The sequence below is a fragment of the Flavobacterium cheongpyeongense genome (assembly GCF_003202435.1).
GTDB classification, from domain to species: Bacteria; Bacteroidota; Bacteroidia; order Flavobacteriales; family Flavobacteriaceae; genus Flavobacterium; species Flavobacterium cheongpyeongense.
This window is the reverse complement of sequence record NZ_QJHK01000003.1, coordinates 288,358-346,028: the sequence shown is the minus strand read 5'-3', so window position 1 is coordinate 346,028 and position 57,671 is coordinate 288,358. Positions and strand designations below refer to the sequence as shown.

Here is a 57,671-nt window from a genome sequence, read left to right as displayed (position 1 = left end):
CCCACAAAACCATGTGTATTAACCATAAAGTTGATTCCGGCATTAATGTTTGTTCCCGCTGGCGAAAACACATCATCATTACCAAAACCGGTTCCTTTTTCTGTATCAAAAGTATCTCCAACCAAATAGCTTATCGTTTTTAGCCTTTTTGCATCCGAAATTGACCATGAATTATCATCAATTCTCTTTACAGTTAAAGCGTTTCCTTTAACGTCAAAAGCTTTAAAACTATCTGAATATTTTCCATAATTATCTGTTGAATAGGTCCCCGGAACTGTTTTTGGAATACTGTAGATTACTTCATCAGTTTTTATCTCCGGTGCCGTAACTGTTACTAAAACTTTGTCATCTTTTACATCAGTAAGGTTAATATTGACAGCTACATCATTTTTAGCTGCAGTTGACATCCCCGTTTTACAACCCAAAAAAGTCAGTGCAAGAGCTAATGTGCAAATTATTTTTTTCATTTATTAAAAGTTTAATTTTAGATATAAGTCTTACAAATTGCAAAACTGTTACAGTAAAAGATATAAATAAAAAACTCCTGAAATCCAGGAGTTTTAGTTAGTCTAATTTATTTTTTATATAATACTTCCCATCCAAATCTTCATCAAAATCGTCTATTTTAACTGGCTTCGGTTTTGGTTTATTTGCTATTGCCTTCTTTTTCCACATCTCAAATTTTTCAAGAGGCATTTTCTTTTTCATTATTTCCAGAACTTCTTTTTCCGACAATCCAAATTCTTTTTTTATAATTTCAAATGGATTTCTTTCTTCTAATGCCAGGGAAACAAGTTTTTCAGTTTGTTCCCAATTCAACTCTTTGCGGTTACTCTTTTTCATCTCGTGAAAATTAATTCAAAATAGTGGTTAATGATTAATAGATTGATTTTCAATTTCAGTATCAATATTAATAAAAAAAATAATTAGTTGATCAGATTCTCTATATTTTTTTTATGGATTTTAGCTTTTTTTTATGACTTGTAAATTTTTAAAGAAAATTTACAGATCTTTTAATTTATCACTTATTCTGAAACCATAAATACATTCTTAATCTAATTTGATTTAATGTCAATTACAAAACCAGTTGTAATACCATAATTATCTAAACACGTAAATTACTATGATTACAGTTAAAAGGTATATTGATATGCCCATAAAATCAACAAAAGCTGTAACGGCATACGCAGCAGTAACATCCATTTTGGCAAACCAAAACCTGCCTTTTTGTTTTGATACATGAAAAGATTTGCAGGAAACACAGCAATCAGCAAAGCTATAATTCCCCATGCAGCAAAATGGCTCAAAAAAGGAAAAATCAGTAGAATACCTAAAACTATTTCGGCAGCTCCACTTAAAATATTCAACAGTTTAGGATTTGGAAAACAAGGCGGAATAATTTTCAGATACATTCCGGGAGACCTGAAATGATTAATTCCGGCAACAATATAAAGAAAAGCCATTAAATACAAATGCCAGAGTAAATCCATGATAATCACATTTAAACCAATTTAATAATTTTTAAAGACATTTATTTTCAAAGAATCCTTTTTTATTAACAGACAGATCCGTTATTTTTTCTGAAATTAATATTCATTATAATGATAGCCAAAATAATGAGCAGAATTCCAACCCATTGAAAAAAAACCACATTTTCGTCCAATAAAACAAAAGCCATCATCACTGAGACCGGGAGTTCAAGTGCCGAAACAATGCTTCCTAACCCAATTCCGGTTAATGGAAAACCGGCATTCATGAGCATTGGCGGAATTATAGTCCCAAAAAGAGAAAGCACGATACCCCATTTCAGGAAAATTAAAAAATTAAAAGGTGTGTTTTGTGTAGCTAATGCAAACGAAAAAACAATAACACTTCCCCCAAGAAGCATGTATAAACTACGTTGGGCCGAAGAAATTTCGACGGCCACACGATTTGCAGTAAACATAGTTGTTGTAAATGACGCAGCTGCAAGTACCCCCCAGACAATACCTCTCCAATCTAATTGAATATCGTTTTTCAAAATATTTGTTGCTAGCAAAGTTCCGACAAGAACAATGAAAACCGCTATTGTTTTTTGAAGTGACGGCAATTTCTTTTCTAAAACCATTTCGAGCAAAACACCCATCCAGACCGTCTGCATCAGTAAAACAATACCAATAGAAACCGGAATGTATTTTACTGCCAAGTAATAAAACAAACTGGTCATGCCTAAAGAAGTTCCTGCCAGCATTAGACTAAAAATATTTTGGGGAGTTGCTTTTACTACATTTTCTTTATGTTTTGCCTTTTGAAAAGCATTAATCAGCAGAACACCTAAAACTCCTAATACAAACTGAGCAGTAGTCACCTCGGCAGTAGTGAATCCGTCAGCATAGGCCATTTTTACAAAAGTGGCCAGCATACCGTAACTTGTAGCACCTAAAGCAACCAGAAAGACCCCTTTTAGGACATTTTTTTGTGACATTCCTGTTTTATTTTAAAAAAAATTAGCCCGCAAAGATACTACTTAGTTTTTAGCTCAATGTTAAAAATTGGAAAAGGAAAAATTTAACTTCATGAATCGATTGCATTTATTTCTGAAAAATTAAAACTTCGATCTGCTTCATTTAAAAAAATTCTTTATTTTGCACTCAAATCGAAAAAAAATGAAAAAAACAATTATTGCATTTATTGCAATTGGCTTATTAGCTGTATCGTGTGATAAAAAAGAATCAACAGACGGTTTACATCTTACAGGAAATATAAAAGGACTAAAACAAGGAAAATTATACATTCAAAGATATAATGATACTGCCTTGGTGGCGATTGACAGCATTAAAATTGACGGAAATTCAGCTTTTGAAACCAATATAAAACTAGAATCACCAGAAATGCTTTATTTATTTCTGGATCGTGGAGTTAGCAATTCACTAGATAATAATATTATGTTTTTTGCAGAACCAGGAAACCTAAACATTGATGCAAATCTTGATAACTTTATCAATGGCGCCAAAATTACAGGTTCAAAAAATCATGAACTATTTGAAGAATACCAAAAAATAAACTCTCGTTTTAAAGATGAAAATTTATCCTTAATTGAAGCAAAATTCAAAGCACTGAAAAGACAGGATCAAAAAGCAATGGACAGCATTACAGCAAAAGGGGATTCGAACATCAAACGAAAATATTTGTTTGCTACTAATTTTGCCATCAACAACAAAGACCATGAAATAGCACCTTACATAGCCCTGGCAGAAATTTACGACATCAATATTAAATTTTTGGATACTATTCAAAAATCAATGACCCCTAAAGTAGCTAATTCATTATACGGTAAAAAGCTCACGAAGTATGTAAATGAAATTAAAAAAGAACAAAAGAAATAATTCAGAAATATGTTTAAAACAAAAAGTCCTGAGAATTTCAGGACTTTTTGTTTTTTAGGCAATGCATTAAAATCGAAGAGCGATAAGGAATAGCCCACATCTAGCTTTGCCAGACCACGCAAGCCTGACTTCATATACAATAGTACGCCACAAAATTGTTGCTATGACACCTTAATTAATTTTGATAATAAAAGTAACTGCTTCAGCAGAATATTTTAATGCAAAAATTAAAGCATTTAGAGGAGTAAGAAATACAAACTTCTTCTTATTCAGATTATCTCATCTTTTTGCCTAATCCCCAACTTTTGAACCTGATCCCAATAATAATTATGATCCATTTTTTAGGACAAGACACATAATAAAAAAGCCTCTCGATTGAGAGGCTTTTTAAGTTGGTCTACTAGGACTCGAACCTAGAAAGACTGCACCAAAAACAGTTGTGTTACCATTACACCATAGACCAATAAAGTAGTGCGGTTAAGCGAGTGCAAATTTAAAACTTTATTTAGTTTGTGCAAACTTTTTGAGCAAAAAATTTATTTTTTTTTGATTTTTTTTTCTTTTAAAGCCCCGGCAAACACACAAGTATTTCATAAACAATACTTTAATTTCGCTCTACAGATTTGTAGATTTTTTTGTTAATGCTCGTTTCTTTACATAAAAAAACATTTTCTTTGTAGATAGAAAAACATACAAAATTTTAACACCTAAATATGGCACAATTCAATTTCAATAAATGGAATACAATTATTGGTTGGTTTGCATTTGCAATCGCTTTAATTACCTATACACTAACCGTTGAACCCACCATGAGTTTCTGGGATTGCGGCGAATATATTGCCACAGCAGCAAAACTTGAAGTTGGACACCCACCGGGAGCACCTTTATTTCAAATGATGGGAGCTTTTTTCGCCATGTTCGCAATCGATAATCAACATGTTGCCGTAATGGTAAATATGATGTCTGTTTTCTCCAGTGCTTTTACTATTTTATTCATGTTTTGGTCATCGTCTATGCTTTTGAAAAAAATCATCTCACGTTTTGCCGAAATTGATCAAAATAATTCAATAGTAATCTTAGGAAGTTCTTTCGTCGGAGCTTTAGCTTATACGTTTTCAGACAGTTTCTGGTTTAACGCTGTTGAAGCCGAAGTTTATGCAATGGCATCCTTATTAATCGCATTGCTTTTTTGGCTTGGATTACGCTGGGAGCAAGATATGAACGAACCTAAGGGAAACAAATGGCTTCTTATTATCTCTCTTGTAATTGGTCTTTCGTTTGGAGTACACTTTATGGCATTATTAACCATTCCTGCCATTGGTTTTCTCTACTTCTTTAAACATTACGAAAAAGTTACCCTAAAAAATTTCATCATTGCAAATGTTGTAGTAATAGCAATTTTATTGTTTATTTTCAAATTACTTCTTCCTTTAACCATGGCATTCTTTGGGAAAACCGAAGTTTTCATGGTAAATAGCATGGGATTGCCTTTTAACTCAGGAACTATCTTTGTTGCTTTGCTTTTTATTGCTTTCTTTTATTTTGGATTAAAATATACCAAACAAAAAGGGCTGGTTTTCTACAACACTATAATTCTTTGCGTCTTATTTATTTTAATTGGTTTCTCAACCTGGATGATGTTGCCTGTTCGTGCTAATGCGAATACAGTAATCAACGAAAACAAACCATCTGATGCTACCGAAGTTTTAGCATACTATAATCGTGAGCAATACGGTGTAAATCCATTGTTTTACGGACCTCAATATACCGAAGTTTTTGCCGGATTGGATGAAAAAACGCCATATCTGGACAAAAAACCAAACTACGAAAGAGATTATAAAACCGGTAAATACATTATTACCAACAATTATAAAAATGCAGATCAGAATAGTGATGACAATCAAAAAACGATTCTGCCTAGAATGTGGAGTACAGAAACACAACATATTCAAAATTATATCAATTTTACAAACCCTCCTCAATTCAAAATAAATCCTAATTATGCTTACGAGGATGATTTAGCAAAATACGGAATTGATGCCAGTCAATTATCTGAGGAAGAATACAACAAAGCTACTGCTCAACTACGCAATGAGGTTGAAAAAACAGTTTCAGAATTCAGACAAGCGTATGCGCAAAAGCAAATTGATAACGAAGGTTATGTTAAGTTCCTAAATAGTTATAAAGATTACTTAATCTTAGAAAAACCATCAACTGTTGATAATTTCAGTTTTATGTTCGAATATCAATTCGGATACATGTACTGGAGATATTTGATGTGGAATTTTGCAGGGCGTCAAAATGATGTTCAGGGAAAATATGATAATCTGGACGGTAACTGGATCAGCGGAATTAAATATGCCGACTCAGTTCATTTGGGCTCTCAGGATAATTTGCCCTCAGACGTTTTAAATAATAAAGGCCGAAACACTTATTATTTCATCCCGTTCATTTTAGGACTTATTGGGATTATGTATCACGCAAACAAAGACCTAAAAAGTTTTTATGTTCTTTTAGCACTGTTTTTATTTACCGGAATCGCACTTAAAATTTACCTAAACGAAAGACCTTTTGAACCTCGTGAAAGGGATTATGCACTAGTTGGTTCCTTTTATGTTTTCGCAATTTGGATAGGCTTCGGAGTTTATTCACTCTATGAATCTATTCAAAAATACCTTGCCCCAAAAATTGCAGGCCCGGTTATTATTGCCGCAAGTTTATTAGCTGCCCCTGTTTTAATGGCTTCTCAAAACTGGGACGACCATGACAGGTCGGGTAAATATACAGCGGTTGCAATGGCAAAAGCCTATTTGACATCATGTGATAAAGACGCCATTTTATTTACAATTGGGGATAATGACACTTTCCCGCTATGGTATGCACAAGAAATTGAAGGCATTCGTACAGACATAAAAATTGTAAACACAAGTCTTTTTATGACTGACTGGTATATTGATCAAATGAAAGCCAAGTCATACGAATCTGCCCCTTTACCAATATCATTCAAACATGATGAATATGTAGGTGACAAATTAGATTATGTTGCCCATATTCCAAAAGTAGAGACTCGTTGGGATATTAAAGATTTTATTACTTTTATTAAACACCCAAAATCAACTGTTAGTTTACAAAACGGCCAAACCATTCACTTTTTCCCAACTAACAAAATCAGAATTTCAGTTGACAAAAGTATAATTATCAAAAACCAGGTAGTCAATCCTAAATACAACGATTCTATTGTATCGTATATGGACATAGACATCAAAGGAAGCGCAATATATAAAAATCGCTTAATGATGTTGGACATTTTGGCAAATAACAACTGGAAAAGACCCATCTATTTTAGTGGCGGTGCTTTTGATGATGAAGATTATTTATGGCTTAAAGACTACTTACAGCTTGACGGAATGGCGTATAAATTAGTACCAATTAAAAACACTCCTTCAAAAGACGGAGGGCCAATGGACATGGGACAAATTGATGGTGATAAAATGTATGATATCGTGACAAAATGGGATTGGGGAAACAGTAATGGCAACATCTATCACGACCCCGAAACCAGAAGAAACAGTATCACCTATCGCACGAATCTTTCCCGATTAATGAACCAGCTTATCACTGAAGGCAAAATTGATAAAGCTAAAAATATTATCAATCTTGCAATGACAAAAATGCCATTGGATCAATATGGGTATTATTCATTAGTTGAACCCTTTGCAGGCGGTTATTACAAAGTAGGCGAAAAAGAAAAAGCGCAGGACTTACTAAATAAACTGGTTCGCAAATACAAAGAAAACCTGAATTATTATGCAACTTTAAGTGCAGGTGACCAATCTGATTTAGCCATTGATATCATAACTGATATTGAACGCTACAGAAGCCTTCTGCAGGTAATGAAAGACCATAAAGACCAGACTTTTTATAATAATCATAAAAAAACCTTCAACACTTATATAAATATGTTCGAACGTTTTGGACGGGAAAAAGAATAAAATATACAAAAAATAAACTAATTAAAAAAATGCAGCCCTATTAGCTAAATAGCGCTGCATTTTTTAATTTTACATATCTCTAAATTGTTTCAACATGAGCTTTTATTGGGTTAAAACGAATTCATTCATTAAAAGGGTATTTTCTAAGTATTGCTGGGACATTCCAAACAAAGAAAAGAAAATATACCTTACATTTGATGATGGTCCAACTCCTGAAATTACAGACTGGGTTTTATCAGAATTGAAAAAATTTGATGCAAAGGCAACTTTTTTCTGTATTGGAAAAAACATTAAAGCAAATTTAGCCTTATTTGAAAAATTAATTACTGAGGGTCATTCTATAGGAAATCACACGATGAACCATGTGAATGGCTGGAAAAGCCACACTAATGATTACATCGAAAACGTAAAAAATTGTGCTGCGGTTTTAGAAGAAGAAAAAACATGCAATATGATATTTCGCCCGCCTTATGGGAAAATAAAAAAGGCACAATCAAAAGTTTTACGCCGACTAGGCTACAAGATTGTAATGTGGGATGTGCTAAGCGCAGATTTCGACCAAAGTATTAGCCCTGAAAAATGCCTTGAAAATGTTACCAAAAATGTAACATCCGGAAGCGTAATTGTATTTCATGACAGTATAAAGGCTTGGCAAAATTTAAAATTTGCACTTCCTAAAACGTTATATTTTTTAAAAGAAAATGGATATACTTTTGATGTTATCCGATAAAACAACACATCCAAAAAAGAAGAAGTTCTCAGACTCCAAACTGCTCCTGAACAATTCCGATAATAGTATTAGCATCCAATTCACCAGATTGCCTCCAGATCATTTGTCCTTCTTTATAAATCATCAGTGTAGGCAAACCTTTAATTCGTAAAGCCTCTGCCAGTTCCTGATTTTTATCAACATCAATTTTGACAACCTTGGCTTTATCGCCTAGCGCAGCCGCAACATCCTTAATTACAGGATGCATAGAAACTGACGATTCATTCCAATCTGTGTAGAAATCTATCAACACAGGAACCTGAGCATTTATTAGTTCTCCAAATTTTGACATAAAACCAAAAATTTAAATTTTTAAATCTGCTAAAAAGAGATTAATGTTATACAAATGTAGCATTTTTACCGAATTAAGCCACACTGTTACCTTTTTTTAGTTCAATAACTGTGATTTCCGGCATGATACCAACACGGCCTGGATAAGCATGAAATCCAAAACCTCTGTTGACATAAACATACCTCCCTAAGTTCTCATAAAGCCCTGCCCACTGCTTGTAAATGTATTGTGCCAAACTCCATTTAAAATAGCCTGGAATCTCAATACCAAATTGCATTCCATGTGTATGACCTGATAATGTTAAATGAAAATTTTTGGGATGATCTTTAATTTCAGCGTCCCAATGACTTGGATCATGGCTCATTACGATCTTAAAATCATCCTGAGCAACGTTCGCAGACGCCTTATTAAGATCGCCTGCCTTTTTAAAATTCACTCCCCAATTCTCTACTCCAATCAACGCAATTTTATCATTTCCTTTGTGAATATAAGCATGCTCGTTGAGCATTAATTTAAATCCAATTTGTCCATATAGATTCTTAATTGCCTGAAAGTTTTCATCTTTTTGTTGTTCGGACGACCAGGTAACATATTCGCCATAATCATGATTTCCTAAGATCGAAAACTTGCCATATTTGTACTCTTTTATCCGGTTAAAAGTATCTATCCAGGGATGCATTTCTTTAGCATGTGTATTGACAATATCACCTGTAAATAAAATCATATCTGATTCCTGTTGGTTAATAAGATCAATAGCATAATTTATTTTTTCAGAGTCATCGAAACTACCGCTATGTACATCTGAAATCTGAGTAATTTTAAATCCATTAAAAGCATGGGGCAGATCCGGAAAAAAGATCGTTTGTTTAAGTACTTTAAAATTATATTTCCCTTCAAAAATTCCGTAAATCAAAGACAAAAAAGGCACTACCGCCAGGCCTAAGGCAATTTGACTCACAAACTTTCTCCTTTCTGGCATCATTTCTTTTCGTGGTGCATTGTACATAAAGTAGTTTAAAATACTAGCTCCTATCCTAAAAATGTCTTCTCCAAACAAAATAAGCGTAATTACAATTTTAGGAACATAAACCAATAACATCAAACCCATTGTAAACATGGTATACTTGGTTTGCCCAACAGAACGGTCAAATTGTGTAAACGAATAGACAATAAAAACCAAAAGCAACACACTAATTAACTGATAAGCTATTAAAGCCCATCTTAATTTGATTAAAGCACGAAAGGCCTGATATGCATAGAACTCAATAAATAAAAAAAAAGTACACAGAATTATAAAACGAAGAATCATTATTTGCAGTTTTGAACAAAGTAACAAAGAATGGCGTTTTTACAAATGTATATTATCAAAATTTTAACTAGAAAACAGTGCTATTTTAAAGAATGGAAATTCGTTGATAAAATTAAAAACTAAGGAATATATAATTTTAATTAACAAATTAGTTTTTAAAACCCAATTGCTTATTTTTACAGACTAATATTTTTTTTATGTCAACTCAAAAACGTCTTTTTCTTCTCGATGCTTACGCACTTATTTTTCGTGGTTATTATGCTTTTATAAAAAATCCCCGAATTAATTCTAAAGGAATGGATACATCAGCGATCATGGGCTTCATGAATTCGCTTTTGGATGTTATTAAACGTGAAAAACCAGATCATTTGGCTGTAGCTTTTGATAAAGGCGGAAGTCATGTCAGAACCGAAATGTTTGTTGAATACAAAGCCAATCGTGATGCCACACCCGAAGCGATTAAAATTGCAATTCCATACATTCAGGATCTACTTAGAGCCATGCATATTCCAATTATCGAAATAGAAGGCTGTGAAGCGGATGATTTAATTGGAACCATTGCCAAACAAGCCGAAAAAGAAAACTACAAAGTCTATATGGTTACACCAGATAAGGATTTTGCCCAATTAGTCTCTGAAAATATATTCATGTACAAACCAGCACGTATGGGAAATGGTATAGAAATTTGGGGAGTTCCTGAAGTTCTGGCAAAATTTGAAATCGAAAGACCTGAGCAGGTAATTGACTTCCTGGGCATGATGGGTGATGCTGTAGATAATATCCCGGGATTGCCCGGAGTTGGTGAAGTGACTGCTAAAAAATTCCTGAAAGAATTTGGAACAATGGAAAACCTTTTGGACAATACACATCTACTAAAAGGTAAAATGAAAGAAAATATCGAAGCCAATAAAGACAAGGGTATTTTATCTAAAAAACTGGCAACCATTATTTGCGATTGCGACGTAATCTTTAACGAAGACGATTATGAACTTTCGCGTCCTGACATTGAAAAAACCGATGCTATTTTTCAGGAATTGGAATTCAGAAGAATGGCAGAACAATTTGATAATTTATTTAAAGCAGGAGGTGGAAACACATTAGCAGACACCACTACAGAAGCTAAATTATATAAAAAAACGCAACCTAAAAACGAAAATCAATTTGATCTTTTTGGAGGAGGAAGTCCGGAAGAGAATCCGGAAGACACAAGAGCTTCATTTTACAATACTTTAGAAAACACACCTCACTCCTATCAGGCGATAGAAGGCGATTTAGGAATTAAATTACTCTTACAGAATTTACAAAAACAGTCTTCAGTTTGTTTTGATACCGAAACTACAGGTTTAGATGCCTTGCATGCAGAACTTGTCGGGATTTCCTTCGCTTATGAAAAAGGAAAAGGATATTATGTCCCGTTTCCGGAAAGCCAGGAAGAAACTCAGGTTTTGATCGACAAATTCAAACCTTTTTTTGAGAATGAAAACATCGAAAAAATTGGACAGAATTTAAAATACGATTTAAAGATTCTTTCTAATTATGGAGTAACTGTAAAAGGAAAACTTTTTGACACTATGATTGCGCATTATCTGATCAATCCTGATATGCGTCATAATATGGATATTTTAGCTGAAACCTATTTGAAATATTCACCAAAATCAATTGAAACTTTAATTGGTAAAAAAGGCAAAAATCAGATTTCAATGCGTGATGTCGCACTTGAAGAAATCAAAGAATATGCTGCAGAAGATGCTGATATAACTTTACAATTAAAAGAAATCTTTACAGCCGAATTAGACAAAACCGAAACAAAAAAACTGTTTAACGAAATTGAAATACCATTGGTAAGCGTTTTGGCCGCTATGGAAACAGAAGGAATTCGTTTAGATGTTGATTTTTTAAAGGAAATGTCAAAAGAAATGGATGTTGAAATTAAAGCTTTAGAACAAAACATTTACGAAACTGCGGGTGAGAAATTCAATCTGGCCTCTCCGAAACAATTAGGTGATATTTTATTTGACAAACTTAAAATTGGAGGTGCTAAACAAAAGAAAACCAAAACAGGTCAATATGCTACCGGAGAAGAAGTTTTGACTTATCTGGCAAACGACAATCCAATTGTAAAAGAAATTCTGGACTGGCGACAAATGGTAAAATTACAAAGCACTTACATTTTGGCTTTACCGGAACAAGTTGACAAAAAAACATTACGCGTTCATACTGATTATATGCAGACAGTTGCCGCTACAGGTCGTTTGAGTTCTAATAATCCGAATTTACAAAATATTCCAATTCGTACCGAAAGAGGTCGTCAGATACGTAAAGCTTTTGTTGCACGTGATGAAAACCACACCTTAATTTCTGCCGATTACTCGCAGATAGAATTAAGGATTATTGCTGCTTTAAGCGGTGAAGAAAATATGATTAAAGCGTTTCAGGACGGAGAAGATATTCATAAAGCAACCGCTGCAAAAGTCTTTAACGTGCCTTTGGATGAAGTTTCCCGCGAACAAAGAAGCAATGCAAAAACCGTAAACTTTGGAATTATTTATGGTGTTTCCGCTTTCGGATTAAGCAGCCAAACATCATTATCCCGTAGTGAAAGCGCAACTTTAATTGAAGCTTATTACAATACTTATCCAAGATTAAAATCATACATCTCAGACCAGGTCGAGTTTGCCCGCGAAAATGGCTATGTGCAAACGATTCTGGGACGACGTCGGTATTTAAAAGACATTAATTCAGCTAACGCTGTAGTAAGAAGCGCAGCCGAAAGAAATGCTGTTAACGCCCCAATTCAGGGAAGTGCTGCCGATGTGATTAAAATTGCGATGATCAACATTCATAAAAAACTAAAAGAAGAAAACTGGAAGTCTAAAATGCTGCTTCAGGTACATGATGAGCTTGTATTCGATGTTCATAATGAGGAACTCGAAAAAATCCAGCCAATGATTAAACACGAAATGGAAAATGCTTTTAAAATGGCTGTTCCTCTGGAAGTAGAATTAGGCTTAGGCAAAGACTGGCTAGAAGCGCATTAATAATATCTGACTTAAAAAAAGAGAAGCGTCCCGAGATAAAAATTGGGACGCTTCTTTTATGCTTAAATTTTCTTGCTCCACAGGTTTTGGGATTGATCCACAATATGCTTTGATCCCCCATTGATCCTGTGTATCACTATTTCAGGACTAGACATTCAAAAAAAAAACCACCACAAAACTGTGATGGTTTTCTATTGAGCCGATAGAGGGACTCGAACCCACGACCTGCTGATTACAAATCAGCTGCTCTAGCCAGCTGAGCTACATCGGCCTCATTACGGGTGCAAATATAAAATTGTTTTTTTATATTTGCAAAATAAATTTTACAGCTCTTTTATAATTAAAAAACCATCACATTTCTGCGATGGTTTCCCTTGAGCCGATAGAGGGACTCGAACCCACGACCTGCTGATTACAAATCAGCTGCTCTAGCCAGCTGAGCTACATCGGCCTCATTACGGGTGCAAATATAAAGCGGTTTTTGGTTTTGCCAAAATAAATCTGCACTTTTTTATACTTTTTTTTTCTTACAATTCGTTGATTTTAGCAATCAATTGATTAGCAGTTTCTTCCAATTCAATATTGATTTGTTTGAAGTGCGCTTTTTTATTTTCAACGTTCTTAGCATTCACTTTTGTGATCAAAGTATCAAAAGCATTAATAGCTTCATCAACCAAAGCATTCGTTTCTGGAGTAGGATTTCCTGTTGTAGACATCTCAAACAAATAAACTGCCTCAATAATATCCCCTAATACGAAATTGATGTCTTTCTTTAAATTTTTAACGTTTGCCATTTTTATTTATTATTTTAATTTGCGTCTGCAAAAGTACATATTATCTTTAGAATATACGTTAAGAAATGTAAATTTCTAAAATTGAAGCTTTTCCACTCAAAACAAATACATTTATCTCAGCTGGAACTAAAACCGTATCACCTTTTATATAAGTATATTTGAATCCGTCATATTCTATTTCGAAACTGCCTTCAATACACATATAAACTGTAAAAGTCTCTTTTGATTTAGTAATCTCTGCTCTATCTTCTAACGGAATAAAATTGGTTGTAAAATAAGGACAGTCCACCACAACGTTTGAAACATTTGCTTTTGAACCGTATTTTTTCTGGGTATCAACTTTATTGTAGTTAATAGCATCTAATGCCAAATCTACGTGCAATTCTCTTTTATTTCCCTGTGCATCCACACGATCAAAATCATATAAACGGTAGGTAATATCAGATGTCTGCTGAATTTCTGCCACAACTAATCCTGCCCCGATTGCGTGAACTGTTCCGGTTTCTAAAAAGAAAACATCTCCTGCTTTTGCTTTGACATCATCTAAAATAGAAACCAAAGTTTTATCATTTAAATGCTGTAAATATTCCTCTTTACCTGAATCTTCTTTAAACCCAACAATAATCCGTGCATCAGCATCAGCCTGCATTATGTACCACATTTCAGTTTTTCCAAATGAATTATGACGTTCTTTTGCCAATTTATCGTTAGGATGAACCTGTATAGAAAGATCTTCACGAGCATCTAAATATTTAAAAAGCAATGGAAATTGTTTACCAAAACGCTCATAAACCCGGGTTCCAAGAATTTCATTTGGAAGATCATTAATAAGATCCATCAAAGATTTTCCTTTTAACTGTCCATTGGCAACAGTACTTACATCGCCTTGTACGGTAGACAATTCCCAGCTTTCGCCTGTAATCTTAGAAGTGATCGGTTTGTTTAATAATGTTTTTAATTTCTCACCTCCCCAGATTCTTTCTTTCAGGATTGGCTCAAATTGTAAAGGGTATAAGTTTGGTTTCATATTCTAATTTTATGGCTAAATATCTAATAATTAATTAAGCAACGATCTAATAGTTTTTTTTTTTTTTTAAATCTACAACACTAACTCTTTTATTATGTCCAGGGCTTTCGGAATATGTCTTGCAGCATTCATACTGTCAAAAATATAAATAACCAATCCGTTTCTGTCTATAATAAAAGTCACTCTTCCTGGCAAAAGACCAAACAAATTATTTTTCACACCAAAAAGATGCCTTAATCGTTTATCTTCATCTGAGAGCAAAATAAAAGGCAGCTTGTGTTTATTGGCAAATTTCTGATGCGATTTTACACTATCTGCACTAACTCCTATAACCTCGGCTCCTAAATCTTTAAAATCTTCATATTGATCCCTAAAGCTACATGCCTCAACAGTACATCCGGGCGTATTATCTTTAGGGTAAAAATAAATCACAAGTGGTTTTCGACCCAACACACTCTGGCTGTCAAAAACCTCGCCATGACTATCCTTTGCAGTAAAATTTGGGACTATATCTCCTATTTTCAACGACATTCTTTATTCTCCTTTATAAGTTACAAAATTGCGGTCCGTTTCATTCAAAACGACTTCTAAATCAAAATCGGATTGAATTCTTTTTCTAATTTTATTCCATATCACAACAGCAATATTTTCTGCAGTTGGATTCAAATCCTGAAATTCAGGAACATCCAGATTCAGGTTTTTATGATCAAACGGAACTTCTACTTCTTGACGTATAATATCCGCTAATACTTTCACATCTAAAACAAAACCGGTTTCAGGGTCAATTTTCCCTGTAACACTTACTGTCAAACCATAATTGTGACCATGAAAATTGGGATTATTGCATTTACCAAAAACCGCATCATTTTTTTCAAATGTCCAGTCCTTCCTATACAGTCGATGTGCAGCATTAAAATGTGCTTTTCTTGATATCGTTACTCTCATTAGGTTTCTGGTTAGTATCGTTAAATTTTATGGTCTTCCAAATAATGATAAAATTCATCAAAAATTATTTTAAACCAAACGGTGTAAATTTCGGGTTGTTTTTCAATATCTTCCTTTATGTTTTCAATTTTCATCCATTTCCAATTTTCCACTTCTTCTACATTAATCTGTGGATTTTCGTTATAATATCCAATCATGACATGATCAAGCTCATGTTCTGTCAATCCATTGTCAAAAGGTGCTTTATATATAAAATGAAACAGTTCTTTCAATTCGGTTTTAAAACCCATTTCCTCCAATAATCTCCTACTTCCGGCTTCTATGTTGGATTCTCCTTCACGCTGATGGCTGCAACAAGTATTTGTCCAGAGTAAAGGTGAATGGTATTTTTGATGAGCACGCTGCTGAAGCATAATTTCATTTTTACTATTTAAAATAAAAACTGAGAAAGCGCGATGCAAAAGAGCTTTTTCATGTGCTTCTAATTTTGGCATCAAGCCTATCTGCTCATCATTTTTATTCACTAATATTACGTTATCTTCTATCATAAGGTTTGTTGATGTAACAAAAATACGAAAAAAGAATTGGCTGGAAAATCTCAGAAAAGATTGTGAAAAGTTTAACGGGCAAACAATGTTCTATTTTTCTGATTAACAAAAAATTACAAATAAAAAAAACGCAACAAAACCTTAAAAAACAAGAAACCAAAAACTGTCGACCCCTCTTTTACGTAAATAACTTAAAGTTAAAACATACTTAAAAAAATATCAATTGTAAAGCATACGACATATGTATGTAAAATCTAGTCGTACATTTGAAAATAAAATTAAAGCATCCAAACAATGAAAACAAAAACACAATTTTTCAGTCTTTGCTTTTTAATTCCGCTTTTCATCCTTCAGGCATGCGGACAGTCAGCAAAAAAATCAAATACAAAAACAACCAATATAGAAAACAAAATACACAAGCCCGAAAATCCTTATTATTCTAATACAGATTCAACAAAGCTAAATGTGACTGATACCGAATGGAAGAAAGTACTACCAGAAGATGTTTACGCAGTAATGCGTGAAGCTGATACAGAAAGACCGTTTACAGGGAAATATTGGAACACAGATGAAAAAGGAACTTATTACTGTGCTTCATGCGGAAACAAACTCTTTAAATCCGGAGCAAAATTTGCCAGCAGTTGTGGATGGCCGAGTTTTTTCGAGCAGGAGAACAAGAAAAGTATAGTTTATAAAAATGATAATTCTTTAGGAATGGAAAGAATTGAAGCTCTTTGCGGCAGATGTGGCGGTCATTTAGGCCATTTATTTGATGATGGCCCGGCACCAACTGGAAAACGTTATTGTATGAATTCGATTGCACTTGATTTTATTGCTGATTCTCAAAAATAATTAACTCATGAAAAATACAATTTTAATCTTTTTTATCGCATTATCAATTAGTGTTTTTTCCCAAGAACATAAAACAAAGAGAACAACAAATCTGGAAACCATTACGCTTGGTGGAGGCTGCTATTGGTGTGTTGAGGCTGTATATGAAAATTTAGACGGAATAAAATCTGTAGTTTCAGGTTTTTCCGGAGGAAAAACCGTTAACCCAACTTATGATGAAGTATGTACAGGAACCACAGGCCATGCCGAAGTGGTACAAATTACTTACGATAAAAATACAACTGACATTAATGAAATTTTCAAGGTTTTCTTTACGGTACATGACCCTACAACTTTAAACAGACAAGGTGCTGATATTGGTACCCAATATCGTTCTGTAATTTTTTATATAAATGAAGAACAGAGAAAAGCAGCCCAAAATATTATTGCAGAGCTTGATAAAGCAAAAGTTTATGACAGCCCTATTGTGACAAAAGTAGCGCCTTTTACAAAATTTTATAAAGCTGAAAATTATCATCAGAATTATTTTGCAAACAACAAAAACCAACCGTATTGCAAAATGGTTATTCAACCGAAAATAGAAAAATTTGAAAAAGTTTTTAAAAATAAATTAAAAAAGAAACCTTAAACCCAAATTAGAAATCTACTGTAACTGAATTCATTTCTTTTTAATACTATCAAAAAAAAGTCTGTATCAAATAAACGACACAGACTTTTTATGTTTTTATAAAAAAGGAGGTTTTTAGTGAGTAACATCTAAAGAGTAGAACTTCACATTTGCATAAGCTCCAATTTCATCACCCTGAAGATTACATCCTACTGTGAAATAATTATCAAATGAATTCCATAACTTATAATCACCTCCTGAATATACCTTTTTTTCACCATTCACACTAACTTCCATCTTTCCGTCACTAATTTCAATTTGAAAATTAAATTTATCAAAATCTACCTTATTTTTAAAAGTATAGCCGTCGTCATCGATCCATGAATCCTCTTTTAGCACATCTACTCCGGTAATGGAAGGATCAGCAAGTCTTTTTGATCTTAATTTCACATAGCCATTGTCCCAATAAACTTTTAATATGGATGGAGCACTTTTATCTCTTGCACCTATCTGGTTAACCTGTTCTTCTTTTAATCTTCCCCCTATCTGAGCAAATATAATCCGTGGATACTGATCATTCTTTTTATAAATTTCCCCCATTTTTAATGATGCCTTTAATTTAGCTCCTTGTTTAAAAGACCAACTTGCATCACCGCCAAAAGAGTTTTGTTCTTTTAAATCTGTTTTATTAAAAGATCTTTTAGACTTTATAGACGGATATACATAAAACACTAAAGACCTGTCGTTATAGTCATTAAACATAAATTTCTGAATCTCCTTATTTTCAGCATAATCCAAAATTTTTGGTGCTTTGTATGTAGTAACCGAACCCTCAGGTATTGTTAACTTCCATAGGTTTAAATCAATCTTTGGTGCTTTTTGTGCATGAATTAGAAAAGAAGTACTTGTCAGTAATAATAAAAGGTAGGTTCTAATTTTTTTCATTTTTTCGCTGTTTTTGGATTAGATAATGTTCTGATTTCAAAAGGAAAATGGAAAACAAAAATTAAAGATAGGTTTTTTAAAAAAAATAACCAATAAATAATTAATCAAAATATCTATTTGTAATCGATTGCATAAAAATATATCTTTTTTTTTAAATTCATTATATTTTTTTTGCATATTTTTTTTTATTTATTTAAAAAACAGGCATTAAAATGAGAATTTACAATCAAAAACAAACCTAAATACACAAAACTAATAAAAACCAGAAATAATTACTGAATCATTGAATATTTTAGAAATGAGAATTCTGCAATTTTAGAAAAAAAACCTGTTTTCTTTAATAAAGCTTATAATTACAAGGTGATTTCGTACAAAAAAATATCCTCTTTTTAGATTTGTTTAAAATACATTTTCATTTACTCACTTTCGAGTGAATAAAAACAAAATCATATCCTAAACGTTTAAACATATTTTACCCGGAAATTGGCCAGATATTACTGTTTTTTATAAATCTCATTTAAAACTTCATGCGAATTTTTGAAACCAGTTCTTTTTTTAATTTAGCTATGGCTTTTTTCGTGATTTAATGATCCCGGGAAATAAAACAAAAATAAATTACTTCAAAGACCCGGCAATCATCAATGCACATTTTTCACCATCAATTGCTGCAGAAATAATCCCTCCAGCATATCCGGCTCCCTCTCCGCAAGGATACAAGCCTTTGATCTGCAAATGTTCTAAAGTCAAAGGATCTCTCGGAATACGAACTGGTGATGAAGTCCGGCTTTCCGGCGCATGCAAAATCGCTTCATTCGTTAAATATCCACGCATTGATTTACCGAACTCTTTAAATCCTTCGCGTAATATCTGTGACAAAAATCCCGGGAAAACCTGCCCCAGTTCAACTGAAGTCGTTCCGGGCACATAAGAGGTTTTTGGAATAGCTGCAGAGACTTTATTTTGGGTAAAATCAACCATTCTCTGTGCAGGGACTTTTTGAGTTTGCTTCACCTGTTCGCTAACGCTCGAGTGTCCAGCCAGGTACCAAGCTTTTTGTTCTATGCTTTTTTGAAACTCCATTCCGGCCAAGGCGCCAAATTTTGCAAAAGGTTTAAAATCTTCCAGTTTCAATTCGATTACAATTCCGGAATTTGCAGTTGCCTGATCACGTTTTGATGGTGACCAGCCATTTGTAACCACTTCACCCGGACTCGTTGCGCAAGGTGCAATTACTCCTCCCGGACACATACAAAACGAATACATTCCGCGTCCGTTAACTTGTTTCACTATAGAATAGGGTGCAGGTGGCAAATGTTCGCCACGATAATCACAGCTATACTGAATGCTGTCTATCAATTCTTGTGAGTGTTCTGCACGAACACCTAAAGCAAAAGGCTTGGCTTCGATAAAAATTTTCTTTCTGTCTAATAATTCAAAAATATCCCGGGCTGAATGACCGGTTGCCAAAATCAATTTATTGGCAAGAATCCTGTCTCCGCTTTGAGTTACGACCCCTTCTACTTCATTATTTTTCACCAAAATATCCGTAACCCGGGTATCAAACAAAACCTGACCGCCAAATTCGATAATTTTATTACGAATGTCTTCGATTATTTTAGGCAATTTATTAGTTCCAATATGCGGATGTGCTTCTACCAAAATATCTCCAGAAGCGCCAAATGCCACCAAAAGTTCTAAAATTCTGGTTACATCGCCACGTTTTTTAGAACGTGTATATAGCTTTCCATCAGAATATGTTCCTGCACCGCCTTCTCCAAAACAATAATTAGAATCCTCGTTTACGATATGTTCCCGATTTATTGCTTTTAAGTCGCGCCGGCGTCCGCGAACATCTTTTCCACGCTCTATTACAATTGGCTTTAGACCTAATTCAACTAATTGCAATGCTGCAAAAAGCCCTGCCGGACCAGCACCCACTACAATTACTTCCTGCGCTTTTGAAACGTCTTTATATATTGGTAATTCTATTTTGGTTTCCTGAAAAGCTTCTCCTTTTAAATAGATAGTTACTTTAAGGTTAATTTTGACAGCTTTTTGTCGTGCATCAATAGAACGTTTCAGAATCGAAACATGCTGAATTTCTTTGGGAGAAACTTTAATTTGTTTAGATAGATAGTCTTTTAGCAACAATTCGTTTGCAGCTATTTCCGGCGTCACCTGAAGTAAAAGTTCTCTTGGCATTGTATCTTATTTATCAATTAGCTTTTCTATTTATGAAAAGAATATGCAAAAATAACATTTTGCACTGAGACTTTGTACCTTTGTATCTTTGAAACTTTACATCTATAATAATGTCCAGAAAAATAAAACTAATTTGGGATTTTCGTGGTCCTGCTTCTGCTAAAACTGCGGAACATCATGAAATTCATTTGAAAGAATATATCGCAATCGAAAAACTTCCCTTAAATATAACGGGTTTTAAAATCATAAACGACATACACGCAACCGCTTTTATGGTTGTTACCGATGAAAACATGATTGTCGTAAGAGACGCCTTGAAACCACATCGTGGGGAAGTGTATAGTGAGGAATAATTTAGTCTCAGTTTTCAGTCTCAGTAAAAAACTGTAAACTAGAAACTGAGACTGTAAGCTTTTTTAATTCGCTACTTCACTAATAAATTTAATACGCATCAGTCGTAATTCATCAATATCATATTCACCATCGAATTCCTTAAGTGCATCTTCGATTTTATCAGATTCTGATTCCATGAAATAATCGTGAATTTCTTCCTGCTGATCATCATCAAGCATATCATCAACCCAATATTTGATATTTAATTTAGTTCCTGCATACACAATCATTTCCATTTCTTTAATCAGGGCATCCATAGAAAGCCCTTTGGCAGAAGCAATATCACTTAATGGTAATTTTCGATCTATATTCTGAATGATATATAATTTATTGGCTGAATTGACTCCGGTAGATTTCACTACTAAATCATCCGGACGAATAACGTCATTATCCTCTACATAGCGACTTATTAAAGCAATAAAATCGTTACCATATTTTTTAGCTTTCCCTTCACCAACTCCGTGAATATTGTACAATTCGGTTAAGGTAATCGGGTATTTTAAAGCCATATCCTCAAGAGATGGATCCTGAAAAACTACAAAAGGAGGAACTCCAAGTTTTTTGGCTACTTTTTTACGCAATTCACGTAACATTCCCATTAAAACTTCATCTGCAGTTCCGGATGATTTTGCTGCGGTAACAATAGCATCATCTTCAGATTCGTTATATTCATGATCTTCAGACATCATAAACGAAACCGGTTTTTCAATAAAACCCAAACCTTCCTGAGTAATTTTCACCACACCGTATGTTTCAATATCTTTCGATAAATAACCTGTTACAAGTACTTGTCTCAGCAATGCCATCCAATACTTTTCATCATGATCAGATCCGGATCCAAAATAAGACTGAGCATCTGTCCTGTGTGCTTTTATAACAGCATTAATACGCCCTATTAATGTAAAAACAATTTCTTTTGATTTGTAAATATGCTTGGTGTCACGAACAATTTCTAACAATTTAACAACCTGATCTTTTGCTTCAATTTTATTTTTAGGATTACGAACATTATCATCCATATCAGCTCCATCACCGTCATCCGGAAATTCTTCACCAAAATAGTGCAAAAGAAACTTTCTTCTTGACATTGATGTTTCGGCGTAAGCCACAACTTCCTGTAATAAAGCAAAACCTATTTCCTGTTCGGCTACCGGTTTACCAGACATAAATTTCTCTAGCTTTTCTACATCTTTATAAGAGTAGTAAGCTAAACAATGTCCTTCTCCTCCATCACGTCCGGCACGACCTGTTTCCTGATAATAACTTTCGAGAGATTTTGGAATATCATGATGAATTACAAAACGAACATCCGGTTTATCGATTCCCATTCCAAATGCGATTGTAGCGACTACCACATCAACATCTTCCATCAAAAACATGTCCTGATGTTTGGCACGGGTTTTAGCATCTAAACCTGCGTGATACGGAACAGCGCTGATTCCGTTTACCTGTAAAACTTCGGCAATCGATTCTACTTTTTTACGGCTTAGGCAGTAAATAATTCCGGATTTCCCTTTATGTTGTTTAATAAACCGAATAATATCTGATTCGATATTTTTAGTTTTAGTACGAACTTCGTAGTATAAGTTTGGTCTGTTAAATGATGCTTTAAAGGTATTCGCATCGGACATATCCAGGTTTTTCAAAATATCTTCCTGAACTTTTGGAGTTGCAGTAGCAGTAAGCCCTATAATTGGAACTTTTCCTAATTGCTTAATGATATTTTTCAGATTTCGATATTCAGGTCTGAAATCATGACCCCATTCTGAAATACAATGTGCTTCATCAATTGCTACAAATGAAATAGGCACACTTTGTAAAAAAGCTACATATTCTTCTTTTGTCAGGGACTCCGGAGCAACATATAAAAGCTTGGTCATACCAGAGGTAATATCTTTTTTTACCTGAGCAATTTCTGTTTTTGTTAAAGATGAATTCAGCACATGAGCGATCCCATTTTCCGAAGAAAGACTTCGAATGGCATCAACCTGATTTTTCATTAATGCAATTAGAGGAGAAACAACGATAGCTGTTCCGTCCTGAATTAAAGCAGGCAGTTGATAACAAAGAGATTTACCACCTCCGGTTGGCATAATTACAAAAGTATTTTTTTTATTTAAAATACTTGTAATGACTTGTTCCTGCAAACCCTTAAATTGGCTAAAGCCGAAATACTTCTTTAATTCTTTATGTATTTCAATTTCGTTTGAATTCATTCTTTATATTAATGGTATTTTTGTATAAATTTGCATTATAAAGATACAAATTTCTTTCACATTCACAAATTTTAACTTTCCTGTTTTGGTTACAAAAGAAAATATTTTAGCTATCGCAAAAAAAACAATACTCTCTGAAAGCGAAGCAATTACAAAGCTAATTGATTTTCTTGATGAAAATTTTTACGAGGCAACCCAACGTATTTACGAAACAAAAGGCCGATTAATTGTTACAGGCATTGGAAAAAGTGCCATCATTGCACAAAAAATGGTTGCCACATTCAATTCAACCGGAACGCCTTCGATGTTTCTTCATGCATCTGAAGCGATTCATGGCGATTTAGGAATGATTCAAAACGACGATATTATCATTTGTATTTCAAAAAGCGGTAACAGTCCTGAAATCAAAGCCTTAGTCCCTTTACTAAAACGTTTTGGAAATATTTTGATTGGAATGACTGGAAATATAACTTCGTTTTTAGCAAAAGGTTCTGATTATGTTTTAAACACCACTGTTGAGATGGAAGCCTGCCCTATAAATCTGGCTCCTACAAACAGTACAACAGCACAGCTTGTCATGGGTGACGCTCTTGCTGTCTGTCTTATGGAAATGCGTGATTTTAAACCCGAAGATTTTGCGGTTTATCATCCTGGAGGAGCTTTAGGAAAAAAATTATTACTCCGCGTAAAAGACATGATTGAGAATTCTTTAAAGCCGATGGTTTCGCCGGACACATCTGTCAAAAAAGTAATTTTTGAAATCTCCGAAAAAAGACTTGGTGTAACTGCTGTTATCGAAAATGACAAAATAATAGGAATTATTACTGACGGAGATATAAGAAGAATGCTAAACGACCGAGATTCAATAGCAGATTTAACAGCCAAAGATATTATGAGTAAAAACCCAAAATTAGTTTCTTCAAACGCCATGGCCGTAGATGCCCTGAATATTTTAGAAGATTTTTCGATAACACAATTGATTGTTTCTGACGATGGGCAATACAAAGGTGTATTGCATTTACATGATATATTAAAAGAAGGGATTGTATAATGGCAAAGAAAAATCTTAACGAAATGTCTTTTTTAGATCATCTTGAAGAATTAAGATGGTTATTGGTAAGAAGTACAATTGCCATACTTGTAATGGCTTTTTTCACCTACTTTATTAGCGATTATCTGTTCGATGTTATATTATTAGGCCCTACAAGACCTTCATTTTTTACCTATCAATGGTTTTGCGACTTATCACATCAATTAGGATTTGCTGACAGTATTTGTATTACTGAAATGAATTTCATCATTCAAAATACTGAAATGGAAGGTCAGGTTAACATATTTGTATGGATGTGTATTTTATGCGGATTTATTCTGGGTTTCCCTTATATATTATGGGAGATATGGAAGTTCATCAGTCCTGCTTTATATGAGAAAGAAAGAAAAAATGCAAAGTTGTTTATTTTTGCCTCTTCATTACTTTTTTTCTTAGGTGTTATATTTGGTTATTATGTTGTAATTCCGATGTCGGTAAATTTTGTTGCAACATTTTCTGTGAGTGATCTTGTTCAAAACCAATTTACTTTATCTTCTTACATGGGGATGGTAAAAACAAGTATTCTTGCCAGTGGATTATTTTTTGAGTTACCAATCATTATCTACTTTTTAACCAAATTAGGCTTGGTAACACCTGATTTTTTAAGAAAATACTGGAAATATGCTGTAGTTATCATTCTTATTGTAGCTGCAATCGTTACTCCCCCAGATGTTGTAAGTCAAACAATTGTAGCGATACCAATGTTAATTATATACGAAATTAGTATTCTTATATCCAAAATTGTTTATAATAATAAAAACAAAGAAAATGTCTGATATTATTCAAGAATTTAACGACTATCGTTCTAAAATGAACGAAAAATTACTTGCCGATAACAATAAAATTGTAAAGCGAATTTTTAATCTTGACACTAATGCCTATGCACCAGGAGCTTTGGATATCAAAACAAAAGAACTTCTGGGCTTAGTAGCCTCTGCAGTTTTACGCTGTGATGACTGCGTAAAATATCATTTGGAAACAAGCCATAAAGAGGGCGTTACTAAGGAAGAAATGATGGAAGCTATGGGAATCGCAACTTTGGTTGGAGGAACAATTGTCATTCCGCATTTAAGAAGAGCTTACGAATTTTGGGAAGCTTTAGAGGAAGCTGAAACTAAATAATTGTTAATAGCTTTATTTGTTGAATCGTTTATTCGTTAATTTGTGCCGAATAAACGATTTGAACGTTTAAACGATTAAACTAAGAAAATGAAATTAAGAGCCGATAATTTAATCAAAACCTACAAAGGACGCAGTGTTGTAAAAGGAATTTCTGTTGAAGTAAATCAGGGGGAAATCGTGGGGCTTTTGGGCCCAAATGGTGCCGGAAAGACAACCTCTTTTTATATGATTGTTGGATTGGTAAAACCAAATCAGGGAAATATTTATTTAGATGATTTAAATATTACCGATTATCCAATGTACAAACGTGCACAGCAGGGAATTGGTTATCTGGCACAGGAGGCATCTGTTTTTAGGAAGCTAAGCATTGAAGATAATATCCTGAGTGTATTACAATTAACTAAACTTTCAAAAGAAGCTCAAATTGCAAAGATGGAGAGTTTAATAGAAGAATTTAGCCTGGAGCATATTCGTACGAACCGTGGTGATCTACTTTCTGGAGGTGAACGACGCCGTACCGAAATTGCTCGTGCTCTGGCCACAGACCCAAAATTCATCTTACTGGATGAACCTTTTGCCGGAGTTGACCCTGTTGCGGTTGAAGATATTCAGAGAATTGTAGCTCAGTTAAAAAACAAGAACATTGGAATTTTAATTACCGACCACAACGTTCAGGAAACCTTGGCTATTACCGACAAAACGTACCTAATGTTTGAAGGTGGAATTCTGAAAGCAGGAGTTCCTGAGGAATTAGTTGAAGACGAAATGGTTCGCCGTGTTTATTTGGGACAAAATTTCGAATTACGTAAAAAGAAACTGGAGTTTTAAAATTAGTAAAATGTGAAGGTGAAATGCCTGTTTTGCTTTTTACTTATCACATTTTACAATTTTTCAAAAAAGACTAATCCACAGTTATATATTGCAATTGCTGTAAATCTCCGTTATAAATATTTATATCAACTGTACGCTCAATTCCGGGGACAGTTGCTTTTTCAGTGAACTGCCAAAAAAGCCAGTCCTCTTCGATTTTCTCTCTGTAAAAATTGTAATTGGCAATCCAAAAAAGATATTCCCCAAATTCATCTTTTAGAAAATCTGCATAATATCGTTCTCCTGTATAAATTATCGGGCGTACTTTGTAATGGTTTTCTACTTTTAACAGCCAGCGTTTTAATCCTTTTTTCAAACTATCAAGAGATTGATTTTTTGGCAATTTTTCGATATCCAAAACCGGTGGCAAATCTCCTTTTTCTAATTTTACTGTTTTAATAAACAAATTAGCCTGCTCAATCGAATTTTCATTTGGACGATAATAATGATATGCCCCACGAATCATATTATTTTTCTTGGCACCTATCCAGTTTCTTTTAAACTGAAAATCCTTTCTGTCTCTGCCTACCGTAGCCCTGATAAAGACAAAATCCAATGGGTATTTTTGCTCTAAAGTATCTACATACGACCAGCTTATTTTACCCTGATATTCAGACACATCCAGTCCGATTGATTTCCCTTCATGTTTTACCAGAACCTGAAAATTACGAATATCAGACAATCGCTTATCTTCAATTTCTTTTTCGGACAACTTATTAGTTTTAAAACCTAAATAATAGGCTAATCCTCTGCGATAGTGATAGATAATTGCAACAAAAAATAATGCAAAAATTGATAAAGAAATAAAACGTACTATCCTGCTAAAAATAGATCTGCCGGTTTTTCTGGAAGTGGTTTTACGATAAGTCGCTTTTCTTGCCATTCTAACGAACTACTTTTTTCAAAAATTTATTATTAATCACTGATAACAATACATAAAAAATGATAATTACAGGAACTGCACTAAAGTGAAGCAACAAAAGCAAAACAATAGAAATTGCTAAAAACACAATCTGAAGTACATTATCTTTGAAAGTAAACTTTTTAACTTTTAATGCAAATAGCGGAATTTCAGCATTCAAAATATAAGCACTGGACAGCACAATAGCCAGCAAAACCGAATGATTAGTTAAGATTTCGAATAACATAAAAGAATCTGAATACTGAATTACTAAAGGCAGACTCAATATAAAAAGTGCATTTGCAGGCGTTGGCAAACCTATAAAAGAATCCGTCTGACGTGTATCTATGTTAAAATTAGCTAATCGGTAGCACGATCCCAAGGTTACAATAAATCCTAAAAACGGAATAAAAGCAGAAGCGATTACATCATTAGGATTGGCACTTTTTACAAACAAACTGTACATAACATATCCCGGCACTACCCCGCTGGTTACCATATCTGCCAAAGAATCCAACTGTAAACCAAGAGGGCTTGAAACTTTAAATAATCTGGCAAAAAAACCATCAAAAAAATCAAAAAATATTCCTAAGCAAACCATATAAAAGGCCATTTCATAATTTTTTCCCGAAACAAAAACTACTGCAACACAGCCACAAAAAAGATTGATTAGTGTAATTAAATTAGGAATGTGTTTTTTAATATTCATTTTTTATAAATTTGATAAACATAGAGAACAAATTTAGCATAATAACTCAATGTTATATGCGTTTTTAATAGAGTTTTTTATTCTGACATCTGACTTTTACATTATTTATCAAAAGGAAGAAATAAGCTCGGTAAAAAATTATATTTTTGGTAAAAAATTAAACAAGCTTAGGTTTGAAAAAATAAATACGTTGAAAAAAATCTTAGTATTTTTATTGTTTTGGAATTGCACTTCACATTATGCACAGACCGTCCGAAAATATTCGAATGAATTTATGAATATTGGGGTAGATGCTGCTGCCCTTGGGATGTCAAGTGCTGTTGTGGCTTCTACTAATGATGTCAATTCTGTATATTGGAATCCGGCAGGTCTAACACATCTTGCAGATCATCAAATCTCGTTAATGCATGCCAACTATTTTGCTAATATTGCACAATACGATTATATTGGGTACGCTAGTCCTATTGACGACAGGAGTGTGTGGGGAATTTCGATGATTCGTTTTGGGGTAGATGACATTATGGACACTACCCAGCTAATCGACAATCAAGGTAATATTGACTATAATCGAATTAGTTTGTTCTCTACAGCAGATTATGGGTTTACGTTTTCGTACGCCAGAAAATTACCCATTGAAGGATTTCAATATGGAGTAAATGCTAAAATCATTAGACGTGTGATTGGAAAATTTGCAAATTCATGGGGATTTGGATTTGATTTTGGTCTCCAGTTTGAGAAAAACGACTGGAAATTCGGACTGATGCTTCGGGATATTACAACTACCTACAACGTTTGGAATATTGATGAAGAGGAATATAAAAAAATCTCAGATGCTATTCCCGGAGAAAATCAGGAATTACCAGAAAGTACTGAAATTACTTTACCAAAGGCACAATTAGGAATTTCAAGGAAGTTTGAATTTCATAATGACACAAGTCTTTTGGTTGCGACAAATTTAAATATGCGTTTTGAACAGACAAATGATATAATTTCATCCAATATTGTGAGCATTGATCCGGCGTTGGGACTTGAATTTGGCTATACAGAACTTGTTTTTTTAAGAGGAGGAGTAGGAAACTTTCAAAACGTGACGCAATTAGACAATTCCGAAAAATTAAATTTTCAGCCTAATATCGGACTTGGTTTTAAATATAAAGGAATTCAGGTTGATTATGCACTGACTGATTTAGGAAATCAAAGTACAGCTCTTTACTCTAATATTTTTTCACTTAAAGTAGATTTAGGAATCTTCAGATAAGATTTATTATTAAAAAAATCCAGCAATGAGAGGTTTTACATTTCAAAAAATAATATTGTTATTACTGATGTTCAATTTTAGTTTTGGACAAAGTTTACCCTTATCAAAAGGAGCACATGTAAGTGTATTAACATGTGGTCTTGGCAACGAATCTTATTCTTTTTTTGGACATACAGCAATTCGTGTTTCTGATCCTTCAAACAACATTGATGTTGTATACAATTATGGCGCATTTGATTTCAGAACCCCAAATTTTGTGGCCAAATTTGCAAAAGGAGACTTACAGTATTTCGTAATTACACATTCTTACGCTGATTTTATAAATGAATACAACTATGAAAAAAGAAGCGTTTATGAACAGGAGCTTCTTATTCCACAAGATGCCAAACAAAAGCTTTTCGACAATCTAAACACTACGCTTCTTTCAGAAAATCGTTATTATACCTACAAATTCATTGATAAAAACTGTACTTCAATGGTGGTTGATGTCATTAATAAAACATTAAAAAAAGACGTAATTACCAAAAAGGAAAATACGGATAAAACATACAGAAGTATTTTATTCCCTTATTTTGATGGTCACTTTTATGAAAAGTTAGGCACCAGCATTATTTTTGGAACAAAAGTAGATCAGTTAGGCACTAAGATATTCCTTCCCTTTGAACTGAAAAACAGTTTAGAGAAAACAACTTTTCAAAATCATGCCTTTGTAAGTAAAAGCAAAACTATTTTAAATTTTGAAAAAGAAAGCCCTTCTTCCTGGTGGAATAATATTTACAGCTATATTATTATGCTTAGCTTTATTATCCTCATAAACAAAAGGTTTGTTGATAAAATCTATTTATTTATTTTATCAATAATGGGAATCTTTTTTGTTTCAATGGGATTTTATTCTTTCCATCACGAATTGGCGATGAATTATAACCTTCTATTATTTAGTCCGGTTTTATTGGTTTTAATTATTTTCTCAGTACTTAACAACAAAAAATGGACTTACAAATCAGCTGTCTTACATTTTATCTTATTAATAATTTATACGCTTTTCATAATTAACAAAGCACACTTTTTAATTGTTTTACCAATGATTGTTACTAGTGGAGTTGTTTTGGTAAGAGTAGCTATTAGAAATAAAAAAAGAATTCCGATAATAATCTAAGATTATTGACCCCGGTAGAATAAAACTGTAGTTATGGTTTTGAAGGTAATACTTAAATCCAGAAATATACTTCGATGCTTAATATAATATAAGTCGTATTGAAGCTTTATCAAACTTTCCTCTATAGATTCTCCGTATGAATAATTCACTTGTGCCCAGCCAGTCAGACCGGGTTTAATTACATGACGGGTTTCATAGAAAGGCATTATTTCGGCAATTTCCTTAACAAAAAATGGTCGTTCTGGTCTTGGTCCAATAATAGCCATATCTCCTTTTAACACATTTATAAATTGTGGAAATTCATCAATCCTTGTTTTGCGCATGAATTTTCCAAATGGCGTAATCCTTTTATCATTTGATTTTGCAAAAACAGCTCCATTACTTTCAGAATTTTCAACCATTGTCCTGAATTTATAAATTTGAAACACTTTTCCGTTTTTACCTACACGTTCTTGTGTGTAAAATAACGGGCCTTTATTCCAAAAGGAATTAAATATAAAAATTAAAGGAATAAAAAACGCACAAAAAACCAGACCAACTAAGGAAAAAACAAGTTCAATAAAGCCCACTAACAATAAATACAGCTTATTATTATTACTACGGCTAAATGGAAAAAAGCGATAAAAATCTCTGGCAATATACTGAACCGGAATACGTTGCGTTTTGCTTTCGTAAACCTGTGTATATTCTCTGATAATGTTTCCCGACTCAAGCAAATGAAGCAAATCCTGATATAAATCAGCTGTAATACCTTCTGTCTTTTGTGAAGCTATTATAATTTCAGAAATATTATTTTCTCTAACAAAATTCAATAAATTATCTTTTTCAATTTCTTTTATATAATTCAAAGAAAAATCTTGCTTATCCAAAAAATCTGAATTTACAAAACCAATAATCTTATAATGAGGATCAACATTTTCAAGTCCCAAAACGAGTTCATCAGCTTGATGTTTATTACAAATTAAAATTACGTTTTGTGAAAATCGATGGGTTGCTAAAAAGAAAACGTAAAAAAAACGCCAAAGCAATAAAGCCCCAAGAATTGTAAAATAAAAAATCAGAATAATCAATCGTTGTTTTGGGAGTTCCGGGGATAAAATAGGGGTAAATAAATACACCAAAGTAGCTGTTGTCACCGTTAGGGTAACGCTTCTGAGGATCTGGAACTGATTGCTGGCAATCTGAAGATTATACATCTCGAAGATCGCCCCGAAACCGCTAAGATAAACAATGAGTAAAACTGGCCTAAAATAATGTGCATTATCCAAATTAAAGTATGGATAATAAAAAAACATATCCATTAGATACAAAGCAAGCAAAATAAAAGCAATATCAAAAAGCCTAAGAAGTACTTTTCTTTCTGAAATTTCAAAATGCATTTTTTTGTTTGTTTGCATATATAGTATTTGATTTGAAGCTCTTTAATCTGAGACAAATGTATTATAAAAAACACAATTTAATCGACTGAATTTTCTGCTTTTTCAGGAATTTTCACCTGAACTAAAAGAAGTGACAAAGCATAAACAAAAGCAGGAGCAGCTATTCGCATAGCAGCATGATTAATCGTCAGGAGCCAAAAAAAATAAAATGACAAGAAATATAAATGCTGTCTATTGTTAATATAAAGAATAAATGGAGTGATAAAAAGTATCAGCAGACCAAAAATACCAAATAGTCCGTGCTCACTCAACATACGTGTTATTTCATTGTGTGACGCAATTTCCATCCCAAAAAACTCTTTTCTTACCTGTTTTCCCATTCCTGCCCCAACACCTGTAACAGGATTATCTATAAAGAGTCTAAGTTCTGCATCCATAATTTCTTCTCTTCCTCCCAAACGATCTTTTTTTGTTCTTCCTGCCGCATCCTGATTTGCATAACGTTTATTAATCAGACCTGAAGTCTGCAATGAACTATACGTCCAGATACCTACTGCCATTAAGCCCGTTAAGACAAAAACTAAAGTAAATTTTGTCCTGCTTTTTGAGTTGGAGAAATAATACAATAAAAATAGTAAGCACATAATCATGATTACTGCAGTCATGACGCCTCCCCTTGAAAAAGTAACAACAGCCCTATAACTTATAAAGAGCAGCAACAACCCATTCAAAATCATCATCTTTTTTGTTTTTGAGAACAAAATTAATTGCGTAAAAAAAACAAACATTCCTAAACCTAAAACAGTAGAAACCTGATTAGGGCCAAAACCACCGGATGTTTCAAAATTGGATTGTGTTCCAGTAATAACATCTTTCACACTTGGATTATATAAGAATAAATAGACTGCAGTTGTAACAACAGGTAATCCCATTGTAACTACAACATTCTGTAAATCGGAAAACAAGACCCTTCTTTTATACATATAAATAGCTGAAATTGCTAAACATACCGGGCCTGATAAATTAAAAACCAATAATTTTCGAACATCTGAATTAAAACTGGCATTTGAGGATGTGACTAAAATACCTGGAATTAATAGCAATAAAAAAGCCCAATACACAAAAGCATTCATAGAAAAATTACTATATGTCATACCCAAAAACATGAAAAAAATCACATTTACTTTGACATATTCATTATTAAAATTCCCTCCCGTCATTCGTAAAAAAACCTCAACACCCACCATATATGCAGCGATAATAAGAACTTCGTTATTTTTGTTTTTGGTTATATAGACAAAGTAAAACCCAATAACAGGAATTAAAAGCGCATAAATTTTTGATACGAAAGGAACAACAAAAACGACCAAAGCAATTAATGCATGGATTATTAAAAGATAAAAATAAGATAATCGAATGTTATTCATTTTAATTTTGACTATTTTAATGTGAATAAATCAACGAGTTCAACCACAAAATATATTCGTTAGTAATTGATTCTTCACTGAAATTTAATTTTATTTTATTTTTTAACCTCTGTCCAACAACATTTCTGTGACTTTTGTTTTCAATAAACTTTATAAGTGCGTTCGTGAATTGATCTACATTATTTGACTCTACAAGAAAACCTTCTCTGTCTGATGTAATAATTTTCGAAATTTCCCCCACATTGGTACTTACAACTGGCATCTGATGTAAACCATATTCTAAAACTGCCAATGGCAAACCTTCTGATAAAGAAGTTAAAACAGCAATATCACACTGTTTTAATACCGAACTAATATTTTGTATAGTTCCATAAAAAAAAATGTTTTCTTCTAATTTTAATTTTTTGATATGCCTCTTAATTCCTCTTGAATAATCATCCTCAAAGTCTTTTCCAAATAAATGAAATGTCCAATCTGGAAATTTTTTCTTCATTACACCAGCAACTTCTATAAGTAATTTATGGTTTTTTTGAGGGCGAAGATTGGCTACACAAATAATTCTTTTGCCTTCAATACCTTTTAATTCTATTTTATCATTTAACTGAAAAATGTTTGAAATAAAATTTGGAAAATAAACAACTTTAGAGCACAACAAATAAGACTCAGCCCACTTTTTTAATGATGAATTTACAGCAATACTTCCTTTAAAAAATACTGATCCGTACTTTAATCCAAGGCTTTTTCTAAAAGTCAAATCTTGAGAAATTCCGTAATGATCGTGCCAGATAATTTTTACTTTTGGAAAAGTCAATTTTACTAAAACAGCTATAAAAAAAGAAGAGCTATGTGCATGAACTATATCTACTTTATTGTTTTTTATAAACTTCCTTAATCTAAAAACAGCTTTTACATCAATTCTTTTCTTTTTGCCCAAAAACAAATACGGTACTTCTGCATAAATTTGACTTTTCAAAACGCCTTCTTTTCTGGTTGTCACTAATGCTGAAAACTCTATTTTTTTTGCTAAAGCGTTCGCATAATTAACAGCCATGCGCTCTGCACCGCCAGCTTCCAAAGAATCTATGATTTGTACTATCCTCATTTTACTAGTAGTTTTTTAATTTCAGCTTCAAAAACATCAGTCGTGTATTTTTGTGACCAGTCACTTGCTGATTTACTTTTAGAAAAAAAACTGTTGCAATCACTAAGGATTACTTTTATTTTTTGTTCATCTTTTTTTAAATCCATATCCAGCAGAACACCTCTCTTTCCATAATCCAGCATAAACGGAACACATGAAACTTTGGTTGCAACAGGTACGCATCCCCAAAACATTCCCTCGGCAATAGCTTTTGGCCAACCCTCGCTTTTAGAAGGCAATATTACAAAATGGCTATTTTTGCAAGTTTGTTTAATGACATCCTGATTTTGATTCCCTTTCAAAACTACATACTTTTCGAGCAAATTTTCCTGAATGTAATTTTCTAAATTTTCTCTTTCTGAACCTTCACCATATAATTCCAAAGTAACATTATTACCTTTTCTGATTAGCTTTTCAATTAATTTTACTGCATACAGAGGATTTTTGCCTAAAACTAAACTCCCTACAAAAACAAAATGAGTCCCTGAATCGAAACCCTTCTTTTTAATTGTTTCTTTTTCTAATCCTGAATATGTAGCTGTAAAAAAGGGTTTTATATTTTTTGATTGATTCTCCCATTCTCCATAAACCAAAACTTGCATATTTCGAGTCAAAAAAGTATTATTCAAAATATATTTTTGCAAACGATATGACCATGGCTGTTTACTTTTTGGATCCCAATTTCCGGCATATTTTGCAGTTTTTATCTTATTTGGAAACAAAACCTGAACCAAACAACCAATCAAACCCACATTTCCCGGACATCTCAAATGAATATGATCGGCATTTTTCATGGCCCAAAATATCTTCAAGAAAATTTCAGGCAATTTTAAAACTGCCAAAAAAATATTTTTTAAACCAATAAAATTGAAATTTGGGATAACTCTAAAATCAATTCTTTTATGATTATAGTCCAAATCGATTGCTGTTATGTCTTTATTTTCCAATGGAGCCACCACAATGACCTCATCAGTATATTTAAACCATATATTCATTTCACGTACATAGGGCGCATAACCAAAATATTGGTTTCCTTTTTGCTTGTGAACGACGTGTGTGATGATAGCAAATTTCATCAAACTAAATCTTTAATATTTTCATTTAAAACAATTAGATCACTGTTTTTATTCTCGTTAAAAACATATTTTTCATAGTAGCTTTTATAATATTCAATTACATTTTTTAGCATCTCATTTTTTTTATTATCAGACATAGAAAGTGCTTTGTCTATTATAAAATTAATATCGGAAATATTTTTATATACGAGGCAATTCAAATCATTTTCCAGAGAAGGATTTAGCCAATGAGGGTAATTTAAAATTGGAATAACCCCCACAGACATGGCCTCTAAAATATTATGACACATGGGCATTGTCATTCCTGGAGCACAAAAAATAAAATCAGCTGATGATAAATAATAGCGCCATTTGGATGTTGGAATAGCTCCTGACTGCCACTTCATTAAGACTAAGTTATTTTTAAAACACCCTGTAAATAAATCTTTTACCAATTCATCTCCTGAAATTGAAAGCACTTTTTTATGCTTCACAATTTCGTTGTAAATCTCCCATCTGTTAAGCAATCCAAAATTATGCTCAATAACGTTTGTATCATATATCTTCTCATCAAAATTGCCACTTATGAGAATACCAATATTCTTTTCGAGTGTATTAGAATCGGAGTTTAAATAATTGGCCGGATGCATAATATAGGGCAAAGCATCTTTTTGATAATGATGCGAAGAATATATTTTTTTGTAATTGTAATGAACTCTAAAGTCTGCTTTTTTATGATGGCTGAAGGTTTTTAATTTTGTTATTTTTGAAAATGGCTTTTTAAAATAAATATAATCGAGTTCATTAAACCATTTTGCCAAAAAAATCATTCTCAATAATGAAAACTTAATAACTATTGGCTCCTTATAAACTTCATGAATTCTAAAAAAAAGATTCAGGTAAGTCCTGACTTTAGTGCGATGGTTTAAATTAACATAAATAACCGGATTGTCCTGATTATAATACCGAACACATGAATAATTTAATCTAAACTCTTTTAGCTTTTTTAAAATCTTCTTTTTTAATATAAATATCATTTTTTTTATTTTGGCTTATTAAATAGTAAACTCCACCATCCAATAGTTCTGCCTAAAGCTTCTGTAAAGGCCTCCTTTTTATTTTTACCGGTTATAGCATTATTAAACCGGATAAAGGTTAGCAAAATAGTTATGGAATTCCATTTTAGACGATCTTTTAAAATTGGATCAGGATTTTTGACCCTCCAGACATACCATCCGTTTCTAACGACCATTTTACCATATTTATACTGATTAGGCCTGCCGGAAGGTTCGTGAAAATGAGACAATTGGGCAGCAGTATTTATATATAATTTTCCTGTTTTAGCAACTCGTAAAGTAAAATCAGCATCCTCATATAAACCATAGCCCTTAAAATAAGTAGAAAATGAAAACTTTTTAAAAACAGATTTTCTAAAAGACGAAACTCCGCCCATTAATTGTTCTACCTGATATATCTTATTTGTTGGAGGCAAAAAACCAATACTGCGGCCGTGAGAAAAACCCGGAGAAAAGCCTGGTGGGCAATCACTATCTAAGTTCAGTTTTTTTCTTAAAACAAACCTGCTTCCATCTTTTCTTTTCCATCCATCAAAATAAAATTCATTTACCTGAGGTATATAATTATCTGTTTTTTCCCACTTTATTTCATTAGAGATATAACCTCCAACTCCTAATGCATCAGGGAACAATTTGTATGTGTTCAATAAATTTTCAAAATAATCAATTTCCAGAACTGTATCGTCATCTAAAAAACAAATAACTTCAATCGTTTCATCTACATTATTAATTCCAAAATTTCTTTGTTTCGTAAGACCTCTATTTACTTCATCAACTAAAAAATATTTTAAATTCTGAAATTGATTTTGAATAACAATAAGTGCTGTATCATTGTTTAGGGAACCATCAACAATTAAAATTTCATCAGGGTATAAAGTCTGTTCCTTCACTGACTGCAATAATCTCAGTAAAGGCTCCGGTCTCATATAGGTACAAATGATTAAAGAAAATTTCATTCCTGATTTCTTAACTGATTAGCCCAATACAAACTTCTCTTCCATTGCTTTTTAAAATTGGAAAAATACCTAATCGGATTTTTTATGGACTGTTTTTTATAAAATTTGAGAAACAAAATAGTTTTATACCCTTTTATTTGCTTTTCATTTAAATGCAATATTTTATAGAGCATAACTGTTGGTGATGGTTTAGGCTGAATTACATCTTTTTGCCATGCCAAAACCGGTTTGGTTCTAAATCCGCCAATTGGCGCCTTTAAATGAATAATTTCTGGGTTTGGAAAATACAAAATATCGGTTCCTAAATTCCTTAATTGCATTCCAAAATCACTATCTTCTCCATAACCAAACTCAAACCTTTTATTATATTTTATATCTTCTAAAAATTGTTTTTTTACCATGCTACAACCTGAACCAAATGAGCTCCATTGCATTTGGATTTCAAGTTTTTTATTGAAAGAATATCCTTCCTCATAACAAGCCAATGTTAGCACGTTGACACCAAATTGATTAATTTTTAAAAATACCCCATCCAAAAAGCCTTTATCTATCCTTATATCATCATCAGCCATAAATACCCATTCGCTTTTTACTTCAGCCAAAGCTAAATTTCTTGCGTTACATGCGCCTGCCTGATGTGTAAAAATATGTTTTATATCGAAATTCCAAATTTCATTTTCAAGATAATCAAGTTCTGAAACACTATCTGGATTTGGATTCTGTTCAACAATAATAACATTTTTAGGAAGATGGGTTTGCTTTGCTAAATCTTTTAAAACATCATACAGATACTCTTTTCTTCCAATAGTAGGTATAATGACATCTACAGTCCCTAGTTCAACTACTCTTTTTGTTGACTGAACATCAATTTTTTCCAACAAATTATCTTTTAACTTTCTTTGAGAATAAAGGAATGAATAAAATAAAGGCAACAAAGCAATTCTATTTTTATATAAAAGAAAATTAAGAAATAACAAAAATATCCAACGGGTTTTATAATGTTGTTTTACAAAACGAAATAAAATAAAATTGCTGTTTTTATGAATTTTGTTTTGGTATTTAATTCCACACAATAATTGGGGCTCAGAATAACAAAAAAGTCCGTGTGGCATTGCGAGTTTTGCCAATGAATACAGAAAATAATCCAAATTATATGAAACCTTAACATCCTCCTTCAAAGCTAGTAAAACAGAAGCGTGAATACCTCCAACACTACTACTCATCAACCAGGTAGGGTAAATAACATTTTTATTGATATTCAAAAAAGGAGATTCTTCAACATAGCCAATAGCGTCTGACAAAAATGAATTCTGAAAAGGATTATAAGATGCCATTATCTTTTGATGATGAAAAATTGTATGAAATTCAGCAACATTCAAATTAGATTTAAAATCTGAATGGCACCAAATCACTAACTCTTCAGGAAAAGCAATTGCAATTTCAAATAAAGTTACTGCAATATTTTTATCTGAAAAAGACAGCTTTTTAATTCCATCATTAACGCCGATTACTTTATTATTTTCATGATAAACAATTATCATTATTATTTATTTTTTTGACTAATTATTTTTTTGTAAAATTCTATATTCTGACTAGCTATTATACTTATGTCAAAATATTCTTCTACTTTATCTCTCGCAGCCTGTACAAATTTAAAACACAAAACTTCATCCTTCATTAAGTCATTTATTTTTTGTGCAAAAACCTCATGATTGGTTGGATGCACTAAAAAGCCGTTTTTCCCTTCATCAATCATTTCTTTTGCCCAACCTACATTTGAGGCTACAATTGGTTTTTTCATTGCCATGGCTTCTAACCAGGAAACCGGGAAAGCTTCTGCAAAGGATGGAAAAACACAAACTGTTGCTTGTTGAATTTTTTCTTTTATTTCGATATATGGAACACTTCCTAAATATTCTACATTTTGCTTGGCCTTATCTGAAAATAATTCCTGCATCATTTGCCAGGTCGAAGAATTTCCTGAAATAATATCAGGAACGTCTCTACCTATCAAAATCAATTTTGCATCAGGGATATTTTCTAATACTTTGTTAAAAATCAACGGCAACTCCAAAAGCCCTTTTTTTCTAATTAGACTTCCAAAATATAATATAGTTTGCTGTTGCCTGTAAGTTTCATTATTTGCCTGAAATAAATTAACATCAATAGGGTTAGGGATTACAGTAAATTTCTTATTCAATCCAAAAATTATATTTGTTTTATCTGCTGTATACTGACTTACAGACAATAATCCGTCTGCATTTTCTAATGCCCTTTTTTCGTGAAATTTATTAATATTTTTTACTTTACGATTCTCCAAATGACAAAAATACGTATCTGACCCATTTAATCTTATAATTAACGGACATGATTTTGGTTTTATAAATGAAGTTATCCCTGTCCAGTCTGGTGCTTCTACTAAATCAATTTTTTTTTCTGAATATAGTTCATTAATTATTCTTTCGATTTTTTTTCTGGTTAAAAACCATGATAAGCCTTTGAATTTTACATTTTTTATTTGCTGAACAAAAATTCCATCATCACTAAATGTGTTATCCTCCTTTTGACCATAAACTAATATGCGCACAGAAATTCCTTTTGCTAAAAGTCCAATTGCTAAGTTTTTAATGCTTGTCCCGATTCCTCCTGAGTTTCCTGTTTTGGAGTGTGGGTATTCCGGAGTTAAAAAGGCTATTTTCATTTTTATTTATTAAAGAAATCTTTTAAAATAGTGGCTGTAAATAATCTGGCACCAGTATCAGTCATATGTCCACAAGATGAAAAATATTTATTCTCGACAACCGCATTTTCGTAATTATGAATTTCTGGATAAGCTTTTTTTACCTTTTCAAAATAATTCATTCCTGCTACATTTTCGCACATTGGTGTCATTACAGCAATAAAATTGATTTTTTTTTCTTTGCAAATATTCTTTATTTCTTCATAATACTTATTGTGCTTTAAAGGATTTAGATTCACAATATTATTTTTCATATTCCCATTTTTGTGTTTTGCTAACGGGTAATAACCTAAATTATCTAAAGCATTTGTTTTTTCTCTCTTTACTATTTTATAAGTTTCCCTAAATCCAATTTTACCGTCATATTTTATATACCTGTAAAAAGGAATATAATACAGCTCATTAAAATTTTCGTTCGATTGAAAATGTTGCTTTATAGTTTGAGAATTATGAATATATGGAAGAAATAATGCAGCTATTCCTTCGGCCTGATGATCATTGGAAAGATTTAAATCAGCCTCTAAAATTACATTTTTAATACTATATTTTCTTTCAATCATTAATTTCAGCAATAATGATGCTTCAAACAAATGCCCTCCACTCATCCCGTAATTAAATGTTTTCAATCCTTTATCCTCAAACATTTTTGAAACAAAATGATTATTAGCCCGAGATGAACCCAAAATTACCACATCATAATTTTGTGATTTTGAATTAAAAACAGTTTCAATTTTCCCTCTGTTTTTGGATTGTAAAAAAACATAAGTATAGAGTCCGTCCATCAAAACGGCAATTAAAACTGTTATGAGTAAAACTTTTGCTGTATAAATTAGAAATTGCTTCATTAAAACTGGAAATAAATAAATTCTTTATAATCTGAAAAGGTTCCAAAAGCCATAATTGCCATAATTGCGAAAGCCAATTTTAACAGGCTTCTTTTACCTGAAAGAGGCTCAATTTTAGCCCGGCTATTCCATTCTACCAAAACAAATAATCCAATCATAAGAAGCAATTCGTAATTATAACGCTCGTTGTCTAAATATTGAAAGCCAAATTCTTTATTAGTAAAAATTCGTTTCAAATACAAAATAGCATCTGTTATGGTTTTAGCTCTAAAAAATATCCAGGCGATACAGGTTAGAAAAAAAGTATAAGAAATACTTATCAAGATTTTGACAGAATCTAAATCAAATTTTAACTGAAAGACATCCATATTGTTTCGATTACTGTTTCGCAACAATAAGGGTAAAAAGTAAACTGCATTTATAAATCCCCAGACGATGTAGGTCCAATTGGCTCCATGCCAAAATCCGCTTACGACAAAAATGATAAAAGTATTTCTGATTTTCATCCATAATCCTCCTTTGCTTCCTCCTAATGGTATGTACAAATAATCACGAAACCACGATGAAAGCGATATATGCCAGCGACGCCAGAACTCTGCAATATCTCTTGAAAAATAGGGATAATTGAAATTTCGTAATAAATCCAGCCCAAATAATTTCGAAACCCCAAGGGCAATATCTGAATATCCTGAAAAATCCCCATAAATTTGAAATGCAAAATAAACTGCCCCTAATATAAGGGAGAAAGAATTCATCGAAGTATAATGATCAAAAATGGCATTAGCGTAAGTGGCACAAGTATCTGCAATGACAACTTTTTTAACTAATCCCCAGATGATTTGGTAAATACCTTCTTTGGCTTTTTCAAAATTAAACTCCCGTTTTACTTTTACCTGTGGTAATAAATGAGTAGCTCTTTCGATTGGTCCGGCTACAAGAAGCGGAAAGTAGCTTACAAACAATGAATAATCTATAAAATTATATTCGGCTTTAATTCGCTTATAATAAATATCAATTACATAAGACAAGCCGTGAAAAGTATAGAATGAGATTCCGACAGGAAGAATTACATTTAATAAAACTGGACTTGTTTTTAACCCTACTGAATTTAATAATTCTGAAAAGGAAGCCGCAAAAAAATTATAGTATTTAAAGATTCCTAAAAACCCTAAATTGACTAATATACTAAGCCAAAACCAAAATTTCCTGAGTTTCTCTGACTTTCCTTTTTCGATCTGAATTCCGGTATAATAATCTAAAAAAGTAGAGAAAACTAACAAAAAAAGGAATCTCCAGTCCCAACAAGAATAAAAGTAATAACTGGCAATAATCAGTAAAGCATTTTGAGTGCTTTTGGTTTTATTAAAAACAAACCAATACAAGAAAAAAACGATTGGTAAAAAAATAGCAAATGCTATGGAGTTAAAAAACATAAATTAATTTAAAAATTCATTAATTTTCATAGAAACTTTTTCAGAAAAAAGGTTAGAACCTACTTCATTTAAATGAAATGTATCGTAATAATACTGAGTATGATTTGACATTTCATCATAAGCCATATCAATGAACAGGAAGTTTTTATCTTTTTTTTGAATCAAATTTAGTTCGTCAATTATTGATTCTCTTTTCAAATCAAAACTTTTAGTTAACCTGAGTTTGTATTCGGGCATCCAGACAAAGATAATTTTTGCGTCTTTATGAAGTCTCCAAGTGTAAAAATTTATCATATCATGCAAAAGAAGTATCTCATGCTTATTTTCAGCTTTAAAAGTTAAATTTGGGAATCGACTTAAATTATGATAATCAACTTTAAAAATTCTGTTTTGAGGACAATATCCTTGAATTGTTTTTACATTTTTTTCAAAAGGATTTGAAAAATTAGCTATAACTCCTTCTTCCAGCATTTTAATTTTTTGATTGTATTTCAACAATGGTATCGTCCTAAAAAGACTAAATCTATTATCAAATTTTGTTGTTAATGAATCTATACTTTTGTTATAAATAAAAGGATAAAATTGTTCTTCATCAGGCAGTTTAGTGCTTTTAACAAAATATGCAAGATCAATATTCTGAATTATTACTTTTGGTGTTTTATTATTTTTAAGATAAATATCAAATTTAGATTGCTGAAGATTATATGATCCCGCATTAAAACTTAGATTAAAACAACTTAAATTTAGTTTATCTCCTATAATTACCGGATTATATCCTACGAAACCTCTTGAAGAACCATTTATAATAATTTCACTATTGATTTTACCATTCAGAATATTTGCCCAATCATTATATCTTGAATTTTTAAGTTGCTTAAATCCATTGTCTGAAAAATACTGAATACCAAAGGCAAAAACTAAAGTAACAGCAATAATTTGAATGATATATTTTAAAAAAACCTTCATTATAAACCAGTTAAAATTGAAAATAAATGAATTTACTTTGAATATCAAATTGTCCAAACAATAAAATAAACAAAATAGTGATTACTACTTTAATCTTTGAAAATCTGTCAAATAACGGACATTCTTTGTTTCTGTTATTCCATTCCAATAGAATCAAATAAGGTAAAATAATTATAATAATAAAACTTACATGTTCTTTAAAACTATCTAAAGTAAAATTAAAAGAAACAATTCTTTTAATGTAATCTAACGCCATATAAATGTTTAGAGATCTAAAAAATATCCATGAAAAGCAGGTGATCGCAAATGTAACTAAGATGCTCCCAATTGTTTTTGCAGAAGAAACATTCCATGAAATACGTATTTTTCCAAAATTATTCCTATTTTTCTTTAGCAACAATAGTACTAAAAAGTAAGTTGCATGTATTAGTCCCCAAACAATATAAGTCCAATTTGCACCATGCCAAAATCCACTTACGAGAAAAATAATAAATACGTTTCGTATCTGCATTAACTTTGAGCCCTTACTCCCTCCTAAAGGAATATATAAATAATCCCTAAACCATGATGAAAGAGAGATGTGCCAACGACGCCAAAACTCAGCAATATCTCTAGAAAAATAAGGGTAATTGAAGTTTCTTAATAAATCTATTCCAAATAATTTTGAAACGCCTAATGCAATATCTGAATAACCTGAAAAATCTCCGTAAATTTGAAATGCAAAATATACTGCCCCCAAAATCAATGAAAAGGAATCCATCGAAGCATAGTTATCAAATATATTGTTTGCATATATTGCGCAATTATCTGCTATAACTACCTTTTTAAATAATCCCCATACTAATTGGCAAAACCCTTCTTTGGCTTTTTCAAAATCAAATTCTCGTTTTACTTTTACCTGTGGTAATAAATGAGTGGCTCTTTCGATTGGTCCGGCTACAAGAAGCGGAAAGTAGCTTACAAACAATGAATAATCTATAAAATTATATTCGGCTTTAATTCGCTTATAATAAATATCAATTACATAAGACAAGCCGTGAAAAGTATAGAATGAGATTCCGACAGGAAGAATTACATTTAATAAAACTGGACTTGTTTTTAACCCTACTGAATTTAATAATTCTGAAAAGGAAGCCGCAAAAAAATTATAGTATTTAAAGATTCCTAAAAACCCTAAATTGACTAATATACTCAGCCAAAACCAAAATTTACGGCTTTTCTCTGACTTTCCCTTTTCGATCTGTATTCCCGTATAATAATCCAAAAAAGTTGAAAACACCAATAAAAAAAGGAATCTCCAGTCCCAACATGAATAAAAATAGTAACTGACAATAATTAATAAAGCATTTTGAGTGCTTTTGGTTTTATTAAAAACAAACCAATACAAGAAAAAAACGATTGGTAAAAAAATAGCAAATGCTATGGAGTTAAAAAACATAAAGTAGTTTAAAATTATATTTTAAATAAAGATGCAAATAAAAAGATTATTCTTTAGAAATAATAGTTTTAATTGCTTCCCAAATACGTTTGGATGCTTCTTGTGGAGGATGCTGGTTTATTATTTCAAACCATGTCTTAGCATCTTCAATAGTATGTTGCGGGTGCTGTAAACCAAATTCAATCTTATCAGCGATTTCATTCGCAGAACCTAACCAAATTACTGCATTTTTATTAGTCATTGAACGAAAGTGAACATAATTGTAAATTTTCGAAACAGACCAATTCTTATCTATTTTAGCCTTTACATCATAATTAATAAATGCGCATGGCTTTTTATAAGCTGCATAATCAAAAACCATCGACGAACCTAAATTTATCACCATTTCGGTATGCAGTATCGTATTAGTCTGCAGGATCACATCTGCTTTGGTTGGTAAAATGGTATTCCACCCTTGTCCAATTCTTTCCCATAAGGGAGTAATTGGCATGATAATATCCGGGTAATTAGCTATTACAGTATCAAACCTATTCGAAAAATCAACTGGACAACGTCTAAAAAGTATTGCCAGGGAATATCCCTTTACATTCAACTTTCTCACAGCTTCTGCTACATCACTCAGGTATTGGGGATCATCCGGGCATGTTGTGATATCATCTCCCGAATAGCAAATGTATTTTTTATTTAAATCGAGTTGATGTTCTTTATAAAATTGCTCTTTTGCAACACGCAGATTACTTTCAAAATGATTTTCAAATTGAGGTGTACCTGTTATGATTATCTGTTTTTCGCTTATGTAGGGGTAATAATGAAGTAATTCCTTTTTCATGTGTTCACTCCACACAAAATAAAAATCAGTTTCCACCACCATAGTGGCTTTTGGCAAATTATCCCAGGAAAAGATGAATGTTGCCGTTGGAATATTCATTTTTTTGGCTGCCAGTAAGGGGGCGATTGCCAAGACCGGACGCTGATTGGTACAAAACACAAAATCTGGTTTTTGATCTTGTAAAGTTTCCAGGCACTCATTAAAATAAGAGGTACTACTTTCTAATTTTAAAATTCTTTTTCGGACTTTTTCTAATCCTTTGGTTGAGGAATAAAAAGTAATTAAAAATAGTGAAAGTAAATTTTTTAAAGCTGGTTTAATTTTTTTATAAGAGAAAGGAAACCTATAGGTATGATAAACCGGATCGTTTTCTTTTTTTATATTCAAATTAATTTCAATATGCTTACGGGCATTTTTATAACTATCAGTTAAAGGATTTGATTTTGCTTTTTTGATCTTAATTTCATTAAAACCTAATGTTGTTAAATCAAACGGTGTGTTATTCCAATAGGTTATATCAAAGTTTTTCTCTATTCCTATTTTTTGAAAATTAGAAAAAGCAAAATTCCGAAGACCAATCCCGTCAGGTAATAAAATAAATATCTTTTTGTTTGGCATTAACTGTCTCTAAATTGTTTTTGATGATTGAGCTGCCAAATATCCGAATTTTGGAGACATTTAAGAAATAATTCAGCACTATTTCCCTGACCAAAATCATTATTTGAAACTTTAATTTTGTGCCTGTCTATTATGGAAAGTGCTTCATTTATTCCTTTTTCAGAATAATCGGCATTAATAATGTCAGCATGAACAGCTCTATTTTGCTGACGGGTTCCGATATTAATAATTGGAATTCCATAATAAGGTGCTTCACGAATACCTGCACTGCTGTTGCCAATAATAAATTGACTGTTTTTTAATAATGTTAAAAAGTATTCAAACCGAATTGAAGGAAAAATTCTGAATTTTTCTTGATGTTTTAACTTTTCGTAAGCATCAAGAATAAACTGGCTTCCTAAATCATTATTTGGAAAAATAACCACATAATTATGATTGTCTTTCAATAAGCAATCTACAAAAGAATTTGCGTACTGCTGCATCGACTGAAACTCAGTAGTTACCGGATGAAACATTACAATGGCGAATTTACGGAATGGGATTTCATAATAATCCTTTACAATATTCAATTCTGGTAGTTGATTGGAAAACATAATATCAATATCCGGAGACCCAATTGTAAAAACCGATTCTTTTATTTCTCCCATTTGAATCAGCCTTTTTTCAGCTTCTTTATTTGATACAAAATGTATGTGACTTAATTTACTAACACTGTGGCGAATTAACTCATCAACTGTTCCTGAAATTTCTCCACCTTCTATATGTGCCACTAAAATATTATTGAGCGAACCTACAATAGCTCCGGCAAGAGTTTCTACACGATCGCCATGAACTACGATCATATCCGGATTTATATTTTTGCAATAATCCGACAAGCCTTCAATGGTCTTAGCTAATGTTAAATCCATTGTGGTTTCGTGCGTATGGTTCTCAAAAGTAAATAAGTTTTTAAAATTACAACGCTCAATTTCTATCAACGTATAACCATAAATTTCCTGTAGGTGCATTCCTGTTACGAAAACAAAAACTTCAAATTCGGACTTTTCTTCCAGAATTTGAATTAATGATTTTATTTTCCCAAAATCTGCCCGGGTTCCGGTAAGGAAAAGGATTTTTTTCATTTAAATACTTTAATCGAAATCAGAAAAATCTAATTGCTCATCATTACTAATATCCCTCAGGGCAATTTTATCAATCAAATCATTAAAATGTTCAGCGGGGATTTTTCCTGTCCCAGGTCGTTTTACCCAAATATTTTCCTTAGATAGTTTTTCACCTTTCTTAATTGATTTTATAGCACAGACTGTTGCAAATGCAAAATCAATTGTAACTTGTTCCTCTAAGGCCGGCTTTTTAGTTCCACCACGCATCAGAGCTATTTCTGCACTTGAAACAATCAATTCCTGACAAGCTTTTTCATCCATACTGCAGACAATATCCGGACCTGTACGCTGCATGTGATCTGTAAAATGCCTTTCTAAAATACTTGCCCCAAGAGCTACTGCTCCTAAACACGCATTATTATTCAAGGTATGATCAGACAAACCAAAGACCTTATCCGGAAAAGCTTCATGCATTTCTATCATGGCACCAAAACGAACCAGATGAATTGGTGTTGGGTATAAATTTGTTGTATGTAATAAAGCTACAGGAATATTATTTTTATCAAAAATAGCAATAGCTTTTCGGATGCTTTCAATCGTATTCATTCCCGTACTTAAAATAACAGGTTTGCCAAAAGAGGCTATATGTTCAAGTAATGGATAATTATTACATTCACCAGAACCAATTTTATAAGCAGGTATATCAAATTTTTTCAAACGCTCTGCAGCAGCACGAGAAAACGGTGTAGAAATAAAAATCATTCCTTTGCTTTCTACATAATTTTTAAGTTCTAACTCATCCGCTTCATTCAAAGAACAGCGTTCCATGATTTCGTAAATAGAAACATCAGCATTACCGGGTGTTACTTTTTTGGCTGCTCCGCTCATTTCGTCTTCTACAATGTGTGTCTGATGCTTGACTACCTCCACTCCTGCCCGGTACGCGGCATCTACCATTTCTTTAGCTACCTGTAAAGAACCTTCATGATTTATTCCTATTTCGGCAATAACTAAAGGCGGAAAATCGGAACCTATTTTTCTTCCTGCAATTTCAATGTATGTGTTCATAAAAGGGTGTTCTGAATTATGTTTTTATATATTTATTGTATAAATATTCTGTGTAATCAAAATCTTCCTGAGTGTCTATGTCAATTTTGTCAAAAATAGAATCTATTACGAATGGAAAAGCATTTTCAGAAATAATTTTATCCCCTAAAATCAATTTAGCCTTACTAATATAAAGCAATCCATTTTCGAAAAAAAGAGGCTCTAAATCCTGACTGCGTTGTCCTATTTCGTAATTAAAAGGAATAAATTTTTTATCCTCAATTTTTCCAAATTTTTGATGATTTCTGGTGACCGTAAATAAACTGTCTTGTTGATTTTTCTGATAATATTTGAAAGCATCTTTTAGCAAATTTTCAGGTCTCAAAGGATTAGTAGGTTGTAAAAGAATAATATTTTCTATTTCTTCATCGATTTGTTGCAATACATTTTTGAGGGCCGAAACTGTGGGCTCAAAATCACCTGATAATGATTTTGGCCTGTCGATTACTTTTGCCCCAAACTGCAATGCTACATTTTTTATTTCATCATCATCAGTTGACACGTAAATTTCATTAATTATATCACTATTTGCCTTAGCATATAAAATACTATGGGCAATCAGGGGAATTCCTCCAAGCAGTTTTATATTTTTTTGAGGCAATCTTTTAGAGCCTCCACGAGCTGGAATGATGGCAATAGTTCTCATTTGTTAAAACCTGTTTTTAGCATTTTCGATAATTTTATTCATACCTGAATTCCAGCTTTGCGCTGAATACAAATTATCGGGAATTACAATATCTTTTATTTCTTCTTTATTTAGAAATTCGAATATGGCGTCTTCCCATTCCTGCTGAAAATGCGGATTCTCTATTAGTCTGCCTAGCGCTCCATATTGTAAAACTTCCGGAACGCCTCCTATTGCCGATGCAATGCAATAACAACCTGAATGCAGGGCTTCTATTAAGCTCATCCCAAAACCTTCATGACAAAGTGTTGGAAACAAATAGCAATCTGCCATTTGGTAATATTTTGGAAGTTCATTGTTTGGAATTTTTCCTAAAAAATGAACTCCTTCAATTTCGTGATTTCGGGTAGCTCCAACGACCAGTAAAGCTATATTTTTGTTTTGTACATGTATCTTTTTCCAAACTTCCAGTATAAAGTCCAATCCTTTTTTGGGATGATCTTTAGAACACCAAATAAAAACCTTTTTGTCTTTTAAATCTAATTGGTTTTTGAAAATTAACTTTTCTTCAGAGGAAATTTTATGAAATTGATCTGTATCTATTCCATTATGCAATACCGAAAATTTACAAGGCAATATGGTATAGGTATCCTTGTGTACCTTATAACTATCATGCGTGAGTAAAATCATTTCGTCAATACTTTCGAAAAACCATCTGCCATAAAAATTGGCTAAATAAGGAGGGTATCCATGATAAAAAAACTGAACCTGGCAATTTTCTCTCCAACCATTTTCAATCAAAATTTTTTGTAAAGGTTTTATTATGCCAAAATTATCAACGATCTGGATGATATATTTGCCATCTTTTTTAATTACCTTCTTAAAAGCTTTTAAATATCCTAAATAGGTTTTTTTAAAGATTTTTCTTTTTACTTTATCAATTATAGTTTCAGACACAAATTGATATTTTACAGTATTTATTACCTTGTCAGGTGCATGACAGATTACATAATCTATTTGATGATTACTACTCAGATAATTATAATACATTGTTGTCCAGCTTCCGGTTTTAGAATAGGGAAGTGGAAATTGTGATACTAAAATTACTTGTGCCATCCGTTTTATAAATTTAGATTCTAACTATTTTTTTATTTTAAAACTTATACTTTTTAGATCGTTGCTGACCTTATACGTATAAGGAAACTGGTGATAAAACGAAATTATATGTAAAAGTAACTTATCATTTATTTCTTTTAAACTATAATATTTGGGTACTTTTTTACCCATTCTTTTTTTGAGTTTGTATTTCAAGGATGTCTGAAAATCATCTTCAACAAAACAAACTGATAAAATACCTTCCTGAAATCGTGGAAGCTCAACAAATAAAAAATGTTCGATTACTTCTGCTTTATTATTCAAAACCAGATTGGTGTCAAAACACTCTAATTCATTAAACTCTGATTCTGAAATTATTTTTCCCCAATTTTGAGAATTTACATTCTCTATCTCATTTTGAGAATTGTGTACTAAATGACGATGATTTATTTCTACAATTTGCGATAACTGTAATTCTGTGTTTAAATGTACTGTTTCTCTTTTTCTGTAATTTTTATGCCATTGATGTAACATCAATATTTTTTGATCATAAAATTCTAACTCACAACCCGCTTTTCTTATTCTGTTGTGTATTTCTGTATCCTCTGCTCCCCAAAAATGAAAAAATTCATCAAATCCCTGAATACTTTTTAACTTTTCAACCGGGAAAAGGGTCACTCCGGTGGAATCCCTGCTGCCTAAAAATTTAATATTATAATCATCATAATTAACATCCTCTTTTTTATTCTCGTCATCAGACATGTAGCCAACCTGAAAATAAGTTATCTTGTCAGGATTGCATTTCTCTTCTAAAACCGATGTGAATTCAGGATGAAAAATCATATCCACATCAGCTGTAAAACAATATTCGGAATCAAGGTTTTTTAAAACATAATTAAAAGCTTTGCTCTTGTTCCAAGGCTGAAACTCAGAAAACAGATAATGATAATTACAAAAAGAAAACTGCTCAACCAGTTTTTTTATTTCTGAAGCAATTTGTTTTTTAGATCCGTAATCGACAAAAATAACATTAAAATTTTGTTTTGCCTGTGAAGCTAATGAATTTAGAGAACGTTTAACCCTATTAATTTCCCGGTTTCGATAAGCGTATAAAATAGTAACCATTACAATTCTTTTAGTTTATTTTCAAAAATCCTACTACTCTAAATATTTAATTAATTTTAAAGAGAATTTTAAGTAGCTTCAACTGCACCCTCCAATTCTTGCCGTAATATTTAAAAAAATAGAATGGAAACTCTAAAAATTGCACTTTTAGCCTCTCCTTATGCGAATTATATTTTGTTGCTCCTTTACTGGTTAATCCATTTAAATCATAAATTGCAAAAGGGATATTGAAATGAATAAATTTAGTTTTACTTTTAAATAAAGAAAAATGCATTTTCCAATCCGAAATGTATTTTAATTTTTCGTCAAAAACATTATCTACAAAAAGAGATTTATGGTAAATTACAGCCTGTTGACATATCGTATTGGTAAAAAGAAACCGTTCATCTAAATTTTCCGGATATTCAATCTTACTTTCAGTTAAATTATTTTTCTTCAAATATATGGGTGCATAATAAACAGCCTGGTGATTTAAAGTCAAAACAATTTTATTTATAATTTCTTTATCATCTACTAATATATCGCCACTATTTAAAAACAAAAAGTAATCACCTCTGGCCTGTAATATCCCCTTGTTCATTGCGTTATAAATACCTTTATCAGGCTCACTTACCCAATAGTTTAAGTTTTCATTATGAGCAAGTAAGTATTCGGCACTCCCATCTGCAGACCCTCCGTCAATAACAATATATTCAAATACTTTTGAGGATTGATTAACAACACTTTCTACGGTTTTTTTAAGCCCTTCAACGTTGTTGTAATTGATCGTAATAATGGATATTTTCATGCCATTGAGAATTTTCTAATGATTAAATAAATTATACCAGATACTCTTTAGCTTCTACTTTAGACAATCCTTTCCAAATAATAAAATAACGCATTACCTTCTTATTTAAAATAAACTTTGCAAACAATCTGTTTTTTATAAAATACAAAGCCTTTGAATTACTTAGCTTGCCTTTAAGGATAACCGAATCTATTACCTCTTGAGTAACAATTTTATCACTTTCAGCATGCATCCAGTCTTCAAGAGTATTCCCCATATGATAGGCATAATTTTCTGTTGTGGACAAACGCCAAAAACCTTTTTTAATGACTGGTATATCTAAAATTTGATTTTCACTATTACCACCAAGTTTATAATTTGAATATTTCATTTTTACACTTTCAAAAATATCGCCTCTGTACGTTGTCGCAAAATGTCCGGCCCCGATAACTGCTTTTTGATTTTTGTTCACAATTGTCAAAAACTTTTGCAATTGAATTTTATTATAAAATTCCGGGTTACCAACACTTTCTGCAAACATCTTTAATCCTTTCTGATTGATGACATTTGAAAACAGGATTTTTTTTGAAAAAAACATATCCCAATAAATATTGGCTGTATAAGTTCTTAAGGAACGTGATGAGGGTGTAGGGCAAACAGCACCGGCTTTAGGAAAGTTTTCAAAGATAGTATAAGTCGATTTTTGCCAGCCATTTAAAAACATAACATCTGAATCTGCAATCGTAACAAGAGAAAAATTATGCCCAATAATCCCTTTTAAAACTGCATTTAGTTTACCAATGTTTGTGGTAGTGACAACTTCATGAATTTGCTCATTTAAAAACAACTCATTTAAATAATCAGTAACCTCTTTACAACTTCCGTTATTTACAATTGTTATAAAAGTTTTTTTGTGGGATGTTTTAAATAACGAGGTTAGACATAATTTTAAAATAGCAAAACTGTCCTTAAAATATCCTTTATGATCTGGAATATAGACAGGAATAATTACCTGATGGGAATAAGAATCAGACTTTGAATCTTCTTTATCTTTATGAGGATTATAGCCTATTCGCATTGGATAATTTATTTATTGTCTGTTGATCTTTTGAATGTTCTTGTAAATATCTATTTCTGATTTTATTTGATATATCTAATGTTTCTTGATTATTTAATTTTTTTATTTTTAGCATACTTTATTCAATTTTAAATTTCTGGTTGATTCTGTCAAAGGTTATCAAAGGCGGATAATCAAATAGTGATTCTTTCGTTTTTTTCATTTTCAGGTAAAAAATGGCACCAAATATTTGTTTAAAAGGTTTGAATCGGAATTTATTTATTGCAAGGTCATATTTTCTTATTTGTATTGCTATTTTTTTTTCTTCAAGTGAAATGGCATTGTTAACCTCAATATTTATTCTATCACTCGCTTCTATGAAATAGGCATCCTTATGATCTAAAGACAGTTGATTTTTGGATCTTACCCGAAAACCTGCTAACAAAGCATTGGTAACAAATAATTTTTCAAACCTAAAAAAACGAAGCCACAATTCTAAATCACTTGCATATTTCATTTCAGTTTCCAATTTCCCTCCTGAGATTTGCCATAAAGATCGTCTCCAAAAAACAGACTCTTGCTGGATCCAATGAAAGTTACCTGTATAATAATTAAATTTGGACCATCTTTTTACTTTACTGACCCCTATTGTCCTGCCTCCCTCATCTAAAGTAGAGGGAACTCCCTGAAGCCAGTTTACTCCGTCTAAGTTAAATATTTCAGCAACCGTAAAAAAAGCTTTTGGATGATACACATCGTCTGAATTGATCCACGCCATAATTTCACCGGTCGATTTATCAAATCCTTTTTGGACTGCTTGATATAAACCATTATCAGGCTCGCTTATCCAGTATGTTAATTGGTCTTCATACTTTTTAATAATATCAATTGAATTATCAGTACTGCCACCATCAATAATAATATACTCCAGATTAGGGTAGTTCTGAGATAAAACAGACAGAATAGTATCCTCCAGATATTCTCCTCCGTTAAAATTTGGTGTTACAATTGATATTTTCGGGTAGTTCATTTTTAATTGATTACTGAAATTACATCCATAAATTTCTGTCCGAATAAATACAATTGGTCTTTATATTTAAACTCTGGCCTATTGACATTATTTTCTAAAAAATAAACCATTTTATTTATCAACTCTTCTTCATTCTCAGGATCAAAAAAATACCCCTGATTGCCTAATTGTTCTTTATGAACATTTAAGGATGAAACTATAACATTTTGATTCATGGCTTTAGCATCTTCAACCACACTACTCCATCCTTCAAATAACGAAGGTTGTATTACGGATAAAGCATTATTCATAAAACACAACTGTTCTCCTCTGTCAATAAATCCTAAAAATTTAATATTATCTTGTAAGTTATGATCTTTTACAAATTGTTTTATATCATCAAAATAAGCAGGATTTCTATGATCATACTCTTTACCCGAAAAAACAACCTGAAAGTTATAATTATAACTTTCTTTGATTTTCTTTACAGCTTTTAAAACAATAATATGGTTTTTATGCTTCCAAAATTGATTAGGAGAAAAAAAGTACGGAACTGCATCTAGATTATATTTAATTCTAAGTTTTTCAATGTCAATATTCGAATAATTGGGGTGAAAAACACTAAAATTCACTACATAGGTCTTTGATTTTGCATTAGGATACAGTTTCTTAAAATCATGGCTTGCATCATTACTACTGAACAAAATATATTTATCATTTGACAATAGTTCTTTTTGCGTTTTTTTTCTAAAATACAAATAATCTTCTGAGAAAAGATGAGGCAGATAAAGTTCCTGAAAATCCGGTATCCAGTATAAATGCTTTCTAATTGAATTTGGAATTTGTATTTCAGTGGGGTGAAACAAGACATCTATCCCATAGTTTACTTTTTTTTTCGCTATATCCCTTCTGAACATCATTCTAAACAACTTGTTCAAACATTTTTTTAAAAAAGACGGTGGCTTATTTAATTGCTTATAAGTGATAAATGGATAGTTAAATGAGTGAATTGATTCAAAAGAAGATGGATCGTTACTTAAGATAATCAGATGTGGTTTTTGATTATCAGCTAATAAATTAAGAGACTGTATGAGATTTTGGTAATAATAGGTCCCTCCAATCCAATTTTCGTCGTAAGAATAAACAATCCCTATTTTAATTCTTTTAGCCATAAAACATATTTTTTAATCCCTTCTTCTAAACTGAATGTCTTTTGAAAACCCATTTGAATAATTCCGGTAATATCTGCTACCCAATTATTAGGATCTCCAATTTTAGTTTCTCCGTTAAAAGCAAGTTTCTTTTGAGGAGAAAACTCTTTAATGAAAACTTTTGCTGCTTGAGCAATTGTAGTTTCAGTATTACTTGCCACATTATAAATGGAGCCTTGAAAAGAAGAATGGTGAATAACTAAATCTAAAATTTGTATTAAATCATCTATATATATAAAATCCCTGGTCTCAGTACCGGAACCAAAAAGAGAAACTATTTCATTATCAATTGCCTTTTGGTACAAATCCCAAAAAAGCTGTTTTCTTAACCCTGGTCCGTATGCCGAAAAAACGCGTAAGCTACAAGTATGCAACCCAAAAAATTTATGATATTCTGTTAAGAGCAGTTCACTTTGCAATTTATGAAAACCATAAGGAGACAATGGTTTGCAAATACTGTTCTCTGCAATTGGTAAAACTTTCGGGTTACCATAAACAGCAGCACTGGAAAAATTAATAAACTTACAATTACTATTATAGTCCCTAATCGCTACTAATATTTTCTGTACATTAACAACATTAAGTTCAAAATCCTGTGAAGGATTTTCAAAAGAAAAACCAACATGTGCAGAGCCTGATGCATTAATACAAACATCAAATTTGTTTTCCTTAAAAGCTGCAGAAAAATCAGAGTTATGACGTTCTATTTTGTAAAATTTTTCTTTTTGACTTGCATTAACATCTGCTTCCCAGACTTCAAATCCTTTATTAGAAAAATAATCAACGCAATGACTGCCAATAAATCCACTGGAACCTATAATTAAGATTTTCATGTTTTTATTGTTATATAAGAATACATTCTTCCTGGAATTTCATTTTCATTTAACTTCTTACTTTCATTTAAACCTTTCCTCTTTAAATATAAATACTGAAAAAAAGTAAGCCTTGATAAAATGCCAAATTTATTCTTAAAATTGGAGATTGCTTTTGATCTTCTAATTTGAAAGTTATTCAGAATTTCTTCTTTAGAAACCGGAAAATAATTTATGACACTCTCATAATATTTGATTTCTTTTTCTACTTTTAAGCCTGCTTTTTCCATCGCCGTTCTATATTCTACAGTTTGAAAGGCGTTTTCCCCTCCGTAAAATTTTTGCAGGGGATGATTTTCTAAAAACCATTCTTTGTCTTTTTGATTAAAAATTACATGATCCCGAATGGTAATAAATAATCCCCTTTTTTTTGTGACTCTGCTTGCCTCAGCAACAAATTTATCCAGATCGTATGCATGATGCATGCATTGACGCGTATAAACTATATCAAAACTTTCACTTTGCAGTTGGAGTTCTTCAGCAAAAGCTTCGTAAATCTCTAAATTAGTTAAATTATAGTGATGTTTTAATTTCCTAATTGCTCCAGCACCAATAGTCTCGCTTGGATCTGGCTCTATAGATACAACATGATAACCTTCTAAGGCCAATGCCACGGCACTAATTCCGTTTCCACTACCAATATCTAAAATTGTTTTAGCGAAAGGTTGATATTGTTTTAAAATTTTTAGAGTTTCAATAAATTCTTCACTTTTTGTAAAACGTTCTACATTTAAAGGAAGATTTTCTTCAAAATAAGCTTTATCCACTAAATAATCAAATTCTGGCTGCGTCCGAATAAACTTAATAGTTTCTTCCCAAGTCATTCTATCTTTCATTTTCTGGAATTTCTTTTACCATTCGTGCCGGATTCCCTGCTACAATCGTCCAGTCTTGGACATCTTTTGTAACTACGCTACCTGCACCAACGATAGCTCCTTCACCTATAGTTACTCCTTTTAAAATAATACTATTAAACCCAATCCAAGCTTTATCCTTTATTGTAATTTTAGCTTTTTTTACATTCGTCCAATCTTTGTAAGCACCTATTTTATTTTCATCTAAGCCTTTTTTCCAATCTAAAACATCATCTTTACGTTCAGACCAAATATTAGAATGAGAATTATTATCTGCAACTGTACATCCCCATGAAAACATAACATCATTGCCAATTTCTATTTCATCAATACAAATAAAAGTTCCACCTCCAATGAATGTTCTATCACCTATAGTAATTTTACCATCTTGAATCTCAAAAATAAAGTTGCCTGTAATATGGCAATTCTCTCCTATTAGAATATATTTTTTATTTTTTATTGGGTTTCTAAGCGAAATATGAGCTCCTTTAATATTTGATGAAATAGGAGAAACTATATAATCAGAAACCTTCAACGCTAATTT

The 57,671-nt window shown here is 32.1% G+C and carries 54 protein-coding genes and 3 tRNA genes (2 of these 57 only partly in view); 13 read left to right on the top strand and 44 right to left on the bottom strand.

The window, feature by feature from the left end:
• From DMB65_RS05700 to DMB65_RS05685, 4 genes are all read right to left on the bottom strand, one after another.
• Positions 1-467, bottom strand: partial view of a M61 family metallopeptidase gene (locus DMB65_RS05700; protein WP_110305682.1) — the beginning only. It extends 1,387 nt beyond the left edge of the window; the window shows 467 of its 1,854 coding nt (coding positions 1-467); its start codon is at positions 465-467; the stop codon falls past the left edge of the window.
• A 97-nt stretch (positions 468-564) separates the two neighbouring features.
• Positions 565-843, bottom strand: a complete 279-nt coding sequence (locus tag DMB65_RS05695) for a DUF2805 domain-containing protein (RefSeq protein ID WP_007803893.1) — start codon at positions 841-843, stop codon at positions 565-567.
• Positions 844-1,133: 290 nt separating this feature from the next.
• Positions 1,134-1,490: a DoxX family protein gene (locus DMB65_RS05690; protein WP_110305681.1), complete on the bottom strand. Its 357-nt coding sequence runs from the start codon at positions 1,488-1,490 to the stop codon at positions 1,134-1,136.
• A 65-nt stretch (positions 1,491-1,555) separates the two neighbouring features.
• A complete protein-coding gene (locus tag DMB65_RS05685; protein WP_110305680.1) occupies positions 1,556-2,464 on the bottom strand; it encodes an EamA family transporter in 909 nt (302 codons plus the stop codon).
• A 181-nt stretch (positions 2,465-2,645) separates the two neighbouring features.
• On the opposite strand from DMB65_RS05685, the gene DMB65_RS05680 reads away from it, so the two are divergent.
• On the top strand, positions 2,646-3,365 hold the full coding sequence (locus DMB65_RS05680) for a DUF4369 domain-containing protein (RefSeq protein WP_110305679.1): 720 nt from the start codon (positions 2,646-2,648) through the stop codon (positions 3,363-3,365).
• Between the two features lie 392 nt (positions 3,366-3,757).
• Here DMB65_RS05680 and DMB65_RS05670 read toward each other — a convergent pair.
• Positions 3,758-3,828, bottom strand: a tRNA-Gln gene (locus DMB65_RS05670).
• Positions 3,829-4,078: 250 nt separating this feature from the next.
• Between DMB65_RS05670 and DMB65_RS05665 the strand changes: the two genes are divergently transcribed.
• Positions 4,079-7,357 carry a glycosyltransferase family 117 protein gene (locus DMB65_RS05665; protein ID WP_110305678.1) on the top strand — a complete coding sequence of 1,093 codons (3,279 nt, stop codon included), beginning with the start codon at positions 4,079-4,081 and terminating at the stop codon, positions 7,355-7,357.
• A 94-nt stretch (positions 7,358-7,451) separates the two neighbouring features.
• Positions 7,452-8,087 (top strand): polysaccharide deacetylase family protein, encoded by a 636-nt coding sequence (locus DMB65_RS05660; RefSeq protein WP_110305677.1) that lies wholly within the window; start codon positions 7,452-7,454, stop codon positions 8,085-8,087.
• Between the two features lie 28 nt (positions 8,088-8,115).
• Here the strand turns inward: DMB65_RS05660 and DMB65_RS05655 are convergent, their stop codons facing one another.
• Both DMB65_RS05655 and DMB65_RS05650 read right to left on the bottom strand, forming a co-directional pair.
• Entirely contained in the window at positions 8,116-8,418 is a 303-nt protein-coding gene (locus DMB65_RS05655) for a thioredoxin family protein (protein WP_110305676.1), read from the bottom strand.
• A 73-nt stretch (positions 8,419-8,491) separates the two neighbouring features.
• Positions 8,492-9,727, bottom strand: a complete 1,236-nt coding sequence (locus tag DMB65_RS05650; protein WP_110305675.1) for a metallophosphoesterase — start codon at positions 9,725-9,727, stop codon at positions 8,492-8,494.
• A gap of 197 nt (positions 9,728-9,924) precedes the next feature.
• Here DMB65_RS05650 and polA point away from each other — a divergent pair, with 197 nt between their 5' ends.
• The gene (polA, locus tag DMB65_RS05645; RefSeq protein WP_110305674.1) at positions 9,925-12,765 is read left to right on the top strand and encodes a DNA polymerase I; all 2,841 of its coding nucleotides are present in this window, start codon (positions 9,925-9,927) and stop codon (positions 12,763-12,765) included.
• Positions 12,766-12,962: 197 nt separating this feature from the next.
• Here the strand turns inward: polA and DMB65_RS05640 are convergent.
• The 7 genes from DMB65_RS05640 to idi form a co-directional block, all read right to left on the bottom strand.
• Positions 12,963-13,036, bottom strand: a tRNA-Thr gene (locus tag DMB65_RS05640).
• Between the two features lie 106 nt (positions 13,037-13,142).
• Positions 13,143-13,216: transfer RNA gene (locus DMB65_RS05635), tRNA-Thr, on the bottom strand.
• A 76-nt stretch (positions 13,217-13,292) separates the two neighbouring features.
• Entirely contained in the window at positions 13,293-13,559 is a 267-nt protein-coding gene (locus tag DMB65_RS05630; protein ID WP_110305673.1) for a hypothetical protein, read from the bottom strand.
• Between the two features lie 58 nt (positions 13,560-13,617).
• Complete coding sequence (locus tag DMB65_RS05625; RefSeq protein WP_110305672.1) at positions 13,618-14,586, bottom strand: type I phosphomannose isomerase catalytic subunit; 969 nt, start codon at positions 14,584-14,586, stop codon at positions 13,618-13,620.
• Positions 14,587-14,658: 72 nt separating this feature from the next.
• Positions 14,659-15,117: a peroxiredoxin gene (locus tag DMB65_RS05620; RefSeq protein WP_110305671.1), complete on the bottom strand. Its 459-nt coding sequence runs from the start codon at positions 15,115-15,117 to the stop codon at positions 14,659-14,661.
• Positions 15,118-15,120: 3 nt separating this feature from the next.
• Positions 15,121-15,531, bottom strand: coding sequence for a 6-pyruvoyl trahydropterin synthase family protein (locus tag DMB65_RS05615; protein ID WP_110305670.1), 411 nt, complete (start codon positions 15,529-15,531; stop codon positions 15,121-15,123).
• Positions 15,532-15,551: 20 nt separating this feature from the next.
• Positions 15,552-16,079 (bottom strand): isopentenyl-diphosphate Delta-isomerase, encoded by a 528-nt coding sequence (gene idi / locus DMB65_RS05610; RefSeq protein WP_110305669.1) that lies wholly within the window; start codon positions 16,077-16,079, stop codon positions 15,552-15,554.
• A gap of 294 nt (positions 16,080-16,373) precedes the next feature.
• Between idi and msrB the strand changes: the two genes are divergently transcribed.
• Both msrB and msrA read left to right on the top strand, forming a co-directional pair.
• Entirely contained in the window at positions 16,374-16,931 is a 558-nt protein-coding gene (gene msrB / locus DMB65_RS05605) for a peptide-methionine (R)-S-oxide reductase MsrB (RefSeq protein ID WP_110305668.1), read from the top strand.
• A gap of 7 nt (positions 16,932-16,938) precedes the next feature.
• Entirely contained in the window at positions 16,939-17,559 is a 621-nt protein-coding gene (msrA, locus tag DMB65_RS05600) for a peptide-methionine (S)-S-oxide reductase MsrA (protein ID WP_110305667.1), read from the top strand.
• 114 nt (positions 17,560-17,673) lie between these two features.
• Here msrA and DMB65_RS05595 read toward each other — a convergent pair whose 3' ends face one another.
• Both DMB65_RS05595 and DMB65_RS05590 read right to left on the bottom strand, forming a co-directional pair.
• Positions 17,674-18,483, bottom strand: a complete 810-nt coding sequence (locus tag DMB65_RS05595; RefSeq protein WP_110305666.1) for a polysaccharide lyase family 7 protein — start codon at positions 18,481-18,483, stop codon at positions 17,674-17,676.
• 615 nt (positions 18,484-19,098) lie between these two features.
• Positions 19,099-20,685: an NAD(P)/FAD-dependent oxidoreductase gene (locus DMB65_RS05590; RefSeq protein ID WP_110305665.1), complete on the bottom strand. Its 1,587-nt coding sequence runs from the start codon at positions 20,683-20,685 to the stop codon at positions 19,099-19,101.
• A 110-nt stretch (positions 20,686-20,795) separates the two neighbouring features.
• Between DMB65_RS05590 and DMB65_RS05585 the strand changes: the two genes are divergently transcribed.
• Entirely contained in the window at positions 20,796-21,038 is a 243-nt protein-coding gene (locus DMB65_RS05585; RefSeq protein ID WP_110305664.1) for a hypothetical protein, read from the top strand.
• Between the two features lie 63 nt (positions 21,039-21,101).
• Here the strand turns inward: DMB65_RS05585 and recQ are convergent, their stop codons facing one another.
• Positions 21,102-23,294 carry a DNA helicase RecQ gene (gene recQ / locus DMB65_RS05580; protein ID WP_110305663.1) on the bottom strand — a complete coding sequence of 731 codons (2,193 nt, stop codon included), beginning with the start codon at positions 23,292-23,294 and terminating at the stop codon, positions 21,102-21,104.
• 85 nt (positions 23,295-23,379) lie between these two features.
• Between recQ and DMB65_RS05575 the strand changes: the two genes are divergently transcribed.
• From DMB65_RS05575 to lptB, 4 genes are all read left to right on the top strand, one after another.
• Positions 23,380-24,345, top strand: coding sequence for a KpsF/GutQ family sugar-phosphate isomerase (locus DMB65_RS05575; RefSeq protein ID WP_165834872.1), 966 nt, complete (start codon positions 23,380-23,382; stop codon positions 24,343-24,345).
• A complete protein-coding gene (gene tatC, locus DMB65_RS05570) occupies positions 24,345-25,160 on the top strand; it encodes a twin-arginine translocase subunit TatC (RefSeq protein ID WP_110305662.1) in 816 nt (271 codons plus the stop codon). The genes DMB65_RS05575 and tatC overlap by 1 nt, the downstream gene beginning before the upstream one ends.
• Complete coding sequence (locus tag DMB65_RS05565) at positions 25,153-25,506, top strand: carboxymuconolactone decarboxylase family protein (protein ID WP_110305661.1); 354 nt, start codon at positions 25,153-25,155, stop codon at positions 25,504-25,506. Before tatC ends, DMB65_RS05565 begins: the two co-directional genes overlap by 8 nt.
• An 87-nt stretch (positions 25,507-25,593) precedes the next feature.
• A complete protein-coding gene (gene lptB, locus DMB65_RS05560) occupies positions 25,594-26,334 on the top strand; it encodes an LPS export ABC transporter ATP-binding protein (RefSeq protein ID WP_012022391.1) in 741 nt (246 codons plus the stop codon).
• A 73-nt stretch (positions 26,335-26,407) separates the two neighbouring features.
• Here the strand turns inward: lptB and DMB65_RS05555 are convergent, their stop codons facing one another.
• Together DMB65_RS05555 and DMB65_RS05550 are read right to left on the bottom strand one after the other, a co-directional pair.
• Positions 26,408-27,259 carry a glycoside hydrolase family 25 protein gene (locus DMB65_RS05555; protein ID WP_110305660.1) on the bottom strand — a complete coding sequence of 284 codons (852 nt, stop codon included), beginning with the start codon at positions 27,257-27,259 and terminating at the stop codon, positions 26,408-26,410.
• Between the two features lies 1 nt (position 27,260).
• Positions 27,261-27,986, bottom strand: a complete 726-nt coding sequence (locus DMB65_RS05550) for a CDP-alcohol phosphatidyltransferase family protein (RefSeq protein ID WP_110305659.1) — start codon at positions 27,984-27,986, stop codon at positions 27,261-27,263.
• 190 nt (positions 27,987-28,176) lie between these two features.
• Here DMB65_RS05550 and DMB65_RS05545 point away from each other — a divergent pair, with 190 nt between their 5' ends.
• Positions 28,177-29,244, top strand: a complete 1,068-nt coding sequence (locus DMB65_RS05545) for a putative type IX sorting system protein PorV2 (protein WP_449403995.1) — start codon at positions 28,177-28,179, stop codon at positions 29,242-29,244.
• A gap of 25 nt (positions 29,245-29,269) precedes the next feature.
• Positions 29,270-30,400 (top strand): Lnb N-terminal periplasmic domain-containing protein, encoded by a 1,131-nt coding sequence (locus DMB65_RS05540; protein WP_110305658.1) that lies wholly within the window; start codon positions 29,270-29,272, stop codon positions 30,398-30,400.
• 2 nt (positions 30,401-30,402) lie between these two features.
• On the opposite strand, the gene DMB65_RS05535 is transcribed toward DMB65_RS05540, so the two are convergent.
• From DMB65_RS05535 to DMB65_RS22630, 25 genes are all read right to left on the bottom strand, one after another.
• Positions 30,403-31,797: a sugar transferase gene (locus tag DMB65_RS05535; RefSeq protein ID WP_110305657.1), complete on the bottom strand. Its 1,395-nt coding sequence runs from the start codon at positions 31,795-31,797 to the stop codon at positions 30,403-30,405.
• A gap of 59 nt (positions 31,798-31,856) precedes the next feature.
• Positions 31,857-33,206, bottom strand: coding sequence for an O-antigen ligase family protein (locus DMB65_RS05530; RefSeq protein ID WP_110305656.1), 1,350 nt, complete (start codon positions 33,204-33,206; stop codon positions 31,857-31,859).
• Positions 33,207-33,222: 16 nt separating this feature from the next.
• Positions 33,223-34,308: a glycosyltransferase gene (locus DMB65_RS05525; RefSeq protein ID WP_110305655.1), complete on the bottom strand. Its 1,086-nt coding sequence runs from the start codon at positions 34,306-34,308 to the stop codon at positions 33,223-33,225.
• Positions 34,305-35,423, bottom strand: coding sequence for a glycosyltransferase (locus DMB65_RS05520; protein WP_110305654.1), 1,119 nt, complete (start codon positions 35,421-35,423; stop codon positions 34,305-34,307). Before DMB65_RS05520 ends, DMB65_RS05525 begins: the two co-directional genes overlap by 4 nt.
• On the bottom strand, positions 35,423-36,439 hold the full coding sequence (locus DMB65_RS05515; protein ID WP_110305653.1) for an ATPase: 1,017 nt from the start codon (positions 36,437-36,439) through the stop codon (positions 35,423-35,425). The genes DMB65_RS05520 and DMB65_RS05515 overlap by 1 nt, the downstream gene beginning before the upstream one ends.
• Positions 36,440-36,444: 5 nt before the next feature.
• Positions 36,445-37,434: a glycosyltransferase family 2 protein gene (locus DMB65_RS05510; RefSeq protein ID WP_110305652.1), complete on the bottom strand. Its 990-nt coding sequence runs from the start codon at positions 37,432-37,434 to the stop codon at positions 36,445-36,447.
• A complete protein-coding gene (locus tag DMB65_RS05505) occupies positions 37,431-38,975 on the bottom strand; it encodes a glycosyltransferase family 2 protein (protein ID WP_110305651.1) in 1,545 nt (514 codons plus the stop codon). The genes DMB65_RS05510 and DMB65_RS05505 overlap by 4 nt, the downstream gene beginning before the upstream one ends.
• A gap of 2 nt (positions 38,976-38,977) precedes the next feature.
• Entirely contained in the window at positions 38,978-40,135 is a 1,158-nt protein-coding gene (locus DMB65_RS05500) for a glycosyltransferase family 4 protein (protein ID WP_110305650.1), read from the bottom strand.
• A 2-nt stretch (positions 40,136-40,137) separates the two neighbouring features.
• Entirely contained in the window at positions 40,138-41,019 is an 882-nt protein-coding gene (locus tag DMB65_RS05495; RefSeq protein ID WP_110305649.1) for a hypothetical protein, read from the bottom strand.
• Positions 41,019-42,452 carry an MBOAT family O-acyltransferase gene (locus tag DMB65_RS05490; protein ID WP_110305648.1) on the bottom strand — a complete coding sequence of 478 codons (1,434 nt, stop codon included), beginning with the start codon at positions 42,450-42,452 and terminating at the stop codon, positions 41,019-41,021. The genes DMB65_RS05495 and DMB65_RS05490 overlap by 1 nt, the downstream gene beginning before the upstream one ends.
• A gap of 3 nt (positions 42,453-42,455) precedes the next feature.
• Positions 42,456-43,418, bottom strand: coding sequence for a hypothetical protein (locus DMB65_RS05485; protein ID WP_123955272.1), 963 nt, complete (start codon positions 43,416-43,418; stop codon positions 42,456-42,458).
• A gap of 10 nt (positions 43,419-43,428) precedes the next feature.
• Positions 43,429-44,856: an MBOAT family O-acyltransferase gene (locus DMB65_RS05480; RefSeq protein ID WP_110305646.1), complete on the bottom strand. Its 1,428-nt coding sequence runs from the start codon at positions 44,854-44,856 to the stop codon at positions 43,429-43,431.
• A gap of 46 nt (positions 44,857-44,902) precedes the next feature.
• Positions 44,903-46,303 carry a UDP-glycosyltransferase gene (locus tag DMB65_RS05475; RefSeq protein ID WP_110305645.1) on the bottom strand — a complete coding sequence of 467 codons (1,401 nt, stop codon included), beginning with the start codon at positions 46,301-46,303 and terminating at the stop codon, positions 44,903-44,905.
• The gene (gene neuC, locus DMB65_RS05470; protein ID WP_110305644.1) at positions 46,303-47,424 is read right to left on the bottom strand and encodes a UDP-N-acetylglucosamine 2-epimerase; all 1,122 of its coding nucleotides are present in this window, start codon (positions 47,422-47,424) and stop codon (positions 46,303-46,305) included. Before neuC ends, DMB65_RS05475 begins: the two co-directional genes overlap by 1 nt.
• Positions 47,425-47,433: 9 nt before the next feature.
• The gene (neuB, locus tag DMB65_RS05465; RefSeq protein WP_110305643.1) at positions 47,434-48,474 is read right to left on the bottom strand and encodes an N-acetylneuraminate synthase; all 1,041 of its coding nucleotides are present in this window, start codon (positions 48,472-48,474) and stop codon (positions 47,434-47,436) included.
• Between the two features lie 16 nt (positions 48,475-48,490).
• The gene (locus DMB65_RS05460) at positions 48,491-49,159 is read right to left on the bottom strand and encodes an acylneuraminate cytidylyltransferase family protein (protein ID WP_110305642.1); all 669 of its coding nucleotides are present in this window, start codon (positions 49,157-49,159) and stop codon (positions 48,491-48,493) included.
• A 3-nt stretch (positions 49,160-49,162) separates the two neighbouring features.
• Entirely contained in the window at positions 49,163-50,254 is a 1,092-nt protein-coding gene (locus DMB65_RS05455) for a glycosyltransferase family 4 protein (protein ID WP_110305641.1), read from the bottom strand.
• A gap of 24 nt (positions 50,255-50,278) precedes the next feature.
• Positions 50,279-51,358 carry a glycosyltransferase family 2 protein gene (locus DMB65_RS05450; RefSeq protein ID WP_110305640.1) on the bottom strand — a complete coding sequence of 360 codons (1,080 nt, stop codon included), beginning with the start codon at positions 51,356-51,358 and terminating at the stop codon, positions 50,279-50,281.
• Positions 51,359-51,404: 46 nt separating this feature from the next.
• On the bottom strand, positions 51,405-52,145 hold the full coding sequence (locus DMB65_RS05445) for a glycosyltransferase family 2 protein (protein ID WP_110305639.1): 741 nt from the start codon (positions 52,143-52,145) through the stop codon (positions 51,405-51,407).
• A 31-nt stretch (positions 52,146-52,176) separates the two neighbouring features.
• Positions 52,177-53,202, bottom strand: a complete 1,026-nt coding sequence (locus DMB65_RS05440; protein ID WP_110305638.1) for a glycosyltransferase — start codon at positions 53,200-53,202, stop codon at positions 52,177-52,179.
• Positions 53,203-53,320: 118 nt separating this feature from the next.
• A complete protein-coding gene (locus tag DMB65_RS05435; protein WP_110305637.1) occupies positions 53,321-54,211 on the bottom strand; it encodes a glycosyltransferase family 2 protein in 891 nt (296 codons plus the stop codon).
• A 2-nt stretch (positions 54,212-54,213) separates the two neighbouring features.
• Positions 54,214-55,362: a glycosyltransferase family 4 protein gene (locus DMB65_RS05430; RefSeq protein WP_110305636.1), complete on the bottom strand. Its 1,149-nt coding sequence runs from the start codon at positions 55,360-55,362 to the stop codon at positions 54,214-54,216.
• On the bottom strand, positions 55,341-56,234 hold the full coding sequence (locus DMB65_RS05425; RefSeq protein WP_110305635.1) for an NAD-dependent epimerase/dehydratase family protein: 894 nt from the start codon (positions 56,232-56,234) through the stop codon (positions 55,341-55,343). Before DMB65_RS05425 ends, DMB65_RS05430 begins: the two co-directional genes overlap by 22 nt.
• Positions 56,231-57,109 carry a class I SAM-dependent methyltransferase gene (locus tag DMB65_RS05420; RefSeq protein ID WP_110305634.1) on the bottom strand — a complete coding sequence of 293 codons (879 nt, stop codon included), beginning with the start codon at positions 57,107-57,109 and terminating at the stop codon, positions 56,231-56,233. The genes DMB65_RS05425 and DMB65_RS05420 overlap by 4 nt, the downstream gene beginning before the upstream one ends.
• Positions 57,099-57,671 carry the 3' portion of an acyltransferase gene (locus DMB65_RS22630; protein WP_110305707.1) on the bottom strand. It continues 54 nt past the right edge of the window, so only the last 573 of its 627 coding nucleotides appear in the window; its start codon lies beyond the right edge, outside the window; the stop codon is at positions 57,099-57,101. The genes DMB65_RS05420 and DMB65_RS22630 overlap by 11 nt, the downstream gene beginning before the upstream one ends.

Bases quoted from the DNA above. Each gene is read 5' to 3' on its own strand.
- DMB65_RS05500 (WP_110305650.1), bottom strand. From the start codon at position 40,135: ATGAAAATAGCCTTTTTAACTCCGGAATACCCACACTCCAAAACAGGA.
- DMB65_RS05550 (WP_110305659.1), bottom strand. From the start codon at position 27,986: ATGAATATTAAAAAACACATTCCTAATTTAATTACACTAATCAATCTT.
- DMB65_RS05440 (WP_110305638.1), bottom strand. From the start codon at position 53,202: ATGCGAATAGGCTATAATCCTCATAAAGATAAAGAAGATTCAAAGTCT.
- lptB (WP_012022391.1), top strand. From the start codon at position 25,594: ATGAAATTAAGAGCCGATAATTTAATCAAAACCTACAAAGGACGCAGT.
- DMB65_RS05620 (WP_110305671.1), bottom strand. From the start codon at position 15,117: ATGTCGTTGAAAATAGGAGATATAGTCCCAAATTTTACTGCAAAGGAT.
- DMB65_RS05475 (WP_110305645.1), bottom strand. From the start codon at position 46,303: ATGCCAAACAAAAAGATATTTATTTTATTACCTGACGGGATTGGTCTT.
- DMB65_RS05625 (WP_110305672.1), bottom strand. From the start codon at position 14,586: ATGAAACCAAACTTATACCCTTTACAATTTGAGCCAATCCTGAAAGAA.
- DMB65_RS05460 (WP_110305642.1), bottom strand. From the start codon at position 49,159: ATGAGAACTATTGCCATCATTCCAGCTCGTGGAGGCTCTAAAAGATTG.
- DMB65_RS05680 (WP_110305679.1), top strand. From the start codon at position 2,646: ATGAAAAAAACAATTATTGCATTTATTGCAATTGGCTTATTAGCTGTA.
- DMB65_RS05435 (WP_110305637.1), bottom strand. From the start codon at position 54,211: ATGAACTACCCGAAAATATCAATTGTAACACCAAATTTTAACGGAGGA.
- msrA (WP_110305667.1), top strand. From the start codon at position 16,939: ATGAAAAATACAATTTTAATCTTTTTTATCGCATTATCAATTAGTGTT.
- DMB65_RS05535 (WP_110305657.1), bottom strand. From the start codon at position 31,797: ATGCAAACAAACAAAAAAATGCATTTTGAAATTTCAGAAAGAAAAGTA.
- DMB65_RS05530 (WP_110305656.1), bottom strand. From the start codon at position 33,206: ATGAATAACATTCGATTATCTTATTTTTATCTTTTAATAATCCATGCA.
- DMB65_RS05515 (WP_110305653.1), bottom strand. From the start codon at position 36,439: ATGATATTTATATTAAAAAAGAAGATTTTAAAAAAGCTAAAAGAGTTT.
- DMB65_RS05480 (WP_110305646.1), bottom strand. From the start codon at position 44,856: ATGTTTTTTAACTCCATAGCATTTGCTATTTTTTTACCAATCGTTTTT.
- DMB65_RS05695 (WP_007803893.1), bottom strand. From the start codon at position 843: ATGAAAAAGAGTAACCGCAAAGAGTTGAATTGGGAACAAACTGAAAAA.
- neuB (WP_110305643.1), bottom strand. From the start codon at position 48,474: ATGAACACATACATTGAAATTGCAGGAAGAAAAATAGGTTCCGATTTT.
- DMB65_RS05430 (WP_110305636.1), bottom strand. From the start codon at position 55,362: ATGGCTAAAAGAATTAAAATAGGGATTGTTTATTCTTACGACGAAAAT.
- DMB65_RS05485 (WP_123955272.1), bottom strand. From the start codon at position 43,418: ATGAAGGTTTTTTTAAAATATATCATTCAAATTATTGCTGTTACTTTA.
- DMB65_RS05630 (WP_110305673.1), bottom strand. From the start codon at position 13,559: ATGGCAAACGTTAAAAATTTAAAGAAAGACATCAATTTCGTATTAGGG.
- DMB65_RS05445 (WP_110305639.1), bottom strand. From the start codon at position 52,145: ATGAAAATATCCATTATTACGATCAATTACAACAACGTTGAAGGGCTT.
- DMB65_RS05425 (WP_110305635.1), bottom strand. From the start codon at position 56,234: ATGAAAATCTTAATTATAGGTTCCAGTGGATTTATTGGCAGTCATTGC.
- DMB65_RS05520 (WP_110305654.1), bottom strand. From the start codon at position 35,423: ATGAAATTTGCTATCATCACACACGTCGTTCACAAGCAAAAAGGAAAC.
- DMB65_RS05490 (WP_110305648.1), bottom strand. From the start codon at position 42,452: ATGTTTTTTAACTCCATAGCATTTGCTATTTTTTTACCAATCGTTTTT.
- DMB65_RS05685 (WP_110305680.1), bottom strand. From the start codon at position 2,464: ATGTCACAAAAAAATGTCCTAAAAGGGGTCTTTCTGGTTGCTTTAGGT.
- tatC (WP_110305662.1), top strand. From the start codon at position 24,345: ATGGCAAAGAAAAATCTTAACGAAATGTCTTTTTTAGATCATCTTGAA.
- neuC (WP_110305644.1), bottom strand. From the start codon at position 47,424: ATGAAAAAAATCCTTTTCCTTACCGGAACCCGGGCAGATTTTGGGAAA.
- DMB65_RS05585 (WP_110305664.1), top strand. From the start codon at position 20,796: ATGTCCAGAAAAATAAAACTAATTTGGGATTTTCGTGGTCCTGCTTCT.
- DMB65_RS05655 (WP_110305676.1), bottom strand. From the start codon at position 8,418: ATGTCAAAATTTGGAGAACTAATAAATGCTCAGGTTCCTGTGTTGATA.
- DMB65_RS05665 (WP_110305678.1), top strand. From the start codon at position 4,079: ATGGCACAATTCAATTTCAATAAATGGAATACAATTATTGGTTGGTTT.
- DMB65_RS05660 (WP_110305677.1), top strand. From the start codon at position 7,452: ATGAGCTTTTATTGGGTTAAAACGAATTCATTCATTAAAAGGGTATTT.
- DMB65_RS05540 (WP_110305658.1), top strand. From the start codon at position 29,270: ATGAGAGGTTTTACATTTCAAAAAATAATATTGTTATTACTGATGTTC.
- recQ (WP_110305663.1), bottom strand. From the start codon at position 23,294: ATGAATTCAAACGAAATTGAAATACATAAAGAATTAAAGAAGTATTTC.
- DMB65_RS05615 (WP_110305670.1), bottom strand. From the start codon at position 15,531: ATGAGAGTAACGATATCAAGAAAAGCACATTTTAATGCTGCACATCGA.
- DMB65_RS05505 (WP_110305651.1), bottom strand. From the start codon at position 38,975: ATGATAATTGTTTATCATGAAAATAATAAAGTAATCGGCGTTAATGAT.
- DMB65_RS05525 (WP_110305655.1), bottom strand. From the start codon at position 34,308: ATGAGGATAGTACAAATCATAGATTCTTTGGAAGCTGGCGGTGCAGAG.
- DMB65_RS05510 (WP_110305652.1), bottom strand. From the start codon at position 37,434: ATGAAATTTTCTTTAATCATTTGTACCTATATGAGACCGGAGCCTTTA.
- DMB65_RS05595 (WP_110305666.1), bottom strand. From the start codon at position 18,483: ATGAAAAAAATTAGAACCTACCTTTTATTATTACTGACAAGTACTTCT.
- idi (WP_110305669.1), bottom strand. From the start codon at position 16,079: ATGATAGAAGATAACGTAATATTAGTGAATAAAAATGATGAGCAGATA.
- DMB65_RS05450 (WP_110305640.1), bottom strand. From the start codon at position 51,358: ATGGTTACTATTTTATACGCTTATCGAAACCGGGAAATTAATAGGGTT.
- DMB65_RS05555 (WP_110305660.1), bottom strand. From the start codon at position 27,259: ATGGCAAGAAAAGCGACTTATCGTAAAACCACTTCCAGAAAAACCGGC.
- DMB65_RS05590 (WP_110305665.1), bottom strand. From the start codon at position 20,685: ATGCCAAGAGAACTTTTACTTCAGGTGACGCCGGAAATAGCTGCAAAC.
- DMB65_RS05495 (WP_110305649.1), bottom strand. From the start codon at position 41,019: ATGAAGCAATTTCTAATTTATACAGCAAAAGTTTTACTCATAACAGTT.
- polA (WP_110305674.1), top strand. From the start codon at position 9,925: ATGTCAACTCAAAAACGTCTTTTTCTTCTCGATGCTTACGCACTTATT.
- DMB65_RS05565 (WP_110305661.1), top strand. From the start codon at position 25,153: ATGTCTGATATTATTCAAGAATTTAACGACTATCGTTCTAAAATGAAC.
- DMB65_RS05690 (WP_110305681.1), bottom strand. From the start codon at position 1,490: ATGGATTTACTCTGGCATTTGTATTTAATGGCTTTTCTTTATATTGTT.
- DMB65_RS05455 (WP_110305641.1), bottom strand. From the start codon at position 50,254: ATGGCACAAGTAATTTTAGTATCACAATTTCCACTTCCCTATTCTAAA.
- msrB (WP_110305668.1), top strand. From the start codon at position 16,374: ATGAAAACAAAAACACAATTTTTCAGTCTTTGCTTTTTAATTCCGCTT.
- DMB65_RS05420 (WP_110305634.1), bottom strand. From the start codon at position 57,109: ATGAAAGATAGAATGACTTGGGAAGAAACTATTAAGTTTATTCGGACG.
- DMB65_RS05650 (WP_110305675.1), bottom strand. From the start codon at position 9,727: ATGATTCTTCGTTTTATAATTCTGTGTACTTTTTTTTTATTTATTGAG.